The sequence below is a fragment of the Halorubrum rutilum genome, assembly GCF_024494565.1.
In genome coordinates this window covers 383,209-437,807 of sequence record NZ_JANHDN010000001.1, presented here as the reverse complement: position 1 = coordinate 437,807, position 54,599 = coordinate 383,209, and the positions used below count along the sequence as shown (strand labels likewise).

56 protein-coding genes (2 of these 56 only partly in view) are annotated in these 54,599 nt (G+C 72.4%); 29 read left to right on the top strand and 27 right to left on the bottom strand.

Going from position 1 to position 54,599, the window contains the following annotated elements:
- The 3 genes in view from NO900_RS02355 to NO900_RS02345 are tightly spaced (each overlapping or abutting the next) and all read right to left on the bottom strand, a layout consistent with a single transcriptional unit that may run on beyond the window.
- Window positions 1-67, bottom strand: partial view of a cobalt-precorrin-7 (C(5))-methyltransferase gene (locus tag NO900_RS02355; RefSeq protein WP_256407603.1) — the 5' end (the start) only. It extends 716 nt beyond the left edge of the window; only the first 67 of its 783 coding nucleotides appear in the window; it begins with the start codon at window positions 65-67; its stop codon lies beyond the left edge, outside the window.
- Window positions 64-762 (bottom strand): precorrin-8X methylmutase, encoded by a 699-nt coding sequence (locus NO900_RS02350; protein ID WP_256407602.1) that lies wholly within the window; start codon window positions 760-762, stop codon window positions 64-66. Before NO900_RS02350 ends, NO900_RS02355 begins: the two co-directional genes overlap by 4 nt.
- A complete protein-coding gene (locus NO900_RS02345; RefSeq protein WP_256407601.1) occupies window positions 752-4,711 on the bottom strand; it encodes a cobaltochelatase subunit CobN in 3,960 nt (1,319 codons plus the stop codon). The genes NO900_RS02350 and NO900_RS02345 overlap by 11 nt, the downstream gene beginning before the upstream one ends.
- 33 nt (window positions 4,712-4,744) lie before the next feature.
- Here NO900_RS02345 and NO900_RS02340 point away from each other — a divergent pair, with 33 nt between their 5' ends.
- The 4 genes from NO900_RS02340 to NO900_RS02325 are packed head-to-tail and all read left to right on the top strand — an operon-like array spanning window position 4,745 to window position 8,362.
- Entirely contained in the window at window positions 4,745-6,964 is a 2,220-nt protein-coding gene (locus NO900_RS02340; protein ID WP_256407600.1) for a VWA domain-containing protein, read from the top strand.
- A gap of 56 nt (window positions 6,965-7,020) precedes the next feature.
- Entirely contained in the window at window positions 7,021-7,209 is a 189-nt protein-coding gene (locus NO900_RS02335; RefSeq protein ID WP_256407599.1) for a CbtB domain-containing protein, read from the top strand.
- A complete protein-coding gene (locus NO900_RS02330; RefSeq protein ID WP_256407598.1) occupies window positions 7,209-7,952 on the top strand; it encodes a CbtA family protein in 744 nt (247 codons plus the stop codon). Before NO900_RS02335 ends, NO900_RS02330 begins: the two co-directional genes overlap by 1 nt.
- Window positions 7,952-8,362, top strand: coding sequence for a (2Fe-2S) ferredoxin domain-containing protein (locus NO900_RS02325; RefSeq protein WP_379791513.1), 411 nt, complete (start codon window positions 7,952-7,954; stop codon window positions 8,360-8,362). The genes NO900_RS02330 and NO900_RS02325 overlap by 1 nt, the downstream gene beginning before the upstream one ends.
- 15 nt (window positions 8,363-8,377) lie before the next feature.
- On the opposite strand, the gene NO900_RS02320 is transcribed toward NO900_RS02325, so the two are convergent.
- A complete protein-coding gene (locus NO900_RS02320; protein ID WP_256407597.1) occupies window positions 8,378-9,181 on the bottom strand; it encodes a DUF7839 domain-containing protein in 804 nt (267 codons plus the stop codon).
- A gap of 151 nt (window positions 9,182-9,332) precedes the next feature.
- Here NO900_RS02320 and cbiT point away from each other — a divergent pair, with 151 nt between their 5' ends.
- The 13 genes from cbiT (at window position 9,333) to hmgA (ending at window position 20,000) form a co-directional block, all read left to right on the top strand.
- Window positions 9,333-9,938 (top strand): precorrin-6Y C5,15-methyltransferase (decarboxylating) subunit CbiT, encoded by a 606-nt coding sequence (cbiT, locus tag NO900_RS02315; RefSeq protein WP_256407596.1) that lies wholly within the window; start codon window positions 9,333-9,335, stop codon window positions 9,936-9,938.
- A complete protein-coding gene (locus NO900_RS02310) occupies window positions 9,935-10,648 on the top strand; it encodes a cobalt-factor II C(20)-methyltransferase (RefSeq protein WP_256407595.1) in 714 nt (237 codons plus the stop codon). The genes cbiT and NO900_RS02310 overlap by 4 nt, the downstream gene beginning before the upstream one ends.
- On the top strand, window positions 10,641-11,612 hold the full coding sequence (locus tag NO900_RS02305; protein ID WP_256407594.1) for a cobalt-precorrin-4/precorrin-4 C(11)-methyltransferase: 972 nt from the start codon (window positions 10,641-10,643) through the stop codon (window positions 11,610-11,612). Before NO900_RS02310 ends, NO900_RS02305 begins: the two co-directional genes overlap by 8 nt.
- Window positions 11,612-12,661 (top strand): cobalt-precorrin 5A hydrolase, encoded by a 1,050-nt coding sequence (cbiG, locus tag NO900_RS02300; protein ID WP_256407593.1) that lies wholly within the window; start codon window positions 11,612-11,614, stop codon window positions 12,659-12,661. Before NO900_RS02305 ends, cbiG begins: the two co-directional genes overlap by 1 nt.
- Before the next feature lie 28 nt (window positions 12,662-12,689).
- On the top strand, window positions 12,690-13,652 hold the full coding sequence (locus NO900_RS02295; RefSeq protein WP_256407592.1) for a precorrin-3B C(17)-methyltransferase: 963 nt from the start codon (window positions 12,690-12,692) through the stop codon (window positions 13,650-13,652).
- 2 nt (window positions 13,653-13,654) lie between these two features.
- Window positions 13,655-14,707 (top strand): precorrin-3B C(17)-methyltransferase, encoded by a 1,053-nt coding sequence (gene cobJ / locus NO900_RS02290; protein ID WP_256407591.1) that lies wholly within the window; start codon window positions 13,655-13,657, stop codon window positions 14,705-14,707.
- A gap of 79 nt (window positions 14,708-14,786) precedes the next feature.
- Complete coding sequence (locus tag NO900_RS02285; protein ID WP_256407813.1) at window positions 14,787-15,071, top strand: ferredoxin; 285 nt, start codon at window positions 14,787-14,789, stop codon at window positions 15,069-15,071.
- Complete coding sequence (locus NO900_RS02280; RefSeq protein WP_256407590.1) at window positions 15,068-15,805, top strand: cobalamin biosynthesis protein; 738 nt, start codon at window positions 15,068-15,070, stop codon at window positions 15,803-15,805. Before NO900_RS02285 ends, NO900_RS02280 begins: the two co-directional genes overlap by 4 nt.
- Window positions 15,802-17,019 (top strand): CbiX/SirB N-terminal domain-containing protein, encoded by a 1,218-nt coding sequence (locus tag NO900_RS02275; RefSeq protein ID WP_256407589.1) that lies wholly within the window; start codon window positions 15,802-15,804, stop codon window positions 17,017-17,019. Before NO900_RS02280 ends, NO900_RS02275 begins: the two co-directional genes overlap by 4 nt.
- Before the next feature lie 36 nt (window positions 17,020-17,055).
- Complete coding sequence (locus tag NO900_RS02270; RefSeq protein ID WP_256407588.1) at window positions 17,056-17,433, top strand: DUF3209 family protein; 378 nt, start codon at window positions 17,056-17,058, stop codon at window positions 17,431-17,433.
- A gap of 307 nt (window positions 17,434-17,740) precedes the next feature.
- Window positions 17,741-18,031: a hypothetical protein gene (locus tag NO900_RS02265; RefSeq protein WP_256407587.1), complete on the top strand. Its 291-nt coding sequence runs from the start codon at window positions 17,741-17,743 to the stop codon at window positions 18,029-18,031.
- Window positions 18,032-18,205: 174 nt separating this feature from the next.
- Window positions 18,206-18,679 carry a GNAT family N-acetyltransferase gene (locus tag NO900_RS02260; RefSeq protein ID WP_256407586.1) on the top strand — a complete coding sequence of 158 codons (474 nt, stop codon included), beginning with the start codon at window positions 18,206-18,208 and terminating at the stop codon, window positions 18,677-18,679.
- 97 nt (window positions 18,680-18,776) lie between these two features.
- The gene (hmgA, locus tag NO900_RS02255) at window positions 18,777-20,000 is read left to right on the top strand and encodes a hydroxymethylglutaryl-CoA reductase (NADPH) (protein WP_256407585.1); all 1,224 of its coding nucleotides are present in this window, start codon (window positions 18,777-18,779) and stop codon (window positions 19,998-20,000) included.
- 30 nt (window positions 20,001-20,030) lie between these two features.
- Here the strand turns inward: hmgA and NO900_RS02250 are convergent, their stop codons facing one another.
- The 3 genes from NO900_RS02250 to NO900_RS02240 all read right to left on the bottom strand — a co-directional run bounded on the left by NO900_RS02250 (window position 20,031) and on the right by NO900_RS02240 (window position 23,417).
- Window positions 20,031-20,348 (bottom strand): DUF2250 domain-containing protein, encoded by a 318-nt coding sequence (locus tag NO900_RS02250; protein WP_256407584.1) that lies wholly within the window; start codon window positions 20,346-20,348, stop codon window positions 20,031-20,033.
- A 140-nt stretch (window positions 20,349-20,488) separates the two neighbouring features.
- Entirely contained in the window at window positions 20,489-21,916 is a 1,428-nt protein-coding gene (gene cofH / locus NO900_RS02245) for a 7,8-didemethyl-8-hydroxy-5-deazariboflavin synthase subunit CofH (protein ID WP_256407583.1), read from the bottom strand.
- A 544-nt stretch (window positions 21,917-22,460) separates the two neighbouring features.
- Window positions 22,461-23,417 (bottom strand): HFX_2341 family transcriptional regulator, encoded by a 957-nt coding sequence (locus NO900_RS02240; RefSeq protein ID WP_256407582.1) that lies wholly within the window; start codon window positions 23,415-23,417, stop codon window positions 22,461-22,463.
- Between the two features lie 189 nt (window positions 23,418-23,606).
- On the opposite strand from NO900_RS02240, the gene NO900_RS02235 reads away from it, so the two are divergent.
- From NO900_RS02235 to NO900_RS02220, 4 genes are all read left to right on the top strand, one after another.
- Entirely contained in the window at window positions 23,607-23,729 is a 123-nt protein-coding gene (locus tag NO900_RS02235; RefSeq protein ID WP_256407581.1) for a hypothetical protein, read from the top strand.
- Between the two features lie 104 nt (window positions 23,730-23,833).
- Window positions 23,834-25,195: a sulfatase-like hydrolase/transferase gene (locus tag NO900_RS02230; protein WP_256407580.1), complete on the top strand. Its 1,362-nt coding sequence runs from the start codon at window positions 23,834-23,836 to the stop codon at window positions 25,193-25,195.
- A gap of 137 nt (window positions 25,196-25,332) precedes the next feature.
- A complete protein-coding gene (locus NO900_RS02225; protein ID WP_256407579.1) occupies window positions 25,333-26,412 on the top strand; it encodes an aminopeptidase in 1,080 nt (359 codons plus the stop codon).
- Window positions 26,413-26,627: 215 nt separating this feature from the next.
- Window positions 26,628-26,912 carry an amphi-Trp domain-containing protein gene (locus tag NO900_RS02220; RefSeq protein WP_256407578.1) on the top strand — a complete coding sequence of 95 codons (285 nt, stop codon included), beginning with the start codon at window positions 26,628-26,630 and terminating at the stop codon, window positions 26,910-26,912.
- A gap of 49 nt (window positions 26,913-26,961) precedes the next feature.
- On the opposite strand, the gene NO900_RS02215 is transcribed toward NO900_RS02220, so the two are convergent.
- On the bottom strand, window positions 26,962-27,519 hold the full coding sequence (locus NO900_RS02215) for a response regulator (protein ID WP_256407577.1): 558 nt from the start codon (window positions 27,517-27,519) through the stop codon (window positions 26,962-26,964).
- A 271-nt stretch (window positions 27,520-27,790) separates the two neighbouring features.
- Here NO900_RS02215 and pan2 point away from each other — a divergent pair, with 271 nt between their 5' ends.
- Window positions 27,791-29,011 carry a proteasome-activating nucleotidase Pan2 gene (gene pan2 / locus NO900_RS02210; RefSeq protein WP_256407576.1) on the top strand — a complete coding sequence of 407 codons (1,221 nt, stop codon included), beginning with the start codon at window positions 27,791-27,793 and terminating at the stop codon, window positions 29,009-29,011.
- A gap of 314 nt (window positions 29,012-29,325) precedes the next feature.
- On the opposite strand, the gene NO900_RS02205 is transcribed toward pan2, so the two are convergent.
- Complete coding sequence (locus NO900_RS02205; RefSeq protein ID WP_256407575.1) at window positions 29,326-29,529, bottom strand: hypothetical protein; 204 nt, start codon at window positions 29,527-29,529, stop codon at window positions 29,326-29,328.
- Between NO900_RS02205 and NO900_RS02200 the strand changes: the two genes are divergently transcribed.
- Window positions 29,519-30,064, top strand: coding sequence for a pyruvoyl-dependent arginine decarboxylase (locus NO900_RS02200; RefSeq protein ID WP_256407574.1), 546 nt, complete (start codon window positions 29,519-29,521; stop codon window positions 30,062-30,064). The genes NO900_RS02205 and NO900_RS02200 overlap by 11 nt on opposite strands.
- Before the next feature lie 85 nt (window positions 30,065-30,149).
- Window positions 30,150-30,527, top strand: coding sequence for a DUF5811 family protein (locus tag NO900_RS02195; RefSeq protein ID WP_092563984.1), 378 nt, complete (start codon window positions 30,150-30,152; stop codon window positions 30,525-30,527).
- Between the two features lie 7 nt (window positions 30,528-30,534).
- On the opposite strand, the gene NO900_RS02190 is transcribed toward NO900_RS02195, so the two are convergent.
- The 9 genes from NO900_RS02190 to NO900_RS02150 all read right to left on the bottom strand — a co-directional run bounded on the left by NO900_RS02190 (window position 30,535) and on the right by NO900_RS02150 (window position 39,357).
- Entirely contained in the window at window positions 30,535-31,470 is a 936-nt protein-coding gene (locus NO900_RS02190; protein ID WP_256407573.1) for a M14 family metallopeptidase, read from the bottom strand.
- A 100-nt stretch (window positions 31,471-31,570) separates the two neighbouring features.
- On the bottom strand, window positions 31,571-32,590 hold the full coding sequence (locus NO900_RS02185) for an aldo/keto reductase (RefSeq protein ID WP_256407572.1): 1,020 nt from the start codon (window positions 32,588-32,590) through the stop codon (window positions 31,571-31,573).
- A 362-nt stretch (window positions 32,591-32,952) separates the two neighbouring features.
- On the bottom strand, window positions 32,953-33,681 hold the full coding sequence (locus NO900_RS02180; protein ID WP_256407571.1) for a CPBP family intramembrane glutamic endopeptidase: 729 nt from the start codon (window positions 33,679-33,681) through the stop codon (window positions 32,953-32,955).
- Window positions 33,682-33,753: 72 nt separating this feature from the next.
- Window positions 33,754-35,046: a glucose-6-phosphate isomerase gene (locus NO900_RS02175; protein ID WP_256407570.1), complete on the bottom strand. Its 1,293-nt coding sequence runs from the start codon at window positions 35,044-35,046 to the stop codon at window positions 33,754-33,756.
- Window positions 35,047-35,136: 90 nt separating this feature from the next.
- Window positions 35,137-36,237 (bottom strand): DoxX family protein, encoded by a 1,101-nt coding sequence (locus NO900_RS02170; protein WP_256407569.1) that lies wholly within the window; start codon window positions 36,235-36,237, stop codon window positions 35,137-35,139.
- Window positions 36,238-36,380: 143 nt separating this feature from the next.
- The gene (locus NO900_RS02165; protein ID WP_256407568.1) at window positions 36,381-36,938 is read right to left on the bottom strand and encodes a class I SAM-dependent methyltransferase; all 558 of its coding nucleotides are present in this window, start codon (window positions 36,936-36,938) and stop codon (window positions 36,381-36,383) included.
- A 126-nt stretch (window positions 36,939-37,064) separates the two neighbouring features.
- Complete coding sequence (locus NO900_RS02160) at window positions 37,065-38,177, bottom strand: aminotransferase class V-fold PLP-dependent enzyme (RefSeq protein ID WP_256407812.1); 1,113 nt, start codon at window positions 38,175-38,177, stop codon at window positions 37,065-37,067.
- Window positions 38,178-38,255: 78 nt separating this feature from the next.
- Window positions 38,256-38,597 (bottom strand): thioredoxin, encoded by a 342-nt coding sequence (trxA, locus tag NO900_RS02155; protein ID WP_256407567.1) that lies wholly within the window; start codon window positions 38,595-38,597, stop codon window positions 38,256-38,258.
- A gap of 142 nt (window positions 38,598-38,739) precedes the next feature.
- Complete coding sequence (locus NO900_RS02150; protein ID WP_256407566.1) at window positions 38,740-39,357, bottom strand: metal-dependent hydrolase; 618 nt, start codon at window positions 39,355-39,357, stop codon at window positions 38,740-38,742.
- A gap of 106 nt (window positions 39,358-39,463) precedes the next feature.
- On the opposite strand from NO900_RS02150, the gene NO900_RS02145 reads away from it, so the two are divergent.
- A complete protein-coding gene (locus NO900_RS02145; RefSeq protein ID WP_256407565.1) occupies window positions 39,464-40,582 on the top strand; it encodes a pyridoxal-phosphate-dependent aminotransferase family protein in 1,119 nt (372 codons plus the stop codon).
- A gap of 6 nt (window positions 40,583-40,588) precedes the next feature.
- On the opposite strand, the gene NO900_RS02140 is transcribed toward NO900_RS02145, so the two are convergent.
- A complete protein-coding gene (locus NO900_RS02140; protein ID WP_256407564.1) occupies window positions 40,589-41,881 on the bottom strand; it encodes a DNA double-strand break repair nuclease NurA in 1,293 nt (430 codons plus the stop codon).
- 299 nt (window positions 41,882-42,180) lie between these two features.
- On the opposite strand from NO900_RS02140, the gene NO900_RS02135 reads away from it, so the two are divergent.
- Complete coding sequence (locus tag NO900_RS02135) at window positions 42,181-43,995, top strand: methyl-accepting chemotaxis protein (protein WP_379791525.1); 1,815 nt, start codon at window positions 42,181-42,183, stop codon at window positions 43,993-43,995.
- A 31-nt stretch (window positions 43,996-44,026) separates the two neighbouring features.
- Here the strand turns inward: NO900_RS02135 and NO900_RS02130 are convergent, their stop codons facing one another.
- From NO900_RS02130 to arcD, 3 genes are all read right to left on the bottom strand, one after another.
- Window positions 44,027-44,473, bottom strand: coding sequence for a DUF7993 family protein (locus NO900_RS02130; protein WP_256407562.1), 447 nt, complete (start codon window positions 44,471-44,473; stop codon window positions 44,027-44,029).
- Window positions 44,473-44,979 (bottom strand): DUF2240 family protein, encoded by a 507-nt coding sequence (locus NO900_RS02125; protein ID WP_256407561.1) that lies wholly within the window; start codon window positions 44,977-44,979, stop codon window positions 44,473-44,475. The genes NO900_RS02130 and NO900_RS02125 overlap by 1 nt, the downstream gene beginning before the upstream one ends.
- A 91-nt stretch (window positions 44,980-45,070) precedes the next feature.
- Window positions 45,071-46,543: an arginine/ornithine antiporter ArcD gene (arcD, locus tag NO900_RS02120; protein WP_256407560.1), complete on the bottom strand. Its 1,473-nt coding sequence runs from the start codon at window positions 46,541-46,543 to the stop codon at window positions 45,071-45,073.
- A 180-nt stretch (window positions 46,544-46,723) separates the two neighbouring features.
- Between arcD and NO900_RS02115 the strand changes: the two genes are divergently transcribed.
- The 3 genes from NO900_RS02115 to NO900_RS02105 all read left to right on the top strand — a co-directional run bounded on the left by NO900_RS02115 (window position 46,724) and on the right by NO900_RS02105 (window position 50,278).
- Window positions 46,724-47,710: an NOG1 family protein gene (locus NO900_RS02115; RefSeq protein WP_256407559.1), complete on the top strand. Its 987-nt coding sequence runs from the start codon at window positions 46,724-46,726 to the stop codon at window positions 47,708-47,710.
- Between the two features lie 62 nt (window positions 47,711-47,772).
- Window positions 47,773-49,095, top strand: coding sequence for a histidine--tRNA ligase (gene hisS / locus NO900_RS02110; RefSeq protein ID WP_256407558.1), 1,323 nt, complete (start codon window positions 47,773-47,775; stop codon window positions 49,093-49,095).
- Between the two features lie 106 nt (window positions 49,096-49,201).
- Complete coding sequence (locus NO900_RS02105) at window positions 49,202-50,278, top strand: CNNM domain-containing protein (protein ID WP_256407557.1); 1,077 nt, start codon at window positions 49,202-49,204, stop codon at window positions 50,276-50,278.
- 429 nt (window positions 50,279-50,707) lie between these two features.
- Here NO900_RS02105 and NO900_RS02100 read toward each other — a convergent pair whose 3' ends face one another.
- The 5 genes from NO900_RS02100 to NO900_RS02080 all read right to left on the bottom strand — a co-directional run.
- Complete coding sequence (locus NO900_RS02100; protein ID WP_256407556.1) at window positions 50,708-51,118, bottom strand: DoxX family membrane protein; 411 nt, start codon at window positions 51,116-51,118, stop codon at window positions 50,708-50,710.
- A gap of 76 nt (window positions 51,119-51,194) precedes the next feature.
- A complete protein-coding gene (locus tag NO900_RS02095; RefSeq protein ID WP_256407555.1) occupies window positions 51,195-51,974 on the bottom strand; it encodes an ABC transporter permease in 780 nt (259 codons plus the stop codon).
- The gene (locus NO900_RS02090) at window positions 51,940-53,250 is read right to left on the bottom strand and encodes an ABC transporter substrate-binding protein (protein ID WP_256407554.1); all 1,311 of its coding nucleotides are present in this window, start codon (window positions 53,248-53,250) and stop codon (window positions 51,940-51,942) included. The genes NO900_RS02095 and NO900_RS02090 overlap by 35 nt, the downstream gene beginning before the upstream one ends.
- The gene (locus tag NO900_RS02085) at window positions 53,247-54,098 is read right to left on the bottom strand and encodes an ABC transporter ATP-binding protein (RefSeq protein WP_256407553.1); all 852 of its coding nucleotides are present in this window, start codon (window positions 54,096-54,098) and stop codon (window positions 53,247-53,249) included. The genes NO900_RS02090 and NO900_RS02085 overlap by 4 nt, the downstream gene beginning before the upstream one ends.
- A 3-nt stretch (window positions 54,099-54,101) precedes the next feature.
- Window positions 54,102-54,599: the 3' portion of an ABC transporter substrate-binding protein gene (locus NO900_RS02080; protein ID WP_256407552.1), read on the bottom strand. The gene runs 456 nt beyond the window's last position; only the last 498 of its 954 coding nucleotides appear in the window; its start codon lies off the right edge, out of view; the stop codon is at window positions 54,102-54,104.

Sequence of the window (54,599 nt, the reverse complement as noted above, 5' to 3'; positions counted from 1 at the left end):
CCTCCGGACCGTCCGCGGCGTACGCCGCCGGGTCCGGACCCGAGTCGAGGTCGTACTCGTCCGTCACGGCTCCGCCCCGCGGAGCGCGTCGAGCGTCGTCTCGCCGTTGCGGACGTCGCTGGCGGCGTGGACGAGCTCGTTGGTCAGGCCGGCCGCCAGCCCGGAGCCGCCGCGCCGACCGACGTTCGTCACCGCCGGGACGCCGTGCGCGGCGGCGACCTCGCGCACCCGCTCCCGGCTCTCGGCCGCCTTCACGAACCCGACCGGCGTCGCGACGACGACCGCCGGCCGCGTCCCCTGTTCGATGCAGTCGGCGAGCGCGAGCGCGGCCGTCGGCGCGTTGCCGACGACGGCGATCGCGCCGTCGTAGACGCCGCGCTCGTCGAGTTCGAGCACGCTCGCCGCGGTGCGGGTCATCCCGGTCTCGGCGGCGAGCTCCGCGCCGTTGCCGATCGCCTTCCTGACCTCGCAGTCGTGGCCGCGGCCCGTCACCCCGGACTTCACCATCGTGATGTCGGTCACGATCGGGCGCTCGTCGAGCACGGCTTCCGCCCCGGCCGAGACCGGGTCGTTTGCGAACCGCATCAGGTGCGCGAACTCGGGGTCGCCGGTGGCGTGGACGGCCTTCGCGCGCAGCCGGTCGGTCGGCGTCTCCTGGTCGACGAGCTCGTGGACGCGGTCCATGCTCGTCTCGGCGATCTCCATCGCGTCCGCGGTCGTCGCGCCGAGGTCGGCGTACGCCTCCGTCCCATCAGTCGTCATCGCCGGGCACCTCCGTCGGCCCCCCGGCGGCGCGTTCCTCGATGTCGCCGTCGACGTCGAGGTTGCGGTCCCGGAGCGCCCTGACGACCTCCTCGTCCGCGTCCCAGAGGCCGCGGTCGACCGCCTCCAGCAGCGTGTCCGTGATCGATTCGAGCGCCCACGGGTTGACGTCGCGCATCCAGTCGGCCCGGTCGTCGTCGAGCGCGTACTTCTCGGCGACGTCCCGCCAGAGGCGGTCGGAGACGACGCCGGTCGTCGCGTCCCAGCCGAGCGCCACGTCGACCGTCTTCGAGAGGTCGCCGGCGCCCTTGTAGCCGTGCTCCGCCATCGAGTCGAGCCAGTCGGGGTTGAGCACGCGCGCCCGCATCGCCTTCCGGACCTTCTCCTCGTTCGTGTACACGTCGACGTTGTCGGGGTCCGAGGAGTCGCCGACGTACGACGCCGGCTCCGCGCCCGAGACCTCGGTGACGGCGGTGATGAACCCGCCGTGGAACGCGTACCAGTCGGAGGAGTCGAACTCGTCCTGCTCCATCGTGTCCTCGATCTTCACCGTCGCCTCGACGTTCCCGAGCCGGCGCTCGAACGCGTCGTGCGCCGCCGAGGCGGTGCCGCGGGAGCCGAGCGCGTAGCCGCCCCACTGGACGTACACCTCGGCCAGGTCCGCGGCGTCCTCCCAGTTCCCCTCGTCGACCGCCTTGTTCGTCCCCGCGCCGTAGCCGCCGGGGCGCGTCGTGAACACGCGATGCTTCGCGGCCGCCTCGGGGTCCTCGTGGCCGTCGTCGGCCAGCGCCGCGGCCTCCTCCTCGACGTGCTTCTTCACGTAGTTCATCTCGTGGGGCTCGTCGAGGGCGACCACGGCGTCGACCGCGTCGTGGATCACGCTCGCGGCCTGCGGGAACGCGTCCCGGAACAGCCCGGAGACGCGGGTCGTGGCGTCGACGCGAGGGCGGTCCAGCTCGTCGAGCGGGATCGGCTCCACGTCGTCGATCCGTCCCGCGTCGGTCCACACCGGCCGCACGCCCATCGTCGCGAGCACCTGCGCGATCGTCTCGCCCCGGGTCCGGACGGTCGGCGTCCCCCAGGCGACGACGCCGATCTCCTCGGGGTACTCCCCCTGCTCGTCGCGGTGGCGCGCGAGCGTGTCGGCCGCGATCTCGCTCCCGACCTCCCACGCGGCCTTGGCGGGCACCTTCCGCGGGTCGAGGGTGTAGAAGTTCCGCCCGGTCGGGAGCAGGTCGACGCCCCCGCGGGTGGGCGCGCCGGAGCCGCCCGGCGGGACGTACTCCCCGGCCAGCGCGTCGGCCGTGCGCGGGATCTCCGCCTCTGCGCCGCGGACGCGGGGGGCCGCCTCCTCGGAAATAAACCGCAGCGCGTCCCGGAGGTCGTCGTGGGCGCCCCCGCGGACCCGGGCGTCGCCGAGCGGGTCGACGTCGACGACGAGCAGGTTGATCGTCGTCTCGTCCCCCGGTCCGGCGTCGGACTCCGACTCGGGCACGTCGAAGCCGTGGGCGGCCAGCGTCCGGACGAGCTCCCTGCTCGTCTCGTACACCTCGTCGGCGGCCTCGCCGTAGGTCATCCCCAGCGTCTCGTCGTACTCGCCCGGCGCGTCGAGCATCCGGTCGTAGTCGACCCCGAGCACCCCGGCGACCGACTCGCGCAGGCTCGGCCCGCCCGGGTTCTCCAGCCGCGTGAGCGCGACGAGGTACTCCACGAGCCGGTCGTCGACCGGCGGCTCGCCCATCGTGTGGAGCCCCAGTCGGATCTGGGTGTTCTTCACGTCGGTGAGGTAGGCGTGGATCCGCTCGACGAGCTCGTCGGTCGAGAGCTCGTCGCCGTCGACCGCGCCCTCGGCGAGCGTCGTCCCGGCCGCGTCGGGGCCGCGGACGTCGGCCTTCTCGTCCACCTCGCCGCCGATCCCGAGCTCGACGGCGAGGTCGAGCTCGTCGACCGCCTCCCGGACGAGCTCGCCGAGCCGCGCGCCCTCGTCGGTGCGGACCTCGGTGCCGCCGGCCTCGCGGTATCGCCGCGCGAGGTCCTCCAGCTCGGCCAGCTCGTCGTAGGCCCCGGCGCGGCGCATCACCGGCGTGAGGTAGTCGACGACCGCGGCGTACGACCGCCGCTTCGCCTGCGTCCCCTCGCCGGGGTTGTTGACGATGTAGGGGTAGACGTTCGGGAGGTCGTCGATCAGGCCGTCCGGCGCCGAGCCGGAGCCGAGCCCGACCGTCTTGCCCGGCAGCCACTCCAGCGAGCCGTGGGTGCCGAGGTGGACGACGGCGTCGGCGTCGAACGCGTTCCGGAGCCACCCGTAGAAGGCGACGTAGTCGTGCGGCGGCCAGAGGTCGGAGTCGTGGTACACCTTCTCCGGGTCCATCCCGAACCCGCGCGGGGGTTGGACGGTGACGAGGACGTTGCCGAACTCGACGCCCGGGATCGCGAACGGCCGGTCCGGCGGCTCGCCCCACTCGTCGAGAACGCCCTCGCGGAACCGGTCGCTCGCTCCGTCGAACCACTCGGCGTACCGCGCCGGCGACACGGTGTCGACGCTGCGGTCGCGCACGTCGCCCGGGGCGACCCACCGGTCGTCGAGCGTGAGCTGGCTCGTGAGCGCGTCGATGAGCTCCTCGCCGTCGGCGACGGGGGCGGAGCCGGTCGGGCCGGATCCCGCGCCGCCGGAGCCCGCGTTGCCGCCCCCCGCGGCGCCACAGGTCCCCGAACCGAGGTCGTAGCCGCGCGCGTCGAGCTCGTCGAGCAGGTTGACCGTCGACTCGGGGGAGTCGAGGCCGAAGGCGGTCCCGATCCCGTCGTCGCTCGGCGGGTAGTTGTGGAGCACGACCGCGACCTTCTTCTCATCGTTCGGCGTGTGCCGGAGCTCGGCCCAGTTGACCGCGAGCCGCGCGGCGTGGTCGACGCGGTCCTCGATCGGGAAGTGCTGTTTCGGCGCCGAGCCGATGCCGGCGGCGTCGTCGGTGCGCTCCTTCCCCGAGATCGGGTGCGTGATCACGTTGCCGTCGAACTCGGGGAGCGCGACGGAGAGCGCGAGCTCGAACCCCATCACGCCGGTGTCGCTCGACGCGTAGCGGGACCGCGAGCGCATCGTCGTCACCGTCTGGATCACGGGGACGCCGAGCTCGTCGAGGAAGACGCCCTCCGCGTCGGCGCCCTCATCGGCGGCGTCGCGGCCGCGCTCGCTCATCGACAGCGAGAACATGAACGACGAGAGCACGGCGTCGACGACCGGCTCGCCGCGGTCGTCGGCGAAGTAGCGCTCGGCCGTCCACTCCGCGTCCTCCTGCCCCGGCTCGTCGCTGACGGGGTTACAGAAGACGGGCAGCGCGTTCGCGCCGAGCGCCTCCAGCCGCCGGACCTGCGCGTCGACGTACCGGACGTTCTCGTGGGTCCAGTGCGACTCGTAGAACCAGACGCCGACCGTCGGCGCGTCCGCGTCGAAGGTCGCGACCAGTTCCTCGTACCCCGCGCCGGGGTGATCGGGGTGGTAGACGCCCTCGGTCGGCAGCTCGATCGGGTCGTCGACGTCGCCCGCGACCGCGCCGTCGCCGTACTCCCGCGCGAGGTACCGCATCCCGTTCGCGATGTTGACCGCGCCGCCGCGGTCGAGGTACTCGGAGACCGCTTCCCGGTCGCCCGACGCGACCGAGGTGTCCTCCGACGCGAAGGCGTCGCCGGTCGCCTTCACGACGAGGGGGACGCCGGCGTCACGGAGCTCGTCGACCGCGAACTCGTACCCCGGCATGCTGTCTTTCCCCCCGTGGAGCCAGAGGACGACCGCGTCCGCGTCCCCGAGCTCGTCGACGAACGAGGCCACGTCGCGCTGCTCGCCGAGGTCGCCGTCGGACCGGACGACGAGGTCGATCTCGTCGAGGCCCTCCGCGGCCGTCTGGACCGCTCCGAGCTCGTTCTCCGTCGCCGTGTAGAGGCCGATGGTTGTCACAAGTTATTAAACCTCCTCTGTAGTAACACAAGTATGGTTGATTTGGGGACAAACAAAAAAGTTTCCACCCCCCTGCCGGCGGTCGTCGGCCAGACCGACCTCAAGCGGGTGCTCCTCGCGCTGGCGGTCGAACCGGGCCTGAGCGGCGCCCTGCTCAGGGGCGAGAAGGGGACCGCCAAGTCGACGTCGGTCAGGGCGCTCGCGGACCTCCTCCCCGAGCAGGCGGTCGTCGCCGACTGCCCGTACGGCTGTCCGCCGCCGGACGCGACCGAGGCGGCGGCGGAGACGGGAGGGGCCGCCGCGGCGGAGCGGTGCGCCGACTGCCGCGACCGCGAGGACCCCCCGGTGGCGACGAGGCCGGCCCCGCTCGTGACGCTCCCGCTCGGCGCGACCCGCGACCGCGTGGTCGGGACGCTCTCCGTCGCCGACGCGCTCGACGGCGAGGCCGAGTTCGACCCCGGGCTGCTCGCCCGCGCCAACCGCGGGATCCTCTACGTCGACGAGGTCAACCTGCTCCCGGACCACCTCGTCGACGTGCTGCTCGACGCCGCCGCGGCGGGCACGAACCGCGTCGAGCGCGACGGCGTCAGCGTCGCGCACCCCGCCGACTTCACCCTCGTCGGGACGATGAACCCCGAGGAGGGCGAGCTCCGACCACAGCTGCGCGACCGCTTCGATCTCTGCGTCGACGTCGCGAGCAGCGACGAGATCGACGAGCGCGTCGAGATCCTGGACCGCGTCGTCGACGGCGCCGACGGCGGCGACCGGGATCTCCGTGCGGAGTTCGCGTCGGAGACGGCGGCCCTCCGGGAACGGGTCCGCGACGCGCGCGACCGCCGCCCCGCGATCCCCGAGGAGTTCAAGCGCGACATCGCCGAGTGCTGCCGCGACGCGGGCGTCGACGGTCACCGCGCCGACTTCGCCGTCGCCCGGGCCGCCCGGGCGTTCGCCGCCCTCGACGGGCGCCCGAAAGTCCTCGAATCGGACGTGGCGGCCGCCGCCGAGCACGCGCTGGCGCACCGCCTGCGGTCGGCCCCCTTCGACGAGGCGACCGACCCCGAGGCGATCGTGGACGAGCACTTCGACGACGCCGCCGAGGGCGACGGCGAGCCGGGGTCCGACGGCGAGGGCCGGGAAGCCGAGGCCCCCGACGCGGACGAGAGCGACGGGGACGGGAACGCCGGGGCCGACGGGGAGGCGGACGGCGACGGGGAGGGACCCGGCGCGGGCGACGAGGGAGCGCCCGCCGACCGCGACGGGGGCGACGGGGAGCGCGACGGAGCCGACGGCGGCGGGGAGGATCGGGACCGCGACGGGGCCGACCGCGCTCCCGCCGACGGTCCCCGCGACCCCGGACCCCGGGACGGCGACGCGGGCGACCCGGACGATCCCGACCGGTCGCCGGGCGGCGCGACGGCCGCGGACCGCGACGACGGCGCGGACGGGGAGGCGCCCGCGCCGATCGCGCCCGGCGCGGCCCGGGCGGGAGTCGGCGACGCGACGGCGCCGGCGGTCCCGTCGCCCGCCGACCGCGGCGACGGGGCGGACGCGGTCGACGAGGCGGGCGGCAGGCACGAGGCGGGGCCCGATCCCGGGGGCCGCGGGCCGGCGGTCCGGACCGAGCGCGCGGACGGGAGCGACGCCGCGGACCCGGCCGCGACGGTCCGGGCGGCGGCGCGGAACGGCCGGACGACCCCGACCGACGCCGACCTTCGGCGGGCGGTCCGGGAGGACGACGCCCGCGCGCTCACGGTGTTCGTCGCGGACGCCAGCGCCTCGATGGCCCCGGCGATGCGCGCCGCGAAGGGGGTGGCGCTGGAGCTGCTGCGCGACGCGTACGCCGAGCGGGACGAGGTGGCGCTGGTCTCGTTCGGCGGCGACGAGGCCGAGGTGCTCCTCCCGCCGACGGCGAGCGTGTCGCTGGCCGCGCGCCAGCTGAAGGAGCTCCCGACGGCCGACCGGACCCCGCTCCCGGACGCGCTCCGGACGGCGGCGTCGCTCGTCGAGCGCGAGGACCCGGCCGCGGCGACGGTCGTGCTCGTCTCCGACGGCCGCGCGAACGTCACGGACGGCAGCCCGACGGCGGCGACCCGGCGGGCGGCCGACCGGCTCGCGGCGACGGACGCCTCCGTCCTCGTCGTCGACGCGGGCGAGCCGCGGGCGGGCGTCCTCGACGTCGTCTGCGAGGCGACGGGCGCGCGGCGGACCGACCTCGCTGCGCTCTCGCCGGAGTCCGTGCTCGGAGACCACTGAGATTTCCGCGGAGCGAAAGTTTTACAATCTGAGTTTACCTTTTCCAACTCGGATTTATGTCGACGCACACCAACACCGTCGCCGACCGGTTCGCCGCGGCCGGCGCACAGCTCGACCCGCTCACCGCGCTCACCGCGGCCGCGCTCGTCGCGGCGCTGGGCTTCGCCCTCCTGTTCATGCAGGAGCCGCTCGCCCACGAGGCGCTCCACGACTTCCGGCACGGGGCGGGGATCACCTGCCACTGATGATCGACCGCATCCGACGCGGGGTCGCGGCCGGGGGCGTCGCCGGAGCGGCGTACGGGCTGTTCACGTGGCTGGTGCTCTCGCCCGCCGTCGGCTACCTGGAACGCGCCGCGTCCCACGGGAGCGGGCACGGGCACGGCGGCCACGGCCACGCGCAGGAGGCCGCTCGCGCGCTGGGCGAGGCGACGACGGCGCTCGTCAGCGCCGGCGGCGGCGTCCTGTGGGGGATCCTGCTGGGCGCCGCGTTCGGCGCCGCGTACTACCTGTTCGAGCCCGCGCTGCCCGGCGGCGAGGCGAAGGCCTACGTCCTCGCCGGGGCCGGCTTCCTCGCCGTCTCGGTCGCGCCGTGGACCGTCCTCCCGCCCGTCGTCCCGGGCATGGAACAGCTGTACGGCCCGAGCGTCCGCGTTCCGCTGTACCTCGGGCTGATCGGGGTCGGCGCGCTGGTCGCGGCCGCGAGCGTGCTCGCGTACGACCGCGCGAGCGCCGCCCGTAGCCGGCGCGTCGGCGCGGTCGCCGCGGCCCTCCCCCTGGTCGCGCTCGCGCTGCTCGCGGCGCTCGCGCCGCCGACGCTGACCGGGGGGGAGGCGCCCGCCGAGCTCGCGGTCGCCTTCCGGTGGCTCGTGGCGCTCTCACAGGCCGGGCTCTGGGCGCTGATCGCCGCCGCGTTCGGCCGCCTCGACCGACGCGCCGGCCGACGCGTCCCGGACTCCTCGGCGGCGACCCCGACGGGGGCCGACTGATGGAACGGCGGACCGAGCGGATGCGCGAGCGCGGCCTCGCCGCGACCGTGCTGGTCTGTACGAACGAGCGCGCGGAGCACGCCGCCTGCGCCGCCGCCGACGGCGCCGCCGTCGCCGACGCGGCCCGCGACTGGCTCCGCGAGCGGGACCGCTACTGGTCGGAGGTCGCCGTCGCGGAGACCTCCTGTCTCGGGCTGTGCAGCGAGGCGGGCGCCGCCGTCGTCGTCCACCCCCGCGACGAGTGGTTCGCGGCGGTGACGCCGGGCGACGTGCCGGCCCTCATGGCGCAGCTGTTCGAGTCCGGCGCGGACGACGGTGACGCGGACGACGAGGACACGGAAGACGCCGCCGCAGAAGAGACAGTCCCGGACGACGCCGCCGACGCGACCGACCCGGCGACGATCGGCTGAGCCGCCTGCTCCCGGCTAGAACGCGTCCGAGTCGAGGACCTGGTGCGGCACGTTCCCGTCGCGGAGCTTCGAGGTGTGCCGCGGGATCTCGTCGGTCACGGCCACTAACAGCACGTCGAGGCCGAGCGTCCCCGCCTCGGCGACGGCCTCGGCGGTCCCGAACCGGATGTCGGGGGAGGTGTCGCTCCGCGAGACGAGCGCGTACGCCTCCGTCCCGGCGACCGCGACGAGCCCGTCGTCGGGGGCGTGCGCCGCGATCACCGCCGGGTCGGGCGGGGCCTCGTCGGTGACGGTGGGGACGGGCAGGACGGTGACGGTCCCGGTCTCGTAGTCGACGACGCCCTCGAAGTCGGCGACGCCGACGGCCGCGCCGCGCTCCGCGCTCGTGACCGTGACCGCGGTCGCGGTCCCGCCGGCGGGGTTGGCGTGGAGGACGCCGTCGCGCATCACCAGCCCGACCTCGCTCCCCTCGGCCACGTCGTCGAGCGCGATCGCGGCGTCGACCTCGACGCTGCCGAGGACGTCGGAGTTGACCCGTTCGAGGTACGTCTCTAAGTCGTCGGTCCGGGAGATGAGCCAGTCGACCCCCTCCTTCGTCACCTCGTACCGGCCGCGGCCGCCCTTCTCCACGTACCCCGACTCGACGAGGTCCCGGACGTAGTCGCTGACCGCCTGCGAGGTCACGCCGATCGTCTCCGCGATCTCGCCCTGGCTCACGGCCGGCTGGCGGGCCGCGATCTCCACGAGCACCTGATACCGCGTCGCGCTCCGCTTGTTCTCCAGGACGTCCGGCGAGCCCCCGTCCGCTGAGTCAGCCATCGTGGATCCTTTTGCTGCCGTAAATAAAGTCTTGTTGTCTATCTTCCGGGGCAGTCGCGCTGAACGGGGTTCTCAGCGCGCTCGCTATAAAGTAGAGTTTTCTTAATACAACCAAAATTGTTTTGTGGTGCGGCGCACTTGTATATCGAGAATGCAGGCGACACGACTCCCGAACGACGCGAAGGCCGGCCCGACCAAGCCCGAGGTCCGGGCGGTGCTGGCGCGCAAGCTCGCGCTCGGTCCCGACGATCACTTCGTCGAGGTCGGCTCCTGTACCGGGGCGGTAACGATCGAGGCCGCCCGCCGCGCGGGGCGGGTGACGGCGCTCGAACGGAAGGCGGAACGGCTCGAAACCACCCGCGCGAACCTCGACGCGAACGAGCACGACGCCGAGATCAGCCTCGTGAACGCCGAGGCGCCGGAGCGGCTCCCGGCCGACGGCGACGTGCTCTTCCTCGGCGGCTCGCGGAACTACGAGCGCGTCCTCGACGAGGCGCTCGCGGCCGGCTACGACCGGGTCGTGATGAACGTGTCGCGCCTGGAGGTCGCCGGGGAGGCGGCCCGGACCTTCCGCGACCGCGACGTGCTCGACGAGGTCCTGTGCCTCCAGATGGCGACGGGGTACGACCTCGCGGGCGCGACGAGCTTCGACGCCGACAACCCGGTGTACATGCTCGTCGGCGAGCCCGGGGCCGGCGACGGGTCGGCGCCGGACGACGGGTCGGCGGCCGCCGACAACTCCGGAGGCGACGCATGACCCTCTACGGCGTCGGACTCGGGCCGGGCGACCCCGACCTGATCTCCGTCCGCGGGCGCGAGGTCCTCGACTCGGTCGACGCGGTGTACTCTCCCGGGCGGCTCTCGCGCCGGGTCGCGACCGAACACGTCCCGGACGAGCGGATCGGCGACCTCGACTTCCCGATGACGAGCGACGAGGAGCGGCTCCGCGAGGCGTGGAGAGAGGCCGCGGCCGCGATCGCCCCCGAGGCGCGCGGCGGCGACGTCGCCTTCGTCACCCTCGGCGATCCGAACGTCTACTCCACGTTCGGCCACCTCAGGCGGACGCTCGACGCGTTCCACCCCGACGTGGACGTGGCGATCGTCCCCGGGATCAGCGCGATGACGGCGTTCGCGACCGCCCTTGACGTCGAGGTCGAGGCCGGCGCCGGGCTCGCGCTCCGCGAGGCCGCCGGCGGGAGCGCGCCCACGGGCCCCGACAGGATGGTCCTGTTCAAGGTGACCGACGCCCCCGAGACGGCCCGGAAGCTCGACCGCGCGGGCTACGACGTGCGGTTCGGGCGGCGGCTGTTCATGGAGGGGGACGAGACGACCGTCACCGCCGACGCCGACGCGCTCGCGGACCGCGACTACTACACGCTCGCGTACGCCGAGCGCCGCGGCCTCGAAACGTCGAGCGCGACGGACGAGTTCGCTGTCGACCAGGACGCGGAGGTCGCCGATGACTGACGGACCGACCGACTCGGAGAGCTCGGTCGACGCCGCCGGCGACCGGTCGGAGGGCGGGCTCGACCCGCGGGTCCGCGAGCACACCGCCGGCGAGGAGCAGGAGGGGATCCCGTTCATCGGCGCGGGCCCGGGCGATCCCGGGCTCCTCACCCTGCGCGGCAAGGAGCTGGTCGACGAGGCCGACCTCGTCGTCCACGCCGGCTCGCTGGTCTCCAGCGCGCTCCTCGAAGAGCACTGCGCGGACGCGGAGCTGGTGAACTCGGTGGGGAAGGACCTCGAGGAGCTGGTCCCGCTGATGCGGGACGCCCACGAGGAGGGGCGCACCGTCGTCCGGCTCCACAGCGGCGACCCCGCGGTGTACGGCGCCGCCCTCGAGCAGATCGACGCGCTCGAACGCGAGGGCGTCCCGGCCTACGTCGTCCCCGGCGTCACGTCGTCGTTCGCGGCGGCGGCGACGCTGCGCACCCAGCTCACGCTGAACGGCGTCGCGAACCACGTCGCGTTCACCCGCCCCCGGGGGAAGACGCTCGACGCCGAGGACGACCACATCGGCGAGTTCGTCGAGATGGGCGACGTGACGACCTGCATCTACCTCGGCACCCACGCGGTGAGCGACGCGATGGACCGCCTGCTCGACCGCGAGGGCGTCGACCCGGAGACGCCGGTCGCGGTCGTCTACCACGCCTCGTGGGACGACGAGGACGTGATCACCGGGACGGTCGCCGACATCGGCGGGAAGGTGGAGGCGGCGGGGTACCGCGCGTCCGCGATGGTCCTCATCGGCGAGGCCGCGACGGGCGCCGGCTACGAGCGCTCGTACCTCTACGGCGACTGGGCGAACGGTGAGAGCGCGAACGGCGGGAGCGCGGACGCGACGAGCGACGGACCGAGCGACGCGGCGGACGCCGGCGGGGCGGACGCGGGCGACGCCGCGGCGCCGACCAACACGGAGGCCGACGACTGATGAGCACCGACAGCGACGACGGCACGACCGCGGGGAGTACAGACGCGACCGACGCGACGGACGGGACCGACGCAAACGACGCAAACGACGCGACCGACGGCTCCGGCGGCGGCCACTGCTCTACAGCCGACTCGGACGGCGAGACGGCGGAGGAGATCGCGATAATCAGCTTCGAGCGGAAGCTCGACACCGCCGACGAGATCGTCGAGGGGATCGGCGACCGCTACGAGTCGATCGACGTGATCGAGTACCACGGCGACGTGTTCGCCGAGCACTGGGGCGAGTACGACTGCTTCGTCGGGCTGATGGCCTCCGGGATCGCCATGCGCAAGACCGCGCCGCTGCTCGACGACAAGTGGGACGACCCCGCGATCGTCGTCGTCGACGAGGAGCTCACGTGGGCGATCCCGATCACCGGCGGCCACCACGGCGCCAACCAGGTGGCCGACGACCTCGCGACGCTCGGCGCCGTGCCGGCGATGACCACCGCCTCGGAGGCGGCGGACAAGCAGGGCGTCGAGAAGCGGGCGAAGGCGCTGTCCGCCCACGTCGTCAACGGCGACTCGACGGTCGCGACGAACCTCGCCGTCCTCGACGACGAGCTGGGCCCGGTCGCGCGGCTCGACGGCCCGCGGGCGGTGCTGGTCGACGACGACGTGACGGTCCTCAAACGCAACGCCGACGACGGGGTCGTGCTCGGCACGGGCTCCGTCTCCGGCGCGGACGAGGAGCGGTTCCTGGAGGCCTGGGACCGGGCGCTCGACGAGGTCGACCGCGACTGGGGCGACGTCGAGTTCGTCGCCACCGCGACGCGGAAGGCCGAGGAGGAGGGCCTCCTCGCCGCGGCCGCGACGCGCGACGTCGGCGTCGTCGCCTTCGACAAGGAGACGCTGCTGGAGTTCGAGGGGCCGACGCCGTCGAAGGCGAAGGCGCTGATCGGCTGGCCGGGGGTCGCCGAGGCGAGCGCCGTCGCCGGCGGCGCCGACCACGAGCTGATCGCGGAGAAGACCAGCCACGAGAGCGAAGTGACCGTGGCGGTGGGCCGATGACCCGGCGCGCCGACGCGGGAGGGCGCCGATGACCGGGAACGGCTCGGCGCCCGGCGGCGCGGACGGCGCGCCCGACGAGATGGGGACGCTGTACGTCGTCGGCATCGGTCCGGGGCTCCCGCACGCGATGACCCAGCGGGCCCGCGACGTGATCCGCCACGCCGACTGCGTCATCGCGTCGAACCTCTACCAAGAGTTCCTGCGTCGGGACGGCACGATCCCGCCCGAGTCCCGGACCGAGGACGCCGCCGCGACCGACGGCGGTGCTGCGGCGGATTCGTCCGGGAGCGCGGCCGACGGCACCGTCGACGCCGACTGGACGCCCGGCAACGTCGGCACCCACCCCGACGGCGAGACCGTCGAGATCGTGCGCTCGTCGATGGGCCAGCAGATCGAGCTCGCCCGCGAGGCGTTCGCGCGCGTCCGCGCCGGACAGGACGTGGCGCACGTCTCCGGCGGCGACCCCAACGTCTACGGCAAGTCCGACCTCGTCTACCTGATGGCCGACGAGGACGGCGCCGACGACGTCCCGATCGAGATCGTGCCCGGCGTGACGGCCGCGCTCGGCGGCGCCGCGATGGTCGGCGCGCCGCTCTCGAACGACTTCTGTACGATCTCGCTGTCCGACAAGTGGCGCGGCTGGGAGGAGATCGCGGAGAAGCTCCGCGCCGCGGCGGTCGCGGACTTCTCGATCGTCCTCTACAACTGCTGGCGCGACTACGAGCGCGCGATCGAGGTCCTCCGCGAGCACCGCACCGACGACGCCCCGGTGGCGATCGTCAACGACGCCGGCCGCGGCGAGGCCGGGCGCAACCTCGACGACGAGACGTACACGCTGACGACGCTGGGCGAGGCGACCGCCCACGACGACGAGGTCGGCGGCATGGGCACGTCCCTGATCGTCGGCACCCACGAGACCGAGGTCTGGGAGAACGACTACGACCGGTTCCTCGTCACCCCGCGTGGCGGGCGAGACGTCGACGACTTCTGACAATGAGCGACACCACCTGCGGCACGACGGACGAATCGAGCGCGAACTGCGGCGGTAGCGGTGCCGACGCCGACGCCGACGCGGCCGCGGACGGCGGCGCGGCGACCGACGCCGACGCGGCGACGGACGGCGGCGCGACGACGGAGGCGACGGGCGGGTCGTCGTCGGCCTGCGGCGCGAGCGGGTCCGGCGACGCGGCCGGCTCCGGCTCCTCGTGCGGCGCCTCGAAGTCGGCGGCGACCGAGGAGACGGTCGGGTCGACGGCCGACGACTTCGACGCCGACCCCGGGCGGCTGGTCGCCGTCGGGCTCGGTCCCGGCCAGCCCGAGGGGATGACGGGGCGCGCCCGGGCGAGGCTGCTGGAGGCGGACCACATCGTCGGCTACACGACGTACATGGAGCTGATCCCGGACGAGATCACCGAGGCGGCCGACGAGCTGTACGACACGCCGATGTGCGGCGAGGTCTCGCGGACCGAGGAGGCGGTCGACCGCGCGCTCGCGGGCAACGACGTCGCCATCGTCGGCTCCGGCGACCCGAACGTCTACGCGCTCGGCGGGCTCGCGCTGGAGATCGTCGAGTCGAAGGGCGCGACGGCGTCGGCGGTCGACTTCGAGGTCGTCCCCGGCGTCCCGGCCGCGCAGTCCTGCGCGGCCCGCGTCGGCGCGCCGCTCGTCAACGACTCGGTGTCGATCTCGCTGTCGGACCACCTCACGCCGATGGACGAGATCGAGTCGCGGCTCAACGCGGTCGCGGCCGAGGGGTTCACGATCGCGATCTACAACCCGTGGAGCCGGAAGCGCCGCGAGAACTTCGAGACGGCCTGCGAGATCCTCCTCGAACACCGCCCCGCTGACACGCCCGTCGGCGTCGTCCACGGCGCCGGGCGCGACGACGAGCGCGTCGAGATCGTCGAGCTCGGCGAGCTGGAGTCGCTCGGCGAGACCGACCTGATCGACATGACGACGACGCTGCTCGTCGGCAACGAGGAGACGTACGTCTGGGACGGCCGGATGATCACCCCGCGCGGCTACGAGAGCAAGTATGACTACTGAGCCCGCCGACGCCGAGCGCGAGGGGGCCGAGGCGGTCGACGGCGAGCGCGAGGGAGCCGAGCCGGTCGACGCCGAGCCGATCGACACCGAGACGACGTACCGCGTCGCCGTCGACCTGGACGCCTGCGACGGGGTCTTCGCCTGCCTCGTCCGCGACGACCGGTTCGTCGAGGCCGACGGGGGGCTCGTCGGGTTCGACCCCGCCGACGCGGCGGGCCCGGTCGAGCGGACCGCCGACGAGGTCGCGGCGACGTTCTCGGACGGGCGCGTCGACGAGGCCCGGACGGCCGCGGCGGCGTGCCCGCTCGACGCGATCGCCGTCGAGGAGCGGGACGCCGCCGACCGACGGGGAGGTGACGCGTGAGCGCCGTCGAGCCGACGCCGGACGACATGCTCGCCCGCCACCCGGAGACGGCCTACTTCTGGGGGCACGTCGCCGGCGGCGGTCGGGTGACAGAGCGGAGCGTCGAGATCGAGGTCACTGACGAGGACGCCGCCCGTCGCCTGTCGGCCATCGCCGGCGGCGGCACCGTCGACCACCGGATCGCCGAGCGCGACTTCGCGCACGACACGGCGGTCACCCGGCGGACCGACGAGTACACCGTGCAGGTCGTCGACCCGACGCTGGCCGCGAACGCCGCGGCGGCGCTCGGCCTGCCGGTCGGCTCCGATCCGGGCGGCTACCGGTTCGACGCGCTCCGCGACCACCGCCGGGAGCTGCTCCGCGGGCTGCTGGAGTCGTGCGGCGTCGTCTGCTTCCGCGAGTCGAGCGCCGCGGTCGGGATCTCGTTCGTCCACGACGACGCCCGGCTGCTGTCGCGGGTCCGGACGCTCCTCGACGCGGCGGGGTTCGGATCGGCGGAGCCGCAGCCGTCGTCGTCGGGCGGGCACTGGTTCGGCGTCGCCGACGGCGACACGGCCGCGTTCGCCGAGTGGGTGTACGAGGGCGCCGCCGACAGCGGGCTGTTCGCGACGAGCCGCCGCCGCAAGACCCTCCGCAGCGTCGAGCGGGCCGCGGGCCTCGACGTCGGAAGCCTCATCGAAGCGACCGACGCAGAGGGGACCGACCCGACCGACGCGGAGGGGGATGAGCCGTGAGCCGCGCGGCCGACGCCGTCGGGATCGGCGACGACGAGACCGCGCTGCTCGTCGGCCACGGCTCGCGCCGGGACAAGTCGAACGAGGCGGTGCGCGAGCTCGCGGCCGGGCTCGAAGACCGGATCGGCGTCTCGACCGACGCCGCGTTCCTCGAGCTCGCGGAGCCGTCGATCCCCGAGGCGATCGAGACGCTCGCGCACTGCTCCGGCCGGATCACGATGGTCCCGCTGTCGCTGTTCGCGGCCAGCCACGTCAAGAACGACCTCCCGCTCGCCGTGAAGCGGGCGCGAAGCGACCACCCGAACGTCAGGTTCCACGCGGGCGCCCACCTCGGGATCCACCCGGCGATACTCGACCTGCTCGACGACCGGGCGCGGGCCGTGGAGGCGGAGCTGGGCGTCGACCGCGCGGCCGACGACGTCGCCGTCGTGGTCTGCGCCCGCGGCTCCTCGGACCCGGACTCGAACGCCGACGTGCACAAGCTCGCGAGGCTGCTGTACGAGGGCCGCGAGTTCGACCGGGTGGCGGCGGGCTTCATCGGCGTCACCGAACCCCTCCTCGACGAGGTGCTCCACGACGTCGCGAAGACCCGACCGGACGCGGTCGTCGTGCTGCCGTACATGCTCGGCGACGGCGTGTTGACCGGGCGGATCCGCGACGGCGCCGCCGACTTCGACGCGGAGTACCCGTACGTCGACGCCGCGGCCGGCGACCCGCTCGGGACGGACACGCGGCTGCTGGACGTCCTCGCCGACCGGTGGCAGGAGGCGCGCACCGACTCGGTCGACATGTCGTGTGACACCTGCAAGTACAAGGTCGAACTCGACGGGTACGAGGAGGACGAGGGCGGCGCGCGCGCGATGCTCCGCGCGCTGACCCACCAGCAGGCGCACGAGGACCGCGACGACGTCGCCGACGAGCCCCACGCCCACGACGCGCCGGAGACCCACCTCGCCGTCTGCACGAACCAGACCTGCGCGGCGGGCGGCTCCCCCGCGGTCCTGGAGAACCTCCGACAGGCGGCCCGGGACGCCGACGCCGACGTCCACGTGACGCGGTCGTCGTGCTTCGACCAGTGCGGCGACGGGCCGATCGTCGCGCAGTACCCCGACGGGGTCTGGTACGGGGCCTGCGACGACGCGGACGCCGACCGGATCGTCTCCGCCGTCGAGCGGGACCGAATCGTCAGCGACCTCGTTCACCAGACGCTGTGAGACCGCGCGACCACGCCCATAACGACCACTTCCACGATGAGCTGTGACGAAATCGAAGCCCTACGACTCGGTCTGATGAACTGCCTCGGAACCACGGACGACGCCGTCCGCCGCCACGCGGAGGGGGAGCTCGGCGACGCCCTCGACGGCGACACGCCGATCGCCGCCCTCGCGGCCGCCGACTCCCTCGCGGAGCTTCGGCGCCACCTCGACGCCGCGCTCGTCGACCTAGAGGAGGAGGTCGCGGCCCTCGACGCGGACGACCCGGAGTACGGGTACGCCCGCGGCCGCCTCGTGGCCGTCCGGGACGCCGAGCGATCGGTGGCCCGGCTCGCCGACGCCGGCGAGTCGCTCCTCGACGACCTCGGGGACTCACACCACACACTCCACGAGGTGTTCCCCGTCGAGGAGTGACACCATACCCGGCGGAGAGCGAACCGGTCCCGAGATCACCGCAGGGCGGATCCCCGGCGAACCGAGTGGCGGAAACAGCTCCGTACTGCGGCCCGCTACCGCCTGTGCTCCGCGTTCGCGGTGGGCTCCCCGTCGCCCGACGACGAGCCGGCCGAGACACCGTTCGACCTCGTCGCCTCACAGGACTTCGGGGGACGTCCGGGAACACGCCATAGGGGTTCCGACCGCATCCGACGCGACCCCTCCGGACGCCCGCGACCGGATCCCCCGCGTCGCATATCGGCTCGCACCGCCCGCAGGTCGGCCGATGCAACGCGCCGATCTCGAACAACGCTCGACGGGCGGCGTTCACTTGGTGTTCGAGTGGTTCCGATCGCTCGTCGTCGAGATGCGGGAGCGACTGAAGCCCCGTATCTGGCTGTCCGGCTTGGGACCGGTCGGCCCGTACCGTAAGCAGGTAGTCGTTTACCGGCGACGTATCGGCGATCCGGTCGACCGGATCACCGGGATTCTCGTGACTGATCTCGGCGTCGACCGGGTCATCGGGACCCACCTACCGTTCCCGGGTCGCCCACCCTCACGAAGGCTCGCCGACTGAGGGGGCTCCCTCGATCCGGACGGTTTGCGTCGAACGCGAGTCGTTCGGCTTCCGAGGAACCCGAGAGTTCGCGCCTTTCAGTAGTCGCTCAACCGCGACTCCACGACGTTCCGGTGTTTCCCACGTTCCCGGTGGCGGTGGAGTTATAATCCGCTGGCGTATTACATCCTTGCAGTGAGCGTCAACGTGAAGAAGCGGACGGACCCGCCCGGAGCGTCCGACCACGCCGCGGCGGCGTGGGACCTCAAAGAGCGGATCCGAGCCGAGGAAGGGGTCCTCCGGCAGCGCCGCGGCTTCTTCACCGACGCCTACCGCCGCTCCACGACGCACCTCCTCGTCGAGAACGACGCGCTCGTCGCGTTCGCCTCGGTCCGCCGCGACGGCTACATCCTCTTCCTCGCCGTCCACCCCGACCACCGGGGGCGCGGCCACGCGGAGCGGCTCGTCGCCGACGTCGCCGAGGAGCATCGGTCGGTCACCTGTCACGCCCGGACGACGAACGAGTCGGCGCTCGGCTTCTACGAGCACCTCGGCTTCGAGGTCGTCCGCCGGATCGACGGCTACTACGAGGACGGCGGCGACGCCTACTACCTGAAGCTCGGCGGCGAGTCGCTGCGCGAGCGGCTCTCCGGGATCGTCGGGCGCTGAAGCTGGGGCCGTCGGACGCCGAAGCGGCCGCGGCCGGGAGCCCCGTCTCCCCCGCCGAATCGACAACCATTAGCACGCGCCGCGAGGAGACGCGGGCATGACCGATCCCACCCCCGCGTCGCTCGCGGAGCGCGTCCGCGACGGCGAGGTCCGCTTCCACGAGCTCGAAGAGCACGCCGACGCCGACACGGCCGCGGCGGCCCGCCGCCGCCTCGTCGCGGAGACCGCGGACGCCGACGTCGACGTCTTGGGCGACTACGCCTTCGACGCCGCCGACGCCCACGGGTCGAACGTCGAGAACATGATCGGCGCCGTGCAGGTGCCGCTCGGCGTCGCCGGCCCCGTCTCGGTCGACGGCGGCGCGTTCGCCGGCGAGCGCTACCTCCCGCTGGCGACCACGGAGGGCGCGCTGGTCGCCTCGATCAACCGCGGCTGCTCGGTCGTCAACGACGCCGGCGGGGCGACCGCCCGGGTGACGAAGAGCGGGATGACCCGCGCGCCGGTGTTCCGCGTCGCCGACGTGGCCGAGGCGGAGGCGCTCGTCGCGTGGGTCCGCGACAACGAGGGGACGCTGCGCGAGGCCGCCGAGTCGACGACGAGCCACGGCGAGCTGCTCGACGTGACGCCGTACGTCGTCGGCAACAACGTCTTCCTCCGGTTCCGCTACGACACGAAGGACGCGATGGGGATGAACATGGCCACCATCGCGACGCGGGAGGCCTGCGACGCGATCGAGGCCGAGACGGACGCCTCGCTCGTCGCGCTCTCCGGGAACCTCTGTGCCGACAAGAAGCCCGCCGCGATCAACGCGGTCGAGGGCCGCGGCCGCTCCGTGAGCGCCGACGTCGAGGTCCCCCGCGAGGTCGTCGAGGACCGGCTCCACACGACCCCGGAGGCGATCGCCGAGATCAACACCCGGAAGAACCTCGTCGGCTCCGCGAAGGCCGGCGGGCTCGGCTTCAACGCCCACGTCGCCAACGCGGTCGCGGCGATGTTCCTCGCCACCGGACAGGACGAGGCGCAGGTCGTCGAGGGCGCGAACGCGATCACGACCGCGGAGGCGACGCCGGAGGGCGACCTCTACTGCTCCGTGTCGCTGGCGAGCCTCGAAGTCGGGACCGTCGGCGGGGGGACGACGCTCCCGACGCAGGCCGCCGGGCTCGACGTGCTCGGCGTCCGCGGGGGCGGCGACCCCGCCGGGAGCAACGGGGACGCGCTCGCGGAAGCGATCGCGGTCGGCGCGCTCGCGGGCGAGCTCTCGCTGCTCGCGGCGCTCGGCTCCAGACACCTCTCCTCGGCGCACGCGGACCTCGGACGATAGGGCGGCCGCGGTCGCCTCACCGGAACGCGCTCAGTCCGACCACCGGTCGCAGTCGTCGCGGAGCGCGTCGCGGCCGGCGTCGGTGACGCGGAAGACCGCCTCGCCGGTCACCCGCTCGACGAGCCCCGCCCCGTCGAGCGCGTCCAGCCGCGACTCGACGTGTTCGACGTACAGCCCCGTGTTGCTCGCGACGAACGCGGGGTAGTCGGTCCCGACGTCGTCGAGGTACGCGAGCACCCGCTCGTCGGAGCGGGTGAGCGCGAGTCCGGAGCGGTCGGGGTCGGCGCCGTCCTCCTCGGGCGGCGCGTCCCTCCCCGAGCCGGCGGTCGGCGCGTCTGACGCTGGCATGCTACCCGTGTTAATGCATACCAATATAAAGAGTATTGCGGCCGTTCCCGGTCCCTGGGAGGCGGCGAAAGGGAAAGCGGCGTGCGTCGACGTCGGTCCCTCGTCACCCGCCCCGGCCGACTCGCTCTCGTCGCCGATCCTCAGTCGTCCGCGCCGGCCGACTCGCCCTCGGGGCCCGGGGTGTCGGGCGACCGGTCCGGCAGCATGGGGGAGCCGTCGGCCCGGGGACCGAGCCGCGGCCCGTGGGGGCCCTCGTCGGGGTCGATCCGGCGGCGGGTGCGGTAGTCGGTGGAGCGCTCGACCGGGGTGCGACCGATCGCCGCGATCATCTCGACGTAGTCGTCGAACGACCGGTACTCGCCGTACTCGCCGCCGGCCCGCTTCGTGATCTCCTCCGAGAGGATGGTGCCCATGAAGTCGTCGGCGCCGCAGTTGAGCAGCTTCAGGCCGTGGGCGTCGCCCGACTTCACCCACGAGGCCTGCACGTGGTCGACGTTGTCGAGGAAGAGGCGGGCGACCGCCACCACGAGCTCGTCCTCGTCGCGCGAGGGGCCGGAGTCGACGACGCCGTGGCGGTAGAGGGGGGTGTTCTGATGAATGAACGAGAGGGGGACGAACTCCGTGATCCCCCCGGTGCGGTCCTGGAGGTCCCGGATCACTTTCAGGTGTTCCGCGCGGTGTTCGACGGTCTCGACGTGGCCGTACATCATCGTCGAGGTGACGTCGAGCCCGGCCGCGACCGCGCCCTCCATCGCCGCCACCCAGTCGTCCGTGCGGATCTTGCCCGGGCAGATCACGTCGCGGACCTCGTCGACGAGGATCTCCGCGGCGGTGCCGGGCGCCGAGTCGAGCCCGGCCGAAGCGAGCTCGCGGTACACCGCCTCGTACTCCCAGTCGGTGCCGCGGGCGGCGTGGTACGCCTCCTCCGGCGTCATCGAGTGCAGGTGGACCCCGCCGACGGACATCGCCTCGATCTGCTCGACGTAGGTGCCCGGGTCGGTGTCGTACCGCTCGGGCGGCTTGTAGTTCACCGCGCTCGCCGGGTCGTCGTACGCCGAGAGGACCTCGTGGTGCGCCTCGTTCAGCGCCAGCGCGGGGTGGAGCCCCGACACCGAGCACACCTCGTAGATCCCCATGTCGAGGGCGTCCTCGACGATCCGGCGGGACTCCGCCGGGGGCTTCGTGAACCCGGCGTGGTCCGCGTCGCTGTCGGCCTCGAACGCGTGCGCCGAGTCCTTGAAGTTGCAGAACAGACAGCCCGTGTTGCAGGCGGTCGTGACGTTGTTGTTGAGGTTGGCGACGAACGTCACCTCGTCGCCGACCGCCTCGCGGCGCCGCCGGTCCGCGGCCTCCAAGACGGCCTCCTTCCGGACCGGGTCGATCCCCGCCCGGTCCGTGCCGGTCGCGAGGAGCTCGGTGGCGTCGTCGACCGTGAGCCGGGTCCCGTCGCGGGCCTTCGCCAGCGCGTTCTCGAACGACTGGTCGGTGGCGGGGTCGTCGAAGCCGAAGTCGTCGTCGAGCGCGGCCGCGTCGCCGGCGGCCGCGTCGGAGTCCCGCGCCGAAGTCATGTGGTAACCGTCCCCGCCCCACGACCAAAAGCGGGACGGTCACGGCATCCCCTCTCAGAACCGTGATACGGGCCGCACGCGCGAGATACGAGCGAAATGGAGGCCCGAACCGCCGCCGGCGACATGGGATATAAATTAGAGAGATTCACTCGACTTCGTATTTAAACGAACGCGGTGGCGCGTGCCGGTGAGCGGCCGGCAGGCCGCGAACCGCACGCGCGAGGGAGCCCGCGGCCGCCGATGGCGGCCGCGGCGAGGCTGGGGAGGCGTGAGGTGCGGTCGCCGTGCGGTGCGGGCGGGACTCAAAGGGGCAGTCGCGAGGACGAAGCACGGCGACGGAAGCATCGCAGCGAGTGAGCGAAGCGAACGAGCGCGGAGCGCACCGAGCCGCGCGAGTCGTCGCGGCTGGGGCTTTGGAGGTGTTCGCGGTGAAGTAGCTAAACACGTATCACCGAGCGGCTGGGGCTTCGAGGTCAGTCACCGCGTCAGCAGCGATTCATAAATGAACGGCCACGATTCGAAGCACGTTCGCGGTAACCCCGACTTATCGCGCCAGTTCCCGATCCTCGTCGGCGTGCGCGCGGACCCAGAGCCGGCCGATCCGCGAGAGTGTCGTCCGGTAGGACTTCCCGTGCGCCTCCTGCTCGATGTACCCCTTCCCGCCGGGGCCGAGCCGGTCGACGTTGTAGATCACCTTCGAGCGGAACGAGTCGGTGTACTCCTCGTTGAGGTCGTCCGCGAGCGTCTCCGCGAGCTCGGAGACGGAGGCGAACTCGCCGTGCTCGCCCAGCGTGAAGAGCACGAGCTCCTCGAACGGCTTGACGTTCTGGAAGGAGGCGACGGGCAGCTCGATCACGTGGCTGTCGCCGATGCGCTTCGCGCCGATGGTGGTGCCGCGCTCGTCGAACTCCGCTAACAGCGACGTCGTCGTGTCGAGCCGGTCGGCGACGCGGTCCTCGTCCACCGCCTCGCCGTCGACCGCGTCGCGCTCGACCAGCTCGCGCAGGAGGTCGCGGTTCGCGCGGAGCTCCTCCGCGAGCTCGGTCTCCAGGTACTTCTCCGGGGCGGTGTAGTAGGTGTGGATGCGGTCGCGGTCGGCCTGCCGCTCGACCATGATCGAGTGGGCCGCGGTCGCGAACGCGAACGAGACCGGTCGGGGCATCGAACAGAGGTTCACCCACACCTCGCGGTCGTCCGCGTCGTCAGAGTCGCCCTCGACGCCGTCTCGGTCCAGCTCCGCGTTGATCAGGTCGTAGGCGCGCTCGAAGGCGGCGTCGTAGTCGTACACGTCGGTCAGGCGCTCACGGACGGTCTCGGCGCCGAGCAGGTTCCGAAAGTCCTGTTCGAGCTTCCGGGCGATGTTCCGCGAGTACTCGACGTTGGCCTCGCTGCCGACCGTCCCCTCCAGGAGGATCACCCGGTCGACGTCGAACTGGTCCCGGATGAGCGGGGCGATCATGCGGTCGTAGTCGAAGCCGACCGGCACGATGTGCGTCTGCATACGTGACGGTACGCCGGACCGGTTATATATCTCCTCAAGAGGCCCCGTTCCGACGACCGTGCGAGAGACGGACCGCGCCGCCGATCCCGAACGATAGTGATGATTACAATAGTACATAATGGACTTTTTGAGAGCATAAATTTACATTTCGAGTTCTTTTTCTACGTGCGACCACAATCGAATACCGTAATGGGAGTTAGCAAGTCGAATATCGAACACGGCCCCGAGCGACTGAAAGACACTCCGCGACCCGAGGACCTCGACGCGGCGACCAGCCCGGCCGCCCGCCTGCTGGCGTGGCTGCGCTCCTGACGCCCCTCTCCTCGTCGCGTTTCTCCCCCGTTCCGAACGGCGATTCCGAGCCGGAGACGGGACGCCCCCGACGCGCTTAACACGCTCGCCCCCTCGGCTTCGCCATGGAGCGCGCGCCGAACGTCTTCCTGCTGTCCGCGGACTCGCTGCGCGCCGACGCCTTCGCCGGCGCGGCCGAGCGCCTCGCGGACGAACTGGACGGGACGCGGTTCGCTACCGCCGTCGCGCCCGCCCCGTTCACGGCCAGTTCCGTTCCGGCACTCGCGACCGGGCGATTCGTCGACGGCACCGACTCCGAGGGCGAGGCGGCCGGCGGCTCGGGCGACGCCGGCGACGACGCCCCGTCGCTCCTCGCGCGGTTCCGCGAGGCGGGCTACGAGACGGTGCTGCTGACGGACAACCCCCTGATCCGGCCGGCGCTCGATGAAACAGGAGGGGAGGACGAAGCGACCGAGGGCGGACTGACGGCGCGGTTCGACGAGGCGCTCCCGCGGTCGCTGACGCGGGTCGTCGAGCGCGGCTACTTCGACGCGGTGTGGCCGCTCGCGCGGCGACTCGGCCTCCTCGGACCCTACTACCGGTCGGCGACGACGCTGCACGACCGCGCCGAGGAGCGGCTCGCCGCCGCGGACGGCCCGGTCTTCTGCTGGATCCACTACATGGACACCCACACCCCGTACTGGCCGCCGACCGACGCGCCCCCCGAGCCCGGCGACTACCGGACCTCGGCGCGGAGTCGGAGCCTCGCCGTCCGCGGCGTCGACGCCGTCGACCCGGCCGACCTCGGTCCGATCCGGGCGCTGTACGACCGGAGTTGCGACGCGCTCGGGGCGGCGGTCGAGCGGTTCGTCGCGCGGCTCCGCGACCGGGGTCACTACGACCCCGACCGGGACGTGCTCGCGCTGACGGCCGACCACGGCGAGAACTTCGAGCCCGACCGCGGGCTGATCGGTCACGTCCCCGCGGCCTCCTGGGAGTCGCTCGTCCGCGTCCCGCTGGTGGTCGCCCGCCCGGACTGGCCGGCGTCGGTCGTCGCGGACCAGGTCTCGCTGATCGACCTCCCGCGGATGCTGGCGGTCCCGGCGACGGCGGCGACGGCGGCGGCGGCCGACGGTCCCGGGCCGGCGACCGCGCCCTCGCCCCCGTCGTTCGCCCGCGAGCACGCCTTCACGGTCGCCAGGACCCTCGGCGCGACGGACCTCGTCCACGGGGTCCGCCGGGACGACGGCGAGAAGCTGTTCGGGCGGCGGACCGCCGACGGGATCGACGCGCTGCGGACGGTCGCCCCGAGCGACGACCCGGCGGCGGAGCGGGTTCGCGAGCGCCGCCCCCCGGACGCGGCGCCCCGACCGGACCCCGAGTCCCTGTCGGCCGTCCTCGCCGCGCGCGGCGGTCCCGCGGGCGAGGCGCGAGACGCCGAGCGGTACGACGAGGCGCAGCTCCGCGCCCTCGGCTACCTAGAGTGACCGGTTCGGACGGCCGATTCCGACGATCGAGGCCACGACCGATCCCGACGACCGCGACCGGTCCCGGCGGCCGCGATCGCGACGGATTCCTGACGCGGAAGCGGTAACGGTAATCCCCCGGCGCGAGAAGGGACCGTATGGACGCACGCATCCGCGAGCACGCCGAGATCATCGCCGACCACTCGACCGGCATCGAGTCCGGCGACGACGTCGTCATCCAGCTGCCCGCCGAGGCCGAGGACCTCGCGGTCGCCCTCCACGAGATCTGCGGGGACCGCGGCGCCAACCCGGTGTACCTCAACTACTCGAAGCGCGCCCAGCGCGCGTTCAAGCGCAACTCGGACGAGTTCACCGAGCCGGAGCACCGGCTCGCGCTGTATCGGGAGGCCGACGTGTTCGTCATCGCGCGCGGCGGGGCGAACGCGACCGAGGACGCCGACGTCGACCCCGAGACGAACGCCGCCTACAACCGCGCGATGGAGGACGTCAAGCGGACGCGCCTCTCGAAGACGTGGTGTCTCACGCAGTACCCGACAGCGAGCCACGCGCAGCTCGCCGGGATGAGCACCGAGGCGTACGAGGACTTCGTCTGGGACGCCGTCTCGCTCGACTGGGACGAGCAGCGCGCGTTCCAGGCGGAGATGGTCGCGATCCTGGACGACGCCGACGAGGTCCGGATCCGCTCGGGCGAGGGGACGGACGTCACGCTCGACGTGTCGGGGAACCAGACGCTCAACGACGACGGCGAGGCGAACCTCCCGGGCGGCGAGGTGTTCACGGCGCCCGTCCGCGACGGGGTTGACGGCGAGGTCCACTTCGACCTCCCGCTGTACCGCTACGGCCGGGAGATCGACGGGATCCGGCTCCGGTTCAAAGATGGAAAGGTCGTCTCGCACTCCGCCGAGCGCAACGAGGAGCTGCTGACGGGAATCCTCGACACCGACGAGGGCTCCCGCCGGCTCGGCGAGCTCGGCATCGGGATGAACCGCCAGATCGACCGGTTCACATACAACATGTTGTTCGACGAGAAGATGGGCGACACGGTCCACATGGCGGTCGGCTCCGCGTATCCGGAGACGGTCGGCGAGGGGAACGAGATCAACGAGTCGGCCGAGCACGTCGACATGATCGTCGACATGAGCGAGGACTCCGTCATCGAGGTCGACGGCGAGGTCGTCCAGCGCGACGGGACGTTCGTCTTTGAGGACGGGTTCTGAGGGATCGGCCGCAAGCGGAGTCGACGACCGTCCTCGGAGACGCGGTTTTTTTGCTGCAGATTTTCGCCGGCCTCGCTCCGCTCGCCCGGCAAAAAGGTGCGACTGGGACGTTCGTCTTCGAGGACGGGTTCGGAGGGATCGGCCGCCGATCTGGACTCGCGGGTCGTCTCGCTTCGGCGTGCGGCTTTATACGGCGGTGTGACGTACGTCACGCCATGCCTGAAGAAGTCCTCTTCGAGTCGGAGAGCCGTCGGAGCCGCGAGGAGATCGCCGCGTACCTCCGAACGGTCGTCGAATCGCTGGAGTCCGGGAGCGACGTCACGTTCGCGCGCGGCGAGGAGTCGGTGACGATGGAGATCCCGACCCGGCCGACCTTCGAGGTGAAGGTGGAGCGCGAGGGCCCCGCCGACGGTCCCGGCGAGCTGAGCGTCGAGTTCGAGCTGGAGTGGGACGAGGGCGGCGAGAGCGGCGGCTCCGGCGGGGAGTTAACGATCGAGTAATCGCGGCGGGGCGTCGACGACCGAGCGATCGGAGCGAAACGGGGTCGACCTACGGGACGCCGCCAGGGACCTCGACGAAGGCGTCCCGCGCGGAGAGGTTGTCGAGCGTGTCGTCGACGCGGTCGCGGACCGACTCCATGCGCTCGATGAGCTCCTCGTACTCCTCGGTGCCCGTCGTGCCGGCGGCCTCCAGGGCGGCCTTCTTCGACGCCAGCGCGAAGAACTCCTGGCTGTGCGCGTCGAACTCCGCGCGGTGCAGGAGCACCTCCACGAGCGTGAGGAGGTCCTCCTTCGTCACCGGCTTCGTCTTGTAGTCGTCGAACGGCATGTCGACGATGTCGACGTCGGGCTCGACCGCGGTCAGCATCGCGACGCGGGCGTCGTAGCCGGCCTCGCGCATCGCCGAGAGCACCTCGTGGCCGGACAGGTCCGGCATCCGCCGGTCGAGGAGGACGACGTCGACCGACTCGTCCATCCGCTCCAGCGCGGCCTCCCCCCCAGTCGCGATCCGGACGTCGTACGCCGAGTCGAGGTATACCCGGTACAACTCGGCGAGGTCGGGCTCGTCGTCGACCGCGAGCACCGTCGCCGGCGTCTCGTCGCTCATGGTCGGGCGACCTCGGCCCGCGAATCGCCCGCCGGGAACGTTGGACCGACGCGATCGACCGCTGTTCGTGCGCTCATGTCACGGGCTACGAACGCGGCCTGTTAAAACGTTGACCCGCGGTTCTCAGCGCTGATAGCCGCTCCGGTCCGGCCGCGGGCGCGGAGGGACGCTCCGCTCGCGGCCGGGGCGGGGTTTCAGTTCCGCGGTCGAACCGGCGAACGGCCGTGACCCAAAGGCACATTTACGCGCGCTTCGTATCGTGGAGTAACGAATGTCTCACAGCCCCTCACTGCCCGACCGCCCCCGTCTGGAACTCGATCCGGAGATGAGCGAGACGGAGCGGCTCGAAGCGATCCGCCAGCACTACCGGCGGATCCTCCAGGTGAACGAGGAACTGGAGCAGCGGCTCGACGACGCGCAGGGCCGCCGCGGCGAGCTGAAGACCGACGTCGACGAGCTGAAACGCGAGAACGAGGTGCTGAAGACCTCGTCGCTGTACATCGCGTCGGTCGAGGAAATCACGGACGACGGCGTCGTCATCAAGCAGCACGGCAACAACCAGGAGGTGCTGACGCAGGCGTCCACCCGGCTCGACGAGAACCTCCGCCCCGGCGACCGCGTCGCGATCAACGACTCGTTCGCGGTCCAGCAGGTGCTCGACGACGAGACCGACTCCCGGGCGCAGGCGATGGAGGTCACCGAGTCCCCGGACGTGGAGTACGCCGACATCGGCGGCATCGACGACCAGATCCGGGAGGTCCGCGAGGCCGTCGAGGACCCCTTAGAGAACCCCGAGCAGTTCGAGACGGTGGGCGTCGAACCCCCGAGCGGCGTCCTCCTCCACGGCCCGCCGGGCACCGGCAAGACGATGCTCGCGAAGGCGGTCGCCAACGAGTCCGACGCGACCTTCATCAAGATGGCCGGATCCGAGCTCGTCCGGAAGTTCATCGGCGAGGGCGCGCGGCTCGTCCGCGACCTCTTCGAGCTGGCCGCCGAGCGCGAGCCCGCCGTCATCTTCATCGACGAGATCGACGCCGTCGCCGCCAAGCGCACGGACTCGAAGACGTCGGGCGACGCCGAGGTCCAGCGCACGATGATGCAGCTGCTCTCCGAGATGGACGGCTTCGACGACCGCGGCGAGGTGCGGATCATGGCCGCGACGAACCGCTTCGACATGCTCGACGAGGCGATCCTGCGTCCCGGCCGCTTCGACCGCCTCATCGAGGTGCCCGAGCCCGACGCCGAGGGCCGCGCCCGCATCCTGGAGATCCACACGCAGGACATGAACGTCGCCGAGGGGACGGACGTCTCCGAGGTCGCCGCGGACCTGGAGGGGTACAGCGGCGCCGACATCGCCTCGCTGGCGACCGAGGCCGGGATGTTCGCGATCCGCGACGGCCGGACCGAGGTCACGCAGGCCGACTTCGAGGCGGCCCGCGAGAAGCTGCAGGACGCGGAGAAGGAAGAACAGGTCATCAACTACCAGTATTAGACGTACTGGTCAACGGTCGGTTTCGGGTTTTACGTCGTTTCTGGCGGTCGATCGGCGGGGAAGATCGCGACACCCCCAACCGCTTGTTTATAAATGGTTGCTGATGGGTCACCGGTGAACACCTCCAAAGCGCCAGCCGCTCGGCCATACTCTGTTGAAGTCGCTGTGACAGAGAACACCCCCAAAGCCCCAGCCGCGACGGCTCGCGCGCCTTGCTGCGCTCCTCGCTCGCTACCGCTCGCTGCGGTGCTTGCTGTGGCGTGCTTCGCCCTCGCGGCTACCCCTTTGAGTCCCACCGCACAGCAACCGCAACCTCACGCCTCCCCAGCCTCGCCGTGGCCGCCGATGGCGGCCACGGGCTCCCTCGCGCGGCGCTCCTCGCGGCCGCCCTCGGCGGCCGCTCGCAGGCGCGCGCCACCGCAGTTGTTGAAATAATCCGCGTCGGCCGGCCGCCCGAGTACAGCCGCTCCGTAACCCCTTAGCACGCGGACCGCCGACCTCACCTCGATGAACACCATCCACGTCGCCGGCGGCGTCGGCGTCGCCGACACGGCGATGGCCTCCTACGACGCCGCGCTCGCGGACGCGAACCTCCACAACTACAACCTCGTGGCGGTCTCCTCCGTGGTCCCGGCTGAGGCGACCGTCGAGGCGGTCGCGGAGGCCCCGGACCTCGGTCCCGCGGGCAACCGCCTCACCGCGGTCGAGGCGCGCCGCACCGTCGGCCCGGACGACGAGGTGGACTTCCGCGAGGGGGGCCGCGCCGGCGCGGAGGACGCGGGCTCGAAGCGCGCCCCGCGCCGGCGTCCCGGCGTCGCCGCCGGGCTCGGCTGGGCGACCGGCCCCGGCCCCGGTCTCTTCTACGAGGTGACCGGCGAGGACCCGGACGACGTCCGCGAGCGCATCGAGGCCGGGCTCGACGCTGGCGGAGAGCTGCGCGACTGGGCGCTCCCGGACCGGGAGGTACGCGTGGAGACGGCGGCCTCGGCGCCGGGGCGGTACACCACCGCGGTCGTGATCGCGGCGTACGGCGAGTCGGAGCCGATCCTGTGACCGGAGCGGGCTCGGCCGCCCCGCCGAGCGGATCGCCCCCGCCGACGCCTTTTTGAACCGGCTCCGCGTACGAGACGTGTCTTCGATGAACGGCAACAACCCGTACGCCGGGGCACCGGGCGTGACGAACGCGGGCGAGCCCGCGGCCGTCGACCTCTCCCCCGATCAAGAACGGCGCCTCCGGCGCGCGGTCGCCGGAATCGTTTCGCGAACCGAGTCGTACCTCCCGGACAGCTACGCCGTCGGCTCCGAGCTCTCGGTCGGCTCGAACGGGCCCCAGGCGACCGTCGCGGTCAACCCCCCGGCCGGCCACCCCGTCTCGGCCGGCTTCACGCCCGACCCCGACGAGCTGGAGGCCGGCATCGCCGACGCCGACACCGACGAGGTCGCCCGCGGGCTGGCCGCCAGCGCCGCGATGCAGGTGATGGACGCCGTCGGCGACGTCACGCCGACCGCGAAGTGAGGCCGGGCTACTCGGCCGACTCCTCCGCAGAGCTCTCCGCCGTCTCTTCCGTGGACTTCTTCGCCGTCTCTTCCGCCGACCTCTCCGTCGGTTCCTCCCCTGACCCCTCCGTCGCAGTCGCTCCGTCCGTCGCCGACGCCGGCGGCTCCATGACGCCCCGCACGCGGCCGTAGATCCCGAATATCTCCTCGTAACCCTGCTCGCTCGCGAGGATCGGGACGATCCCCTCCTCCTCGACGCGGTGGGTGTACACGTCGTCCTCGGCGAACACCGACCCCGGCGGGATCGCCTCGAAGTTCGCGAAGTGGACGCGCGGCTCGCCGCCCCCCTTCGGCACCTCCTCATCGCCCGCGACGACGGTCGTCTCGGTGAACGTCGGCGGCTCGTCGTCGAGCGCGCCGTGCGCCCGGAGGAACGCCAGGCACGCCTCGTAGCCGAACGCGACCGCCTCCTCGCTCCCCTGTCTGCCGACCTCGATCGAGACCGTGTGCGGGACGACCGAGTCGAGCGTCGTCGACCGCAGCTCGCCGGAGTCGACCACGTACTCCACGGGCATGCCGGTCACGCTCCGGCGCACGGACTCGGTCGGGTCGCTGTAGATCGCGAACGGCGGCGGCGCGCTGTGGGAGGTGTGGAGCGCGAGCACCGCGTCCATCCCCTCCAGCTCGGCCGCGAGCCGCGGCGCGAGCGCCCGCTCGTACTCGTCGCTGTCGGGGTCCCCCGGGAAGACCCGGTTCAGGTCCGCGTCGGTGTACCGGGTCCCCGCCGCCAGCGCCGGCTCGTTGGCGACGATCAGCCTGACGCCGCCGCTCCCCGCGCCCGTCTCGTCGAGTTCGTCGGCGAGGCGCCTGACGATCCGCTCGCCGGCCGGCTCGTCGCCGTGGATCCCGCCGACGATCGCGACGCGAGCCGAGCCGGCCGACCCGCGCTCGATCGTTTCCATGGCACACCGTACGAGCCGGTCGAATAATAAAGGGTAGCCGTCCGATCGCTCCTCGGCGGCGGCCGTTCGTCGACGGCGGCCGCTCGCCGCCGACCAGCCCTCACCAGCGGTGGTGGACGTGCTCGCGGACGTGCTCGTCGTACACCTCGCGGACCGTCTCGTGCGCGTCGTCGCCGAGCCCTGAGCGGTCGCTGACGGCCGCGTTCGCGCGGACGTGTTCGGGGGTCGTCGACCCCGGGATGACGGTCGAGACGGCGTCGTGGTCGAGGATCCACCGGAGCGAGAACTGCGCGAGCGAGAGGCCGTCGCCGGCCGCGTCGGTCGGGTCGGCGCCGACCGCGTCGGCGCGCTCCGCGAGCGCGTCGGCCGCGTCAAGGCCGGTCTCGTAGGGGATCCCCGCGAACGTCTCGCCCACGTCGAAGGCGTCGCCGTCGCGGTTGTAGTTGCGGTGGTCGTCCTCCGGGAACTCCGCGTCCCGCGAGAGCGCGCCGGTCAGCAGGCCCGAGGCGAGCGGCACCCGGCAGATCACGCCGACGTCGCGGTCGGCGGCCCGGTCGAGGAACAGCTCGGCCGGGCGCTGGCGGAAGGGGTTGAAGATGATCTGGACCGACTCGACGCCGGGGTACTCGACCGCCTTGAGCCCCTCCTCGACGCGCTCGACGCTGACGCCGTACTCCGCGATCCGGCCCTCGTCGGCGAGCGTCGCCAGCGCGTCGAACGTCTCCGGTCGGTAGTAGACGTCCGTCGGCGGGCAGTGGAGCTGGACCAGGTCCAGCGTCTCCACGCCGAGGTTCTCGCGCGAGCGGTCCACGAACCGCCGGAGGTTCGCCTCGGTGTAGCCGTCGGCGACGTGGGGGTCGAGGCGGCGGCCGGCCTTCGTGGCGACCGTCACGTCGCCGCGCGCGATGTCGCCTTCGAGGACCGCCCCGAGGATCTGCTCCGAGCGCCCGTCGCCGTAGACGTCGGCGGTGTCGAAGAAGTCGATCCCGGCGTCGCGGGCGGCCTCGACGGCCGCGACCGCCTCCGACTCGCTCACGTCGCCCCAGTCGCTCCCGATCTGCCAGGAGCCGTAGCCGACCTCGCTGACCGCGCCGACGTCGCCGAGCTCGCGATGGTTCATGTTCACCCCCACCTGATCGGGGCGACGGCAAGGGCGTTCCGGAGGCGGAACCGCGGAGTGAGAGGCCAGTCACGAAGACGACGGTTACGAACGGATCGCGGTGGCGCGTGCCTGCGAGCGGCCGACAGGCCGCGAGCCAGCACGCGCGAGGGATGCGGTGAGTGAGGGGCGACCGGAGGGAACCCCGAGCGAACCGCGAGGCTGGGGAGGCGTGAGGCGCTGTGCGGTTGCGGTCGGGTGGGACTCAAAGGGGCAGCCGGCGAGGCGGGGGCTTTGGCGGTGTTCACCGACGGTCCGAGATCAACTACGTACCGCCGAGCGACCGAAACAGCAGACGTATTATCATCGGCGTCACGCACGTCTCACAGCGACTGCACGAGCAGCACCACGTAGATGACGGCGTTGTAGACGCCGTGCGCGAGCCCGGGAACGATAACGTTCCCCGTGCGCTCGTAGAGGTAGCCGAGCACCGCGCCGAGCACGACGACGACGGCGACGTAGGCCCACTGCTGGCCGGGCGTTCCGGAAACGGAGGGCAGGTGGATCAGCCCGAACGCGAGGCTCGCGAGCAGGATCGACGGGACCGCGCCGAACGCGCGTCGGAGCCCGCCCTGCACGACCCCGCGGAACAGCGCCTCCTCGACCGGGCCGACGACGAGCAGCGAGACCGCGACCATGACGAGGTAGTACGTCACCGGGTCGCCGTCGGGCACGACCGCCTGGTTCTGCCCGGTCGTGAGCCCGATCTCGCCCAGCACGAACAGCGCGCCGTACTGGAACGCGAACAGGACCGCCCCGCCGACGACGACGAGCCCGGCGTCCCGGGGCGTCGGCCGGGAGACGCCGACGAGCTCCCACTGGTCGGTGATCGCGAGGTACCCCGCGACCGCGACGAGGAACCCGGCGAACTGCAGCAGGGTCCGGAGCACCTGAAGCCCGGTCGTCTCCGCTCCGACGAGCCCGAGCGAGACCGCGAACTCGGAGACGGGCGTCGTCACCGCGCCGGCGACGAAGACCGCGAGGAAGACCGCGAACGCCGCGCTCGCGACGCGGAGGATCCGGTTCGCCGGCTCGGACAGCGACTCGCTCATTGGCGGCCGTACGGCGTGCGGGCGTTTATCGGCACCGGAAGGGGAACGGGCCTGCGGCCGACCGAGCCGACCTCAGGAACCGTCGACGCGCAGCTCGCGCTTGTCGGCCACGGCGTCGGCCTCGGGGAAGTCGCCGCCGCCGAGCAGCCCCCGCGCCGCCTTCTTCCCCCACTCGACCGCGGGCTGCGTGAACGTCGAGACGCCCGCGAGCTCGCCGTACAGCACGCAGGCGGCCTCCATCTCGTAGAGCAGTCGACCGAGGTTCCGCTCGTCGACGCGGTCGATCTCGACGCGCAGGTTCGGCACGTCCGCGGCCGCGAGGCTCGCCTCGGTCGCCTCGAACTCGGCGTCCAACAGTTCGCCGAGCGACGAGCCGCCGAGGTACGCCAGGCCGTCGAGGTCGGTCTCCGGGATCGGCGCCTCGGCGCGCTCGGTCGGCCGGATCAGGGAGACCAGCTTGTCCGGCGGGCCGGCGCGGTATAACTGGAGCTGGGAGTGCTGATCGGTCGCGCCGAGCGCCCGCGCCGGGGTCTGACCGAGCCCGTCCTTGCCGAGGCTCTCGGCCCACAGCTGCGCGAACCACTCTGCGAACGTCTCCAGCGACTCCGCGTACGGCATCACGGCGTTCGTGAGCGCGCCGCGCTCCGCGAGCGCGTACGTCGCCGCGCCGTAGGCGTACGCCGGCGTCTCGAACAGCGACCCGGACAGGCTCTCCATCGCGTCGCGCCCGCCCGCCAGCACGGCCTCGACGTCGTGGCCCTGCAGCGCCGGCACCGCGAGCCCGACGGTCGAGAGCGCGGAGAAGCGCCCCGGCACCCCGTCCGGCACGTCGAGCGCGGGGAGGTCGTGGGCGTCCGCGAGCGCCCGGAGGTTCCCCGCCTCGCCGGTCGTCACGAGCGTGCGCTCGGTCCAGTCGACCCCGGCCGCCGTCATCGCCTCGCGCACGACGAGGAAGTTCGCGAGCGTCTCCGCGGTCGTCCCGGACTTCGAGACGACGTTGACGACGGTGTCGGCGAGCGGGAGGCGGTCGAGCAGCGCCCGGGTCTCGTCCGGGTCGACGTTGTCGAGGAAGTGGGCGTCCACGTCGCTATCGAGGGCGTTCGCGATCGTCGCCGCGCCGAGCGCGCTCCCACCGATCCCGACGGTCAGGACCGCCTCGGGGCGGTCGAAGCGATCGGTCGTCGCGCGGATCGCGTCCGGATCGGCCGTCTCCGGGAGCGTCAGCGCGGCGTAGCCGAACTCGTCGCCGGCCATCCCGGCGGTGATCCGACCGTGCGCGTTCGCCACGCGCTCGTCGAGCCGCTCCAGCGTCTCGCGGGTGAGTCCGGGCGTCGTCTCCAACGCGTTGCCGAGGTCCACGTGCATACCTCACCACGCGGACGAGCGAGACATAAAACCGGCCGGTGCGGCCGGGCGCGCCCGCCGACGGACGGGCGGCGCCCCCGCCCGCGCCCCTCAGTCCGCGGGGATGACCGACTCGTCGTCGCCGAGCGCGGGCCGCCCCACCCACCGGTCGAACGCGAGCGGCCCGGAGCCGAGCGTGAAGACGGCGGAGGCCATCCCGAACAGCGCCACGTGGGCGAGGACCGGGTCGTCCGGGAGCCCGAACAGCGTCGTCGTGAACAGCGCGAACGAGAGCGCGGCCGCGCCGCGGGTGAAGAAGCCGAAGATCAGCGCCAGCCCCACCGCCATCTCGGTCACGCCGGCGCCGACGACCCACAGCCCGGGGTCGACGGGGACGACCGACGTGAGGTCGTACTTCTCGACGACCCGTAACGCGCTGCCCGGGTCCGCGAGCTTCTGGATCAGCCCGAGGTAGACGAACGAGACGCCCATGCCGACCCGTAGCACCGTCGGGACGTACCGCCGCAGGGGCGCGGTCGACTCGTCGAGGAACGCCTTCAGGTGGTGGACGGGGTCGATCCGGCCGTAGTACGACCCCGGCGTGCTCGCCACCTCCAACAGCATGTCGTCGGCGCTCGGGCGCCCGCCGCCGAGGACCGCCAGCGCGACGAGTATCGGGACGTACTCCACCGCGAGGACGACGAGGGAGTCGACGGCGAGGAACACCCACGCGTACGTCGCCAGCCCCGCGACCGAGACGATCCGCGTCGCGAGCCCGAAGAGGAGACAGAAGCCGAGCCCGATGAACAGCACCCGGAGGAGCGGGCTCGCCCCGGGGTCGAACGAGAGCGTCGGCGCGAACAGGTACCCCTGGAAGCCGGCGCCGACGAGGGGGAGCCCGACGGCGAGCCGCAGCATCCACGGGACGAGGTCGCCGTAGCCGGCGAGCTTCTCGCGGAGGACCACGACGTCGACGATCGTCGGGCGCACCCACAGGTAGGCGGCGATCCCGGCCACCGCGAGGAGGCCGGACCCCGCGAACAGCGCCGCGTTGAACGGGTCGGAGAGCACCTCGGCGGTGAACGCGACCGCGTCGAGCGGATCGCCCGAGTCTTCGGTGACGTAGTCCACGTGGGCCGCGACCGGCCGCGCGACGAGCGTCGCGAACAGGGCGAACGCGGCGACGGCGACCGATCGAGAGCGAACGGACATACCCCCTCCTACGGGCCGGACGCACCTAACGGTATTTCTTCACGGACGTTCGAGAGCGACCGCGAAACGGTCGATCTCGCGAGAAGGGGGAGACGGGAGAGATGCGGCGGGGGAGGGGACGCGGCTCGCGGGACGGACCCGCCCTACGGCGCGCGGGCGACGACCGCGAACGTCTCCGTGCGCGTCGACGCGGAGTCGACCTCGAAGCCGGCCGCCTCCAGCGCCGCGACCGCGTCGCCGGCGGCGAACCGCTCGTCCGTCGGGGGCCCGTCCGCCCCGTCGCCGTCGGCGGTCCAGTCGAAGGTGACGAGCGGGCCGCCGGACCGGACGACGCGCGCGAGCTCCGCGACCGCCGCGTCGCTCGCGAACTCGTGGTACGTCATCGTCGAGACGGCGCCGTCGAGCTCGCCGTCCGCGAACGGGAGGTCGGCCACGTCGCTCGCGACGAGCTCGACGTTCCCCGGGACGCCCTTCTCGCGGTATCGGTCGTGCATCTCCGGCTGCAGGTCGACGCCGTACACGGTCTCGACGTGCGGAGCCAGGTCGTCGGTATAAAAGCCCGTGCCGCTGCCGAGGTCGGCGACGACGTCGGCGCCCGCGGCCGCGAGCGGGCCGATCAGCTCCTCGGCCGACACCCAGCGGTAGCGGTCGGGACGCTCCAGCTCCGCCGCCCGGTCGACGTCGAACGTGTGGAACCCCATGTGCGGTCTCGGGCGGGGAGCGGCAAAACCCGTCCGGTCGGCGAGGGTCGCGGCGGGGCGGGGAGCCGGCCGACCGCGGGGGGTCCGAGCGGCGACCGCGGGGCGGTCCGAACGGCGCCCCCGCGCTCACCACTCCTCGGCGAGCGCGTCGACGAGCCGGTCGACCTCGGCCTCGGTCGAGACGGCGTGGATCGAGGCGCGCACCGCGTCCGGATACGGCAGCGAGCGGACGACGATGTCCCGATCGGCGAGGCGCTCGACGGTCGCCTCGGGGTCGTCGACGTCGACCGTGACGAGCCCGCTCTCGAACTCGCGTGGGCTCAGGAGCCGGTCCTCCGGGATCCCTTCCTTGAACCGGTCGGTGAGCGCCTCGATCCGGGACTCGATCGCGTCGACGCCCACCGCGTCGATCGCGTCGAGCGCCTCGGCGAGGCCGACGTGGGCGGCCGCGGTCGCCGTCCCGACCTCCAGCCGCGGCGCGCCCGGCTTGTACTCGATCTCGTCGGCGTCGGGGTCCTCGACGCCGCGGTAGCCGACGGCGCGGGGGGCCAGCTCGGCGGCGGCGTCGCGGTCGACGTAGAGGAAGCCGGCGCCCCAGGGGCCGAGCGTCCACTTGTGGCCCGCGGCGGCGACGGCGTCCGCGCCCCACGCCGACACGTCGAGCGGGACCTGGCCGGGCGACTGGACGGCGTCGACGAGCGTGAACGCGCCCGCGTCGTTCGCGGTCTCCACGAGGTCGGCGACGGGGAGCCGCGTCCCGTGCGTCCACGTGATCGCGCTGAAACAGACGAGCCGCGCGTCGGCGACCGCCTCGGCGTACTCGTCGGGGTCGATCCGGCCCCCCTCGGTTTCGAGCACGCGGACCTCGACGCCCTCGCGTTCGAGCCGCTTCCACGGTAAGATTCCGGCCGGGTGCTCCAGGTCGGTCCGGACGACGACGTCGCCCGGCTCCCAGTCGATCGCGCCGGCGATCCGCGTGATGCCGTCGGTCGTGCTCTCCGTGAGGGCGACCTCGTCGGCGTCGGCGCCCACGAACGCGGCGATCCGGTCGCGGACGGACTCGTACGTCTCGAACGCGTGACCGTACGGGTCGGTCGTCGCCGAGCCGTACTCGTGGTCGGCGATGAACTCGGAGGCGGCCTCGACGACGTACTCCGGGCTCGGGCCGTGCGCGCCGAAGTTGAAGTACGCCGCCTCGCCCAGCGCCGGCACGTCCGCGCGCAGCTTGCGGGCCGTCATCGGCTCTCGGCCGGCCGTGCCGTCTCCGGCGGTCGCCGCGTCCGGCGGCGTCGCCGCGTCGCCGTCGCGGTCGGGCATTCAGGCGGCGTGCTCCGCGACCGCGGCCGTCAGGTCGTCCTCGCTCTGCGCGCCGACCGTGCGGTCGACGAGCTCGCCGCCGGCGAACACCAGCAGCGTCGGGATGCTCTGGACCCCGTACTCGGCCGCGAGCGACTGGTGGACGTCGACGTCGACCTTCACGACGGCGGCGTCGGTGTTCGCGGCGACCGCCTCCACGGCGGGCTCCATCATCTGACACGGGCCGCACCAGTCGGCGTGGAAGTCGACGAGCACCACGTCGTGCTCGGCGACGATGTCGTCGAAGTCGTCGGGGTCGGACAGCTGGATCGGTTCCGCGGGAACGGGTTCGGTCGAACTCATGGTCGCCCCTACGCTCCCGACGCAGATAATAGCTTTGGGCGAATCACACAATACCGTGCGGACGACTGTCACTGGCGCCCGTCGGGCTCGCCGGAGTCGGCGACGGGCCGGCGACGGGCCGGCGACGGGTCGGCGACGACCGCTACTCGCGGGGCTCCTCGTCGGCGTACCGGTCCGGCAGGTACGGCGTCAGCGCCGCCGGCACGAGGGGGATGACGAGCGCGGCGAGCTCCGCGAGGTGCCGGCGGAAGGCGGCGTAGACGGCCGCGACGAGCAGCGTTCCGAACACCACCAGCCGGAGGGGGCCGTCGACTAAGACGAGGAGCGGGAGCGACAGCCCGACGGCGAGCGCGAGGTCCTCGGGGGCGCCGTCGTACCTCACGCCGGCGCGCGGCGCGACCCACCGCTTCCGGTGGTGGTCGTACACCGCGCGGTCGGAGTTCCCCTCCCACGGCCGCAGCTCCAGCCCGCCGCCGTACACGTCCGAGACGCTGTGGAGCGCCGCCCCGAGCAGGAACAGGGCCGCGGCCACGGTGACCGCCGAGGGGGCCGCCAGGGCGACGACGAGGGCGGCGACGGCGGCCGCCGAGTAGTAGACGGGGTAGTGGAGCGCCTTCCGGTGACCGGTGTACATGTCAAGGTCGGGGAACAGCCCGCCGAGGAAGCCCGCGACGAATCCCACGGTCGCCAGCTCCGGCGCGACGCGCGCGAGCGGCGCGGCGAGGAGCATCCCGGCGAGCACGTGGGTCGGCAGCATCATCGTGGCGGGACGAACGCGACAGCGCGGTATTAACGTGTCGGGAGGCGCTCCGGTCTGCGGATCGCCCGGGCGACAGGGTTGTTACCTCCCGCCCCGAGTATCGGGCATGCTCATGACGCCGGGGCCGACCGCGGTCCCCGAACCGGTTCGCGAGGCGATGAGCCGCGAGCTGATCAACCCCGACGTGGACCCCGAGTTCGGGCGGATATACGACCGGGTCACCGACCGCCTGGCGACGGTGTACGGGGTCGGGCCGGGCGGGAGCGGTGAGGCCGGCGGGCCAGGCGGGAGCGGCGCGGGCGACGCCCCCTCCCGCGACGTCGTCGTCCCCGGCGGCGAGGGGATCCTGGGCCTGGAGGCCGCGGTCGCCTCGCTCGTCGAGCCCGGGACCGAGGTCCTCTGCCTCTCGAACGGGCTGTACGGCGACGGGTTCGCCGACTTCGTCGAGTCGTACGGCGGCGAGGCGACCCTCGTCTCGGCCGACTACGACGAGCCGCTCCCGCTCGCGGCGCTGGAGTCGACGCTCGCGCGCGCGGACGCCGACTTCGATGTCGCGACCCTGGTCCACTGCGAGACGCCCACCGGGACGCTCAACGACCTCGGTCCCGCGCTCGACCTGCTCGCGGAGGCCGACGATGAGGTCCTCACCGTCGTCGACGCGGTCTCCTCGCTCGGCGGGGTGGAGGTGCCGACCGAGCGGATCGACGTCTGTCTCGGGGCGTCTCAGAAGTGTCTCAGCGCGCCGCCGGGGCTCACCACGGCCGCGATCAGCGACCGCGCGTGGGCCGCGATGGAGGCGCGCGACCCGCACTCGCTGTACACGAACTTCCTCCCGTGGCGGGACACGTCGGAGGGGTTCCCGTACACCCACCTGACGACCGAGGTCGTCGCGCTCGACGCGGCGCTCGGGCTGTGGTTAGAAGAGGGGCTCGACGCGGTCCGGGAGCGACACCGGAAGGCCGCGGCGCGGTGTCGCGAGCGCGGGGCGGAGCTCGGGCTGGAGCCGTACCCGGCGCCGGAGCGCAGCTCGCCGACCGTGACCGCGTTCCGCACGCCCGGGCGGGCCGCCGAGCTGCAGGCGCGCCTGCGCGAGGAGCGCGACGTGCTCGTCGCGACGGGGCTCGGGGAGCTGTCGGACGACGTCCTGCGGATCGGTCACATGGGCCACAACGCGCGGGTCGAGCGAGTGGACGAGGCGATGGACGCGCTGGCGGACGTGTCGTAGGTCGGGCTAAAACCGCGCCTTGTCCCACCGCAGGTCGTCGTACGTCGCCTGCTGGTCGCTGTCGAAGCGCTCCTCGAACTTCCGGCGGAGCGCGGCCTTCTCCGTCGCGTCGATCCGGGCCAGCTCGTCGGCCTTCGCGACGGCCTCCGGGGGCCCGCGGGTCGTCGCCACCTCGGCGAGGACCTGCCTGGTGAGCCGGTCGCGGGTGTCGGGGTCGCGGGTGAACGCGTACGGCGCCTCCAGCTTGTAGGTCACGTCGGTCCGCGGGTCGTACACGACGGTGAACGTGGGCTCGTAGAGCTCGGGGTCGAGCTCGCGCTCGATCCCGAGCGCGTCGCCGTCGGCCGCCATCGTCGCGTCGGCGCCCCCGCGGCTGTGGAACCACGTGGTGAACGTGATCGCGTCGTCGAGGCGGTCGCCCCGACGGCCGGCGTCGCCCCGACCGAACCCCTCGTCGGCCGGTCGGTCGGGGTCCGCCCGGCGCTCAAGGAGCCGCGTGAACAGCGCGGTGTCGTCGGGCCACGGCGGCTCGACGCCCGCCCGCGCCAGCGCCCGGACGATCGCGCCGCCGGAGGGGTTCTTCACGAAGCCGGTGAGCGGCACGTCGCGCTCGACGAACCGCTCGACGAGCCGGACGTACTTCTCCACCACGGCGCGGGGCTTCGCCTCGCGGGCGAGCGCGCCGAGCTCGGGGTTGCGGTCGTCCCACGTGAACAGCTCCTTCGGGTAGATCGGGCCGTCGAGGACGAGCAGGTCGTCGACCTCGTCGGCGTGGTCGAGCGCGTGGGTCCCCTCGGCGAGGTAGAGCGCGAGCGCGTGGACGACCCCCTCGGCGTACCGGTTCACCCGCGGCGCGTGGAGCACGCGCTGGCGGGTGTGGCCCTCGTCGCGCTCGGTCCAGTCGCCGTCGAAGTCGGCGGTGGAGTCGCCGGCGTGGACGGTCGCGACGATCGTGCGGTCGCGGTGGAGGTCCAGGTCCGTCGGCTCGCTCGCCATCGCGGCGTGGGCCACGTCGACGACGAGCCCGTTCTTGAACGTGGTCGGGTTGATCGTGCCGGAGTCGAGCCCGTGGACCGTCTCGAACGGGCGCTCGGCGAGGGCGGCGTCGTCGATCGGGGCCAGCCGGCGCTCGTGGTCGCCGACGGGCTCGATCACGACGCGGCCGTCGCGGCGGAGCTCGGGGAGCCAGTCGCGCCACGCCCGCTCCGCGAGGTCGTCGTGGTCGGTCGTGTCCACGTCGCCCGCGATCCCGTACGCGAGCCGCGCGATGTTCTCGACGTGGATCGGATCGAGCGTCACGGCCGTACTGCGGCCCGGTCGGTCTTAAACCCGTTCGCCCGAGGGGAGCCCGAGTCGGCGGGGCGGGCTCCGGAGGCGCCGCGGTCGGATCCGCCGACCGCGGTTCGGCCGCCTCTCGCCCGGAGAGCGGCTCTATCAGTATCAGACGAGATATTCGGGGGAGAACCTTCTTTGCCGGAATCCGTGCACGTGGAGCCATGGCAGAGTCAGGGCTCACGTCGGAGACGACGGCCGGCCGACCGGAGGGGATCGGGGAGAAGCTGCGCGAGGTCGTCCGGCACATCCCGGACGGCACGTCGATGCCGGAGGAGATGTGGAGCGGCCGTCACCGGAACATCCTCCTCTCGATCGTGGCGCAGGTGCCGTTCCTGGTCGCGTTAGGGCTGTACAGCGGGACCGAGCCGTTCACCGGCGCGCAGATCCCCGCGGCCCCGATGTGGATGCTCGGCGGCTTCGTCGCCGTCATCCTCGGCACCGCCGCCCTGGCGACCGTGTCGCGGCTCGGCCGCCGCCAGCGGACGGTGCTCACGGCGTTCAGCCTCATGACCGTCTCGATGGCGCTGGTGAAGCTGTCCGGCGGCTACATCGAGGCGCACTTCAGCTTCTTCGTCTTCGTCGCGGTGCTCGCGCTGTACGAGGACTGGCTCCCGTTCGCCGTGGGCGTCGGGTACGTCGCGGTCGGCCACGGGGCGTTCAGCCTGATCGACGCGAGCCTCGTCTACAACCACGCGGCGGCGATCGAGAACCCGATCGTCTGGGGCGGCATCCACGCCTTCTTCGTCCTCGGGCTCGTCGGCGCGCTGATCGTCAACTGGTACTCGATCGAGAAGTCGCGCGAGGAGGCGCAGCGCCAGCTCGACCTCGTCGCCGAGCAGAAGGCGGAGATCCAGGACGTCGAGGAGGCGAAGGCCGAGGTCGAGAAGCGCCGCGAGGAGGTCGAGTGGCTGAACCAGCACCTGGAGACGAAGGCCGACGACTACAGCGCGACGATGGACCGCGCGGCCGACGGCGACCTCACGGTCCGGCTCGACGCCGACAGCGAGAGCGAGGCGATGGCGCAGATCGGCGCCGCGTTCAACGAGATGATGGACGACATCGAGGCGACGATGCGGGACGTCCAGTCGTTCGCGGGCGAGGTGTCCGCGGCCAGCGAGAAGACGGTCGAGGGCGTCGACACCGCGGAGGCGCGCAGCGAGGACGTGAGCCGATCGGTGGCGGAGATCGCCGAGGGCGCCGACGAGCAGCGCGAGATGCTCGAACAGGTCTCCGGCGAGATGAACAACCTCTCGGCGACGATCGAGGAGGTCGCCTCCTCGACGGAGACCGTCGCGGACGCGGCCCAGGAGACGGCGTCGATCGCCGACGAGGGCCAGGACACCGCGGGCGAAGCGATAGACAGCGTGCGGGAGTCCCGCGACTCGATCGGCGAGACGGCGGAGAAGGTCAGGGTCCTCGACGAGCGGATGGAGGACATCGGCGAGATCGTCGACCTCATCGGCGACATCGCCGAGCAGACGAACCTGCTCGCGCTGAACGCCAACATCGAGGCCGCCCGGGCCGGCGGGGGCGGCGGCGGGAGCGACGGGTTCGCGGTCGTCGCCGACGAGGTGAAACAGCTCGCCGAGGAGACCCAGGAGGCGGCCCAGGAGATCGAGGAGCTCATCGCCGGCACGCAGGCGCAGACGCAGGCGACCGTCGAGGAGGTCCGGACCGCCGAGGAACATATGGAGGAGGGCGCCGAGGCCGTCAGGGACGCCGCCGACGCGTTCGCCGAGGTGGCCGACAACGCGAGCGAGACCGACGACGGGATCCGCGAGATCAGCAAGGCGACCGACGACCAGGCCGCCAGCACGGAGGAGACAGTGTCGATGGTCGAGGAGGTGGCGGGGATCAGCAAGTCGACCGCTGACGAGGCGGACGAGGTCAGCGAGGCGGCCGACGAGCAGCTCGCCGCGATGTCCCAGGCGACCGACGAGGCCGGCTCGCTCGCCGACCAAGCCGAGCGGCTCCGGGCGCTGCTCCGCAAGTTCGAGGTCGGCGAGGAGTCGCCGGACGACCCGTCGGCGCCGGGCGCGCGCAACGTCGCGATGGGCGACGGCGGGCGGTCGGACTGAGGCGTCGGCCGCGGCGGTTCGCGGTCGTTGCTTATCCCTTCCGAACCGCGTCGACGACGGCTTCGAACGCCGGGAGCGCGCGCTTCACCTCCGCGCCGTCCTCGACGAAGACCAGCGTCCGCGGCGGTCGGACCGCCTTCGGCCTGACGCGGAGCCCCGCCTCGTCGGCCGCGTCGGCGGCGGCTTTCGGGAGATCGGCCTCGGTGTCCCCACCGTCGTCACCGACGAACTCGATCCGGGCGCGGTCGGGCTGGACGTAGACCTCGGCGACGAGGGGAGCGTCGGGCGCGTCGACGCCCGCGTCCGTCCCCTCGCCACCGCGAACGATCCGGTACGCGAGCGCGCCGTCGAGCGTCGGCTCGGCGTCGGGGTCGGCGTCGGCGAGCGCGAGGTCGCGCAGCCGCCCCTCGTTCCCGGATATCTCGGAGGCGAGGAGCTGTCCGATCCGGACGCCGTCGGTCAGTCGGTCCTCGACCATCAGGCGTCACCCGCGGCGTTCGCCGCGTCGCCGACGTCGGCGTCCTCCGCCTCACCGCCCGCGGCCGCGAGCCCCTCGCGCACGTCGGCCGCGAGGTGGTCGACCGCGGCGCCGTGCTCCGTCGCGACGAGGACCGCGGCCGCCTCGATGGTGACGGCGAGCGCGCGCTGCCGCTCGTTGATCGCGGCGACGGCGCGCTGCTTCTCGACGCCGGCCGCGACGATGGCGTCGAGGGCGGTCTCGAAGGTAGACTGCTCGCGCAGGATCGACTCGTCGGGGGTGAACCCCTCGGGGACGACCACGTCGTCGGGGTCGAACCGCGCGACGAGGTCGCCGTCCTCCTCGGCCACCAGCCCGCGGCCGACGGCGACGTCGACCAGCCGCTTCGCCTGGTCGGGCGAGAACCAGTCGCGGTCGAGCGACAGCGCGACGACGAACTCGCCCTCGCCCAGCCGCTCCTTCGCGCGGTGTTTGAACGGGACGGCGACGGCGACCTCCAGGCTCATGTGCGATCGGCGGGGCGTCGACGGCGGTAAACCTACCGGACCGCGCGAGGCGCGGAACGGGGAACGGAGGGGAGAACGAGGACGACCGCGCTCAGTCGTCGGTCGCGGGCGCCGTCGCCGCGGCGTCGCCGTCGGCGGGGTCGACCCCCGCGTCGGTCGGCGTCGCGTGCAGGTCGTAGCCCGTCGCGGCCATGGCGAACAGCACGAGCGGCGAGAGGAACGCGAACAGGTAGTACGGCGCGTACTCCAGCGTCGGCACGCCGGTGACCCCGGCCATGTAGACGGCGCCCGCGTGCCACGGGAACAGCGCGCCGGTCGGCGTCCCGGCGGCCTCGACGGCCCGGGAGAGCTGGTCGGTGTCCATCCCGAACTCCTCGTACGTGTTCCGGAGCGTGACGCTCGGCAGCACGATGCTCATGTACTGCTGGGCGGTGAGCGCGTTGATGGCGATCGCCGAGACCCCGGTCCCGGCGACGAGCGCGCCCGGGCTCTTCACGGAGGAGGTGAACGCGTGGGCGATCACGGCCAGCACGCCGGTCCGCTCCAAGATGCCGCCGAGCGAGAGCGCCGCGACGACGACCGTGATCGTCCACGCGGAGCCGGTGAGCCCGCCGGTCGCGAGCAGCTCGTTCACCAGCTCGGAGCCGGACTCGGGCGCGGTCCCGTACATGAACGTGTCCCACGCGGCGACGAAGCCGGACCCCTGCACGAGGACCGTCGTGAGCACGCCGGCGAAGACGCCGGCGACGAGCGTCGGGAGGGGCGCGTACCCGCGCAGCGCCAGCCCGAAGGTGACGGCGAGCGGGACGAACGCGAGCAGCGTGATCGCGTAGGTCCCGGCGAGCGCGCCCTGGATCTCGGCGATTCGGCCCGCGGGGATGGCGCCGCTGGCGCGGAGCCCGAGCGCGAGGAAGCCGAGCACCGCGAGCCCGAACGCGAGGAGCGTGCCGGTCCGCATCCGCCGGATGTGCGCGTAGAGGTCGGTGTTCGCCACCCCGGCGGCGAGGTTCGTCGTGTCCGAGAGCGGCGACTGCTTGTCGCCGGCGTACGCGCCCGAGAGGACCGCGCCGACCGTCATCGGGTCCGGGACGCCGAGCCCCGCGCCGATGCCGACGAAGGCGACGCCGAGCGTCCCGACGGTGGTCCACGAGGAGCCGATCGCGAACGCGACGACCGCGGCGACGACCGCGGCGGCCGGGAGGAACGTCGCGGGCGTGAGCGTCTCCAGCCCGAAGTACATGAGCCCCGGGATCGTGCCGGCGCTCACCCACGTGGCGATGAGCCCGTAGATGGTGAAGATGATCAGCAGCGCCTGGAGCCCCATCACGAGGCCGTTGGCGATGCCGTCGAACAGGTCGTCCCAGTCGTAGCCGAGCCGGAGGCCGAAGGCGCCGACGAAGGCGATGCTCCAGAGGAGCGGCGCGTGCGGGTCGAGGTCGAGGACGGCCGAGCCGATACCGAGGAACGCCACGACCGCGAGGACCGGGACCAGCGCCGCCGCCGGGCTCGGGCGGCGGTCCGGGTCGAGGTCCTCGTACGTCGTTGGCGTGAACGAGCGTGCCATGAGCGCGTGTATTCCCTTGAAGCATAAATATAGATCGGAATATGCACGACAAAGATAACGATCGTTCATCGGCGTCGCCGAGCGATCCCCGATTCCCCGCCGCGTCCGACGTGCGGCGCCGTGTCGCGCCGGTCCGCGAACGGACGGTCTTATACGCGTCGGTGGGCTAGGGCCGCCAACATGATATTCGAGGGCCTCCCGACGACCCCCCGCTCGGAGGAGCTCGTCGACAAGGCGTTCTCGCGGGCGGCCCGCGCGGGACGCGCGAAGCGCGGCCACGAGGCGCAGGAGTCGATGCTGCGGACCGCGGGCAACGTGCTCTCGGACAACCTGGAGAACGTCGTCGTCTCGTGGCCGGACTTCGGCTTCGACGTCGACCCGTTCTACTACGAGCTCGCCGACGCCATCGTCGACGTCGACCGCCTCCGGCAGGCGCTCTCGCAGGTGATGTGGGCCAGCCGCCAGATCGAGGACCTCCGCGACGAGTACACGACGAAGATCCGGAGCTCCGACGTCGACGCCGCGCGCAAACACCGGAAGCAGGCGTTCGCGCGCATGGCCGACGTGATGGACCAGATCGAGGACGACCTGCGGTACATCGGCGACTCGCGCGACCAGCTGAAGGTGCTCCCAGACATCCGGCCCGACGAGCCCGCCATCGTCATCGCCGGCTACCCCAACGTCGGGAAGTCGTCGTTCGTCAACCGGGTCACCCGCGCCTCCAACGAGATCGCGGAGTACCCGTTCACGACCCGCGGCGTCCAGATCGGCCACTTCGAGCGGGACCACGTCCGGTACCAGATCGTCGACACGCCCGGCCTCCTCGACCGCCCCGAAGACGAGCGCAACGACATCGAGCGACAGGCGGTCAGCGCCCTCGAACACCTCGCGGACGTCGTCGTCTTCGTGCTCGACCCCTCCGGCGACTGCGGCTATCCCCTCGACGTCCAGCTGGAGCTGCGCGAGGAGGTCCGCGAGCTGTTCGGCGACGCGGTCCCGTTCCTCACCGTGGCGAACAAACACGACCGGTTCGAGGCGGTGCAGGCCGAGTCCGTCGACGCGACGATGAGCGTCACCGAGGACGAGAACGTCGAGGCCGTCCTCGACATGGCCGTCGAGGCGGCCGCGTTCGAGCCCGACCTCCCGACCCGCGACGGCCGCGAGTAACCGACCGGCCGTCGCGCCCCGGAAAGGATGGTTTCAAGCGGGCGCTCGCCGAACCGACGCCCATGTACGACGGTCTGAAGGGATTCCGCGACTTCTACCCCGGCGAGCAGTCCGCCCGCCGCGAGGTGACCGACGCGATCGAGGACGCGGCGAGCCGGCACGGCTTCCGCGAGATCGCCACCCCCGCCTTGGAGCGGACGGAGATGTACGTCGACAAGTCCGGCGAGGAGATCGTCGAGGAGCTGTACGCCTTCGAGGACAGGGGCGGCCGCGGCGTCTCGCTCACGCCGGAGCTCACGCCGACCGTCGCCCGGATGGTCGTCGCGAAGGGCCAGGAGCTCTCGAAGCCGATCAAGTGGGTGTCCACCCGACCGTTCTGGCGCTACGAGCAGGTCCAGCAGGGCCGGTTCCGCGAGTTCTACCAGACGAACGTCGACGTGTTCGGCTCGTCGGCGCCCGAGGCCGACGCCGAGGTGCTGGCGGTCGCCGCCGACGCCCTGACCGACCTCGGGCTCACCGGCGACGACTTCGAGTTCCGCGTCTCGCACCGCGACATCCTCGGCGGCCTCGTCCGGGCGCTCGCCGCCGACCCCGACGCGGTCGACACCGCCGCGGCGATCCGCGCGGTCGACAAGCGCGCCAAGGTCGACGACGGCGAGTACCTCGGGCTCCTCTCGGACGCCGGGCTCGACCGCGCGACCGCCCGCGACTTCGACGACCTCATCGCTGGCGTCGACGCCCCGGAGGACCTCGACGCGGTCGCCGCGGCCGGCGGCGAGGACGTCGAGGCCGCGGTCGAGAACCTGCGGAACGTGCTCGCCGCGGCCGACGACTTCGGCGCGGGCGAGTTCTGCGAGGTGTCGCTGACCACCGCCCGCGGGCTCGACTACTACACCGGCGTCGTCTTCGAGTGCTTCGACTCCACCGGCGAGGTGTCCCGCTCCGTCTTCGGCGGCGGGCGCTACGACGACCTCATCGAGAGCTTCGGCGGCCAGCCGACCCCCGCGGTCGGGGTCGCGCCCGGCCACGCCACCCTCAAGCTCCTCTGTCAGCGCGCCGGCGTCTGGCCCGACGAGGCGCTCTCGACCGACTACTACGTGCTCTCGGTCGGCGACACGCGGCGCGAGGCGGCCGCGCTCGCGAGCGACCTCCGCGCGCTCGGCGACGACGTGGTCGTCGAGCAGGACGTGTCCGACCGCTCGTTCGGCGCGCAGCTCGGCTACGCCGACTCGATCAACGCCGAGACGGTCGTGGTCGTCGGCGAGCGCGACCTCGAAAACGGCGAGTACACGGTGAAGGACATGGCGAGCGGCGACGAGACGACCGTCCCGGTCGAGGAGTTCCCGCCGGACGAGGGGCTGCCGACGTACGAGGACTACGCGTAGCGAAGCGGCGCGCGGTCGAACGCGGGGCGGCGACGCGCTCGGACCCCCCGGGGCGGCGACGCGATCCCTGAACGCTTTTGAGTCGCGCGGCGGGACGGTGGGAACGATGATCCCGCTCGCGACCGCCATGCCGCCGACGGAGGTCGTCCTCCGCGTGGCGGCGGGCGTCCTCCTCATCCTGATCAACGCGTACTTCGTGGCGATCGAGTTCGGCCTGACGCGCCTGCGTCAGTACCCCGAATCGGAGATGGACACCCCCGGACTGCGCCGCGCCTGGGGGATGACCGACGACCTGGAGTTCTACCTGACGACCTGTCAGGTGTGGATCTCCGGGACCTCAATCGCGCTCGGTATCGTCGCCGAGCCGGGGCTCGCGGCGCTGTTCGCCCCGCTGTTCGAGAACACGGCGCTCGCGTCCGCCGGCGCCGGCTCGCTGCTCGGCTTCTTCCTCATCAACATGGTCCACCTCACGCACGGCGAGCAGACGCCGACGTACCTCGGCGTCGAGCGCTCGAAGCAGGTCGCCAACTACGGGTCCCGGCCGCTGTACTGGTTCGCGTGGCTCATCTCGCCGCTGATCAAGGTCGGCGACTGGGTCGCGAAGGCCACCCTGGGGCTGTTCGGCGTCGAGATGACCGGCTCGTGGACCGAGGCCGAAAGCGAGGTGTTGGAGACGCGCGCGGAGCTCCGGAACCGGCTCGGCTCGATGATGGAGGACGTAGAGCTCCCCGAGGAGCGCCGGGAGGAGGTCCTCAGCGCGCTCGACGTCGACAGGGTCACGGTCGCGGACGTGATGACGCCTCCCGGCGACGTCGTCTCGCTGACGACCGACGCGTCCGTCGAGGAGAACCTCGACCGGATCCGCGACACGCCCCACACCCGCTTCCCGCTCGTCGGCGACGACCCGACCGACTTCGAGGGGATCGTGTACGCCCCCTCGATCGTGAGCCGGTTCGACGAGCTCCGCGCGGGCGACGTGACCTTCGCGGACATCGCGGCGCCGCCGATGACGGTCGCGGCGGACGCGAGCGTCAGCGACGCCTACGACCGGTTCCAGGCCGAGTCACAGGAGCTCGCCATGGTCGTCGAGGACGGCGAGATCGTCGGGCTGCTCACCGCGACCGACGCCATGGAGGCGGTGATGGGACAGCTGGAAGACCCGCTGGACGCCGACGAACTGTAACAGATGCGGCGGCGCGCGCCTCCGAGCGGCCGCCCCCGGCGGCCGCGAAGGAGCGCGTGCGAGGGAGTTAGTCGCCGGAGCGAAGCGGAGGCGACTAACGAGGCTGGGGAGGCGTGAGGTGCGGTCGCTGTGCGGTCGGGATGGGACTCAAAGGGGCAGCCGCGAGGGCGACGGCGCGCGACGCAAGCACTGAGGGAGCGAACGGAGTGAGCGACCGAAGCGCGCAGCGAGCGCACCGAGCCCTCGCGGCTGGGGCTTTGGCGGTGTTCACTGACGAGGCGTACGGCCAAGCGGCTGAGGCTTTGGCGGTGTTCACTGACGAGGCGTACGGCCGAGCGGCTGGGGCTTTGGCGGTGTTCTGAGCCGTTCCGGCAGAGACTATTCCTAAACAAGCGGCCGAACGCTCGGATCCCTACTCCACGCCGGCGTTCACCTCTTATACGCCTCGCGCAGAAACACCAGCGCCCCGCCCAGCATCGCGAGGTTCCCGAAGAAGGCGAGCCGCTCGCCGCTCTTATCGTCCTCGTCGGCGTTCCAAAAGTCGTGCATCGTCGCGGTCACGACGGTGAGGAACGTCACGGCCGCGCCGGTCGTGATTCGAGGCGCCCGCCACAGCGCGATCCCGATCCCGGAGACCAGCATCATCCCGGAGGCGAACGGGGCCGCGAGGTCGGGGGCGGGGACGCCCGCCGACTCCGCGTACTCGATCGTCTCGTCCATCTCGCGGAAGTCCTCGGAGGCCTGCGCCGCGAGGCCGACGCCGAGCAGGACGCGCCCGAGGCGCGAGGGGGCGCCGCGGTCGCTCGTCGTCGTCTCGTCGTCGGTGTCATCGGCTGTCATGCCTATCGGTACGGTGGCGCGCCACATAAATCGCCGTGCGGAATCGGCGCGCGATCGCGTCGAAAAAACCGACCGATTACCCCCAGTTCCACCGGGTGTGGAGCCGGCGGACGGAGAGGTCGAGCCAGAAGCCGATGAAGCCGATCACCAGCATGATGGCGGGGATCTCCGCGTAGGAGAACCGGTCGCGGGCGTCGAGGATGAGGTAGCCCAGCCCGGTGTTGACGCCGAGCATCTCCGCGGGGACGAGGATGATCCAGAGGATGCCGATCGACAGGCGGATCCCCGTGAGCATGTCCGGGATCACCGCGGGGACGACGACCCGGCGGAGCAGCGCGCGCGTGTCGCCGCCGAGCGACTCGCCGACCGTGAGCCAGTCGTCGTCGATGGTCGCGATCCCGTGGGCCGTGTTCAACACGATCGGCCAGAGGCCGGCCATGAACATCACGAACACCGCCGACCGGGTGCCCACGCCGAAGACGATGATGGCGATGGGGAACCACGCCAGCGGCGAGATCATCCGCATGAACTGGAAGAGGACGGTCGTCGCGCGCTCGGCGGCCTTGAAGTACCCGACGACGATCCCGACCGGGAGCCCGACCGTCAGGCAGAGCCCGAGCGCGACCGCGAACCGGTAGACGCTGACGAACACGTGGTCGTAGAACGCGGGCGAGACCGCGAGCTCGGCGAGGACGGCGAACGTCGCCGCCGGTGCGAAGTTGGTGATGATGCCGCTCCCGAACGCCGTCACCGCCCACCAGACGGCGAGGCCGCCGAGGAGCCCGACCGCCGGCAGCAGGCGGCCGGCGTCCCCGACCAGCTCAGAACCGTATCGTCTCCTGTCTCTCGTAGCCATCGTCCTCGGGAACGTCGAACGCCGGCGGGCCGCCGGCCGCTTCCAGGGCTGTGCGAACGGGGTCGTAGGCGACGAGGTCGTCGGCGACCTCGGCGGGCTCCAAGTCGTCGAGGAAGGCGTCTTCGCCCTCCACGCGGGTCTCGCGCATGCGGCGCACCAGCTCCTCCGTGTAGGAGGGGTACGGGTACGGGTAGAAGCCGATCCGGTCGACGTCCCACTCCTGGTTCTGGATCGCGCCCGACTCCAGGTACGGCTCGTGCTCGTCGTAGTGGGTGAGCGCGCGGTCGATCGGCTCCGGTCCCTGCGGGAGCAGGCCGCTCCCCTCCGAGGAGAGCAGCCGCGCCGCCTCGGACCGGTTCCCGCGGAGGTACTGCTGGGCGTCGACGAGCCCGCTCATCACGTCGGTCGTCCACTCCGGCTGCGACTCCACCAGCTCCTCGCGCATCACGACGACGCAGCAGGCGTGCTGGCGCCAGACGTCGCCGGTGAATCGCAGGATCTTCCCGCCGGCGTCGAGCTCGCCGATCGCGTTGAACGGCTCGGCGACGATGTACCCCTCGATGGAGCCGTTCTCCAGCGCCGCGGGCATGTCCGGCGGGGGCGTCACGACGAGGTTGACCTCGTCGTCGGCCACCTCGTCGGCCGAGGAGTCCGTCCGGGGCGTGAGCCCGGCCTCGCGGAGGCCGAGCTGGAGGATGACGTTGTGGATCGAGTACCAGAACGGGACGGCGACGGTGCCGCCGCCGAGGTCCGCCCACTCGTCGATCTCCTGCTGGACCGTCAGCGCCGAGCCGTCCGTGTGGTCCCACGCGACGACCCGCACGTTCGCGTCCAGCTCGTCGCCGTAGCGCATCCACACCGTCATCGGCATCAGGAAGTGGGCGACGTTGACCGCGCCGGAGAGGAACGCCTCCGCGAGGTCCGACCAGCCGCGGAACAGGGTCGGCTCCGCGGCGTCGACGCCGTGGTCGGCGAAGTGGTCGTTGGCGTACCCCGTCAGCAGGGGCGCCGAGTCCGTGATCGGGAGGTAGCCGATCTCCGCGGTCGGCGGGCCGTCCCCGCCGCCGCCACCGCCGAGACAGCCGGCCGCGGAGCCGACGCCGGCCGCGGCGAGCGACGCCAGGCCGGACTCCTTCATGAATTCGCGCCGAGAGAGCCCGTCCGTGCGGGCGGTCTCGGAGGGGTTCCGCCAGCCGGCGCCGCCGACGAGCTCGCGCGCGCTCTCGGCGACGTCGGGGTCGACGTCGTCGTGGTCCGTGTGATCGTGGTGCGTCATTCGAGTCCCACCGCCTCCAGGCGTTCGAAGACCGCCGCCCGTTCGGAGAGGAACGCCTCGTCGTCTCGCGAACGCGTGTCGGTGTCGATCGGCTCGACGTGTTCGATGCCCGCGGGGACCGGTCCCATGACCGCGACGCGGTCGCCGAGGTACACCGCCTCGTCGATGTCGTGCGTGACGAACACGGCGGTGACGCCGAGCTCGTCGACGATCCGCAACAGCTCGTCCTGCAGCTCCATCTTCGTCAGCTGGTCGAGCGCCGAGAACGGCTCGTCGAGGAGCAGCACCTCGGGCTCGTTCGCGAGCGTCCGGGCGAGCGACGCGCGCTGCGCCATCCCGCCCGAGAGGTCCGCGGTGTCGGCCTCCGCGACGCCGTCGAGCCCGACCAGTTCGAGCAGCTCGTCGACGTGGTCGGGGTCGGGCTCCTCGCCCCGGAGCCGCGGGCCGACCTCGACGTTCTCGCGCACCGAGAGCCACGGGTAGAGGAGGGGGTCCTGGAAGACGACGCCCCACCGGTAGTCGGGCCCTGTCACCGCCTCGCCGTCGATCTCGACGCGGCCGTCGGTCGGGTCTTCGAGTCCCGCGAGCAGGTGGAGCAGGGTCGTCTTCCCGCAGCCGGACGGCCCGAGGAGACAGCAGACCTCGCCGGGGTCGACGGACAGGTCGAGCCCGTCGAAGACGAGGGTCTCGTCGTACCGCTTCGTGAGGTCGCTGGCGGCGATCGGCGCCGCGTCGTCGGCGCGGCGGTCCGCGTTGCCGGCGTCGGCGCCGACCGCTGACGCGGCGTCGGACCGGGCGTCCGGCTCGTCGCCGCCGTCGTCGGTCGCCACGCGGGACTCGAGCGACATCGGTCAGTCCGCCGTCGCCTCGGGCTCGTCCTCCTCGGACTCGGCCTCGTCGTCCGGGAGCACGCCCTCGTTCTCGACCTCCTCCGCGGTCCCGATGTCGGCGTCGTCCGGGACGAACCCCTTGTCGCGCATCCAGTCCGTGGTCGCGCCGATCCGGTCCTCGTCGGGGGCGCGCACGGGGAGGAACTCGCGGAGCTCGAACTCCTCGCGCAGCCGGTCGAAGTTCACGTCGTCGAAGGCCGCCTTGTCGGCCGCCTCGTCCTCCAGCAGCGCGACGTAGCGGTCGGTGTAGCCGTCGAGGTCGTCGTTGATGTCGGCGACCGCGCGGTTCAGCGCCGCGAGGAACCCCTCCAGCTTCTCCGGCTCGGGCTGCTCGCGCGTCGTGATGGCGGCGCGGCACGGCCCGTCGAAGACCTCCTTCAGCTCCTCGTCGTAGCGGCCGAGCGTGACGAACGGCTCCAGCACCGCGATGGAGTCGACCTCGCCGTCCTTCACGGCCTC

Bases quoted from the DNA above. Each gene is read 5' to 3' on its own strand.
- NO900_RS02330 (WP_256407598.1), top strand. From the start codon at position 7,209: ATGATCGACCGCATCCGACGCGGGGTCGCGGCCGGGGGCGTCGCCGGA.
- NO900_RS02305 (WP_256407594.1), top strand. From the start codon at position 10,641: ATGACTGACGGACCGACCGACTCGGAGAGCTCGGTCGACGCCGCCGGC.
- NO900_RS02295 (WP_256407592.1), top strand. From the start codon at position 12,690: ATGACCGGGAACGGCTCGGCGCCCGGCGGCGCGGACGGCGCGCCCGAC.
- NO900_RS02320 (WP_256407597.1), bottom strand. From the start codon at position 9,181: ATGGCTGACTCAGCGGACGGGGGCTCGCCGGACGTCCTGGAGAACAAG.
- cbiG (WP_256407593.1), top strand. From the start codon at position 11,612: ATGAGCACCGACAGCGACGACGGCACGACCGCGGGGAGTACAGACGCG.
- NO900_RS02205 (WP_256407575.1), bottom strand. From the start codon at position 29,529: ATGGTGTTCATCGAGGTGAGGTCGGCGGTCCGCGTGCTAAGGGGTTAC.
- NO900_RS02085 (WP_256407553.1), bottom strand. From the start codon at position 54,098: ATGTCGCTCGAGTCCCGCGTGGCGACCGACGACGGCGGCGACGAGCCG.
- NO900_RS02105 (WP_256407557.1), top strand. From the start codon at position 49,202: ATGATCCCGCTCGCGACCGCCATGCCGCCGACGGAGGTCGTCCTCCGC.
- NO900_RS02135 (WP_379791525.1), top strand. From the start codon at position 42,181: ATGCCGGAGGAGATGTGGAGCGGCCGTCACCGGAACATCCTCCTCTCG.
- hisS (WP_256407558.1), top strand. From the start codon at position 47,773: ATGTACGACGGTCTGAAGGGATTCCGCGACTTCTACCCCGGCGAGCAG.
- NO900_RS02090 (WP_256407554.1), bottom strand. From the start codon at position 53,250: ATGACGCACCACGATCACACGGACCACGACGACGTCGACCCCGACGTC.
- trxA (WP_256407567.1), bottom strand. From the start codon at position 38,597: ATGAGTTCGACCGAACCCGTTCCCGCGGAACCGATCCAGCTGTCCGAC.
- NO900_RS02220 (WP_256407578.1), top strand. From the start codon at position 26,628: ATGCCTGAAGAAGTCCTCTTCGAGTCGGAGAGCCGTCGGAGCCGCGAG.
- NO900_RS02340 (WP_256407600.1), top strand. From the start codon at position 4,745: ATGGTTGATTTGGGGACAAACAAAAAAGTTTCCACCCCCCTGCCGGCG.
- NO900_RS02175 (WP_256407570.1), bottom strand. From the start codon at position 35,046: ATGCACGTGGACCTCGGCAACGCGTTGGAGACGACGCCCGGACTCACC.
- NO900_RS02160 (WP_256407812.1), bottom strand. From the start codon at position 38,177: ATGACGGCCCGCAAGCTGCGCGCGGACGTGCCGGCGCTGGGCGAGGCG.
- arcD (WP_256407560.1), bottom strand. From the start codon at position 46,543: ATGGCACGCTCGTTCACGCCAACGACGTACGAGGACCTCGACCCGGAC.
- NO900_RS02335 (WP_256407599.1), top strand. From the start codon at position 7,021: ATGTCGACGCACACCAACACCGTCGCCGACCGGTTCGCCGCGGCCGGC.
- NO900_RS02185 (WP_256407572.1), bottom strand. From the start codon at position 32,590: ATGAACCATCGCGAGCTCGGCGACGTCGGCGCGGTCAGCGAGGTCGGC.
- NO900_RS02230 (WP_256407580.1), top strand. From the start codon at position 23,834: ATGGAGCGCGCGCCGAACGTCTTCCTGCTGTCCGCGGACTCGCTGCGC.
- NO900_RS02270 (WP_256407588.1), top strand. From the start codon at position 17,056: ATGAGCTGTGACGAAATCGAAGCCCTACGACTCGGTCTGATGAACTGC.
- NO900_RS02325 (WP_379791513.1), top strand. From the start codon at position 7,952: ATGGAACGGCGGACCGAGCGGATGCGCGAGCGCGGCCTCGCCGCGACC.
- NO900_RS02310 (WP_256407595.1), top strand. From the start codon at position 9,935: ATGACCCTCTACGGCGTCGGACTCGGGCCGGGCGACCCCGACCTGATC.
- NO900_RS02235 (WP_256407581.1), top strand. From the start codon at position 23,607: ATGGGAGTTAGCAAGTCGAATATCGAACACGGCCCCGAGCGACTGAAA.
- NO900_RS02350 (WP_256407602.1), bottom strand. From the start codon at position 762: ATGACGACTGATGGGACGGAGGCGTACGCCGACCTCGGCGCGACGACC.
- NO900_RS02100 (WP_256407556.1), bottom strand. From the start codon at position 51,118: ATGACAGCCGATGACACCGACGACGAGACGACGACGAGCGACCGCGGC.
- hmgA (WP_256407585.1), top strand. From the start codon at position 18,777: ATGACCGATCCCACCCCCGCGTCGCTCGCGGAGCGCGTCCGCGACGGC.
- cofH (WP_256407583.1), bottom strand. From the start codon at position 21,916: ATGACTTCGGCGCGGGACTCCGACGCGGCCGCCGGCGACGCGGCCGCG.
- NO900_RS02165 (WP_256407568.1), bottom strand. From the start codon at position 36,938: ATGGGGTTCCACACGTTCGACGTCGACCGGGCGGCGGAGCTGGAGCGT.
- cbiT (WP_256407596.1), top strand. From the start codon at position 9,333: ATGCAGGCGACACGACTCCCGAACGACGCGAAGGCCGGCCCGACCAAG.
- NO900_RS02250 (WP_256407584.1), bottom strand. From the start codon at position 20,348: ATGCCAGCGTCAGACGCGCCGACCGCCGGCTCGGGGAGGGACGCGCCG.
- NO900_RS02200 (WP_256407574.1), top strand. From the start codon at position 29,519: ATGAACACCATCCACGTCGCCGGCGGCGTCGGCGTCGCCGACACGGCG.
- NO900_RS02195 (WP_092563984.1), top strand. From the start codon at position 30,150: ATGAACGGCAACAACCCGTACGCCGGGGCACCGGGCGTGACGAACGCG.
- NO900_RS02150 (WP_256407566.1), bottom strand. From the start codon at position 39,357: ATGATGCTGCCGACCCACGTGCTCGCCGGGATGCTCCTCGCCGCGCCG.
- NO900_RS02225 (WP_256407579.1), top strand. From the start codon at position 25,333: ATGGACGCACGCATCCGCGAGCACGCCGAGATCATCGCCGACCACTCG.
- cobJ (WP_256407591.1), top strand. From the start codon at position 13,655: ATGAGCGACACCACCTGCGGCACGACGGACGAATCGAGCGCGAACTGC.
- NO900_RS02095 (WP_256407555.1), bottom strand. From the start codon at position 51,974: ATGGCTACGAGAGACAGGAGACGATACGGTTCTGAGCTGGTCGGGGAC.
- NO900_RS02130 (WP_256407562.1), bottom strand. From the start codon at position 44,473: ATGGTCGAGGACCGACTGACCGACGGCGTCCGGATCGGACAGCTCCTC.
- NO900_RS02180 (WP_256407571.1), bottom strand. From the start codon at position 33,681: ATGAGCGAGTCGCTGTCCGAGCCGGCGAACCGGATCCTCCGCGTCGCG.
- NO900_RS02170 (WP_256407569.1), bottom strand. From the start codon at position 36,237: ATGTCCGTTCGCTCTCGATCGGTCGCCGTCGCCGCGTTCGCCCTGTTC.
- pan2 (WP_256407576.1), top strand. From the start codon at position 27,791: ATGTCTCACAGCCCCTCACTGCCCGACCGCCCCCGTCTGGAACTCGAT.
- NO900_RS02125 (WP_256407561.1), bottom strand. From the start codon at position 44,979: ATGAGCCTGGAGGTCGCCGTCGCCGTCCCGTTCAAACACCGCGCGAAG.
- NO900_RS02190 (WP_256407573.1), bottom strand. From the start codon at position 31,470: ATGGAAACGATCGAGCGCGGGTCGGCCGGCTCGGCTCGCGTCGCGATC.
- NO900_RS02115 (WP_256407559.1), top strand. From the start codon at position 46,724: ATGATATTCGAGGGCCTCCCGACGACCCCCCGCTCGGAGGAGCTCGTC.
- NO900_RS02240 (WP_256407582.1), bottom strand. From the start codon at position 23,417: ATGCAGACGCACATCGTGCCGGTCGGCTTCGACTACGACCGCATGATC.
- NO900_RS02145 (WP_256407565.1), top strand. From the start codon at position 39,464: ATGCTCATGACGCCGGGGCCGACCGCGGTCCCCGAACCGGTTCGCGAG.
- NO900_RS02265 (WP_256407587.1), top strand. From the start codon at position 17,741: ATGCAACGCGCCGATCTCGAACAACGCTCGACGGGCGGCGTTCACTTG.
- NO900_RS02215 (WP_256407577.1), bottom strand. From the start codon at position 27,519: ATGAGCGACGAGACGCCGGCGACGGTGCTCGCGGTCGACGACGAGCCC.